This window comes from Chloroflexota bacterium, assembly GCA_020161265.1.
Lineage (GTDB): Bacteria > Chloroflexota > Chloroflexia > Chloroflexales > Herpetosiphonaceae > Herpetosiphon.
The window spans coordinates 460,875-518,545 of record JAIUOC010000004.1 but is presented as its reverse complement, the minus strand read 5'-3'; the positions used below and the strand labels follow the sequence as shown (position 1 = coordinate 518,545).

The following is a 57,671-nucleotide window of genomic DNA, read 5'->3' as shown; positions in this document are numbered from 1 at the left end:
CGGCTTATCATCAACAGCTTTGTGTGTTAAAATGAACAAATGTTCGATAACAAGCACCTAGGTATTGCAGCCAAATACTGCTACAATGCAGGGTGGATGTTGTGTTTCAGGAGGTTTTGATCGTATGCAGCAGCGACCCACGCTCGTCTTGGTTGATGGCCATGCGCTGGCATTTCGCGCCTTTTTTGCGCTTCGCGATACAGGCATGTCGGTTCGCGCCACTGGCGAGCCAACCTATGCAGTGCAAGGCTTTTTATCAATTTTGCTCAACTTGTTACGCGAGCGCCAACCAGAGTATGTGGCGGTTTCGTTTGATATTGGTCGAACCTTCCGCGATGATCTGTACCCCGACTATAAGGCTGGACGCGCTGAAACACCCGCCGATTTTCACCCGCAACTCGAACGAATCAAGCAAATTATCAATGCTTTGAATATTCCAATCTACACTGCCGAGAACTATGAGGCCGACGATGTAATTGGGACGTTGTGTCGTCAAGCTGAGGCGCAGGGTGTCGATACCTTGATCATCACTGGCGATACCGACACCTTGCAATTGGTCAACGACTATACCAAGGTACTGTTGGCCAATCCTTATGGCAAGGGCAATGTTTCGCTCTACGATGAAGCTCAAGTGCGCGAGCGCTACAAAGGCTTGGCTCCCAACCAACTAGCCGATTTGCGCGGCCTCAAGGGCGATACCTCCGACAATATTCCTGGGGTCAAGGGCATTGGTGAGGCTGGGGCAATCAGCATGCTCAATGAATGGGGCAGCGTCGAAAATATCTATGCCAACCTCGATAAAGTCGCCAATCGCTATCGCTCAAAGCTCGATGGCCAGCAAGAAGCCGCGCGATTTAGCACGCACTTGGCGACAATCGTTACCAATGCCCCAGTAACCTTGGATCTTGAAGCCACCAAAGTCCACGATTATGATCGTGATACGGTCTTGGCCTTGTTCAGCCAGCTTGAATTTCGCAAGTTGGTCGATAAGCTGCCCCTTTCCAGCCAAGTGAGTGCCGTCCAAGTTGTTGCCATTCCGCAAACGACCAATCCCAACCAATTAACCATGTTCGATGATGCCATGCCACCAAGTGCTGAGCCGATCGCTCAATCTGGTGATTATCAAGCGGTGACTACTAGCGAACAATTGGCCGAATTGGTAAGAATTTTGGCAGCAGCTGAACGTTTAATCTTCGATGTGGAAACCAATAGCTTGAATTTGTTCTCGCCTGTGCCCGCCAAAGTGGTTGGTATCGCTCTGACTCATACTGCTGGCTGCGGTTGGTATATCCCGCTGGAGCACCGCAGCGGCCAGCAATTGCCGATAGCCGAGGTTGTTGCGGCCTTGCAACCATTGTTTAGCGACCCACAAAAAGCTGTAGTAGCGCATAATGGCAAGTTTGATATGAGCGCCTTGAGCTTGATTGGGCTTGATGTGCCCCATTTGAGTTTTGATACGGCCATCGCCGCCGCCTTGTTGGGCAAACGTCAGAGCCTCAAAGATTTGGCCTTTGCTGAATTACGCGATGCCGATGATCGCCCAATTGAGATGACCCGCATCGAAACATTGATCGGCACTGGCAAAAAGCAAATCACCATGGATCAGGTGGCGATTGAGCAGGTAACGCCCTATGCGAGCGCCGATGTTGATATGACGGCGCGTTTATTGGCGCTGTTCATGCCGCAGCTTGGGGCAATTCCGGCGGTGCGCGAGGTGTTTGAGCAAATCGAAATGCCACTTAGCCCTGTATTGATGCGTATGGAAGCCTGTGGCATTGGGCTTGATCGGGCGCAATTGGTGCAACAAGGTCAAGTATTGGGTCAAAGTTTGCGCGAAATCGAGCAACATATTGCCGATTTTGTCGGCGAACCGCTCAACATTAATTCGCGCTTCGATTTAAATGATCTGTTGTTTATTCGCTTGAAGTTGCCAACCGCCAATCTCAAGCGTTTGGCTGGCACAACGCGCAGTGGCGGCGCGGTCTATTCGGTCAATGCCGAAACCTTGGAAGATTTACAAACGCACGATCAAAGCGGAATTGTGACCATGATTTTGCGCTATCGCCGTTTGTCGAAGCTCAAATCGACCTATGTTGATGCCTTGATCGAGTTGATCAACCAGCAAACAGGCCGCGTGCATACCCAATATCGTCAAATTGGCGCAGAAACTGGGCGGCTCAGCTCCGATTCACCCAATTTGCAAAATATTCCGGTACGCAGCGAGGAAGGCCGCGAAATTCGGCGGGCTTTTGTTGCGCGGCCAGGCCATGTGCTGATGACCGCCGACTATTCACAGATTGAACTACGAGTCTTGGCTCATATCACCGCTGATCCAGCCTTGGTCGAAGTGTTTAAAACTGGCCAAGATATTCACGCTGCTACTGCTGCTCGCTTGTTCGATATTCCAATGGATGAAGTCAGCAAGAATCAGCGGCGGATCGCCAAAATGACGGTCTTTGGTATTATTTACGGCATTAGCAGCTTTGGCTTGGCTGCTCGCACGGCGCTTTCCCGCACCGAAGCCCAACAAATGATCAACGGCTTGTTTGCTCAATATCCAGGCCTGAAGAGCTATATCGAACGAACATTGGAGCGGGTTAAGGCCGTTGGCTATGTTGAAACCTTGTTTGGCCGTCGCCGCTACTTCCGCGAATTGCAAGACGGTGGAGTAACTGGGCCACGCCGTAGCGCCTTTGAGCGTGAGGCGACCAACGCTGGGATTCAAGGCACAGCCGCCGATTTGATCAAGTTGGCAATGATTCGGCTGGAACAAGCATTAATTGCTGGCGGCTATCAGACCAAAATGCTGCTGCAAGTTCATGACGAATTAGTTTTGGAAGTGCCTGAGGCCGAGCGTGATGCCGTGGCCCAATTAGTTTGTGATACGATGACCCAAGTCTATCCCGATTTGGCCGTGCCGTTGGAAGTGAACGTTGAAACTGGGCTGAATTGGGATCAGCTTCAGCGCTGGCATGCCCCAGCCTAGTAATTTTAGGAACTCTGCATGACCGAAATGCACGAATTTAGTCAACAGCCATTAGTGTTGATCGTCGATGATCAATCTTCAAATCGTTCAATTGTGCGGCGGTATGTTGAAGCGGCGGGCTACCTCGCAGCTGAGGCTGAGCATGGCGTGGCGGCGTTGGATTTTGTGCGCCAAACGCCGCCAGATGCGATTTTGCTCGATATTTTTATGCCTGGCATTGATGGAATTGAAGTGCTGAAGACGATTCGTGCCCAGCGCGATCATCATTATATTCCGATTATTGTGGTGACTGCCGCAGCAGAATTGGCGGTGCGCCAACAAGCCTATTTTGAGGGAGCCGATGATTTTCTGCTCAAGCCGGTTGATTCGGCGACGCTTCGCGCTCGTTTGCGGGCGGCAATTCGCTTGAAACATGTGCTTTCGCGGGTTGAGGCCGAGCGCGAACGGTTTGCCCTGATCGCCGATATTACCCGCGATATCACCCAGATTGAGTCGATTTCGGGCATGCTGGCGCATGTGGTCGATGTGAGCACCAAAGCCTTGCAAGCTGATCATGGCAATTTGTTTTTGCTCCACGATGTAGCTGATGTCGAAATTCTGACGACCGATGATGGCGTTTCGCATAATCTTGATCGGGTCAAGCGGGTGGTCAAAGAGGGCGCAGCGGGCTATGCCTTGCGCAGCCGTGAAACTGTGCGCATCGCTGATGTCCATGAAGATGCGCGTTGGTTGCAGCTTGATCAATCGGCGGCCAGCGTGCGTTCAGCCTTGATTGTGCCAATTGGCGATGCCAGTGGGCCATTGGGCGTTTTAGCGGTGTATCATAGCGTTGTTGATCATTTCAGCGCTGATGATCAAGCCTTGCTCGAATTGATTGCCCACCAAATTATTGGGCCAATTCGTCAAGCCCAAATGCGCGAACAATTGGCGCGGCAAACCCGCCAGTTGCAATTGGTCAATAATCTAGCCCAATCGCTCAGCGCCAATTTGGATCTCGATTCGCTCTATCGCAGCATTGAGCAAGAGTTGCAGCAAATTATGGGGCCAGTCGCAATTGCCTGGTATTCATATCGCAATGCAATTATTGATTTGGCCTATACCTCGCAGCAGCAGGCCTTCTGTATGCCCAACGATCAGCAAAGCCTGCATTTGCTAACCGAGCTTGGCACGATTACGCGGGTCTATTCGTGTGTTTTAGGCACTGATACCTTGGTTCCAATTACCCAGCAATTGCTCGATGCAGGCTATCAAGGCTGTGCCGCAGTACCATTGTTGCATCAAGCTCGCCTATTGGGTGTGTTGATTATTGCAATCAAGCATCGCCAAATTACCAATGAAGAAGTAGCCTTGCTTGAAATGGCCCGACCGCATTTTGCCGTAGCATTGGCCAATGCCCAAACTGTGGCCGACCAAGCAGCGCGGCAAACTGAGCAGGCCGAATTGGGCTATTTGCGCAATATGGCGCAACTGGCTGGCCAAATGGCTCATCACTTCAATAATTTATTGGCGGTGATTTTGGGAAATACCCAATTGGCCGAGCTTGATGCGATTGATGAAAGCCAGCGCGAATTGTTGGCCGAGGTGGTCAAACATGTGCGTGGCGGCAAAGAGATGGTTCAGCGAATTCATCTGCTCAAAGGCGCTAGTCGCATTAGCCCTGCGCCATTTCCGATTGATCTGAGCGATGCCTTGCCAAGCCTAATCGATCAAGCTTTGCAAATTCATCGCTCGGTTGAGCACTTGCAGCTTGAAATTCAGCCGAATTTGCATATTTTATTGCAAGAACGCGAATTGCTGACCCTCTGCACCGAACTGCTGAATAATGCCTTGGAATCTGGCTCAAGCCATGCAGGGATTGTGATCAAGGCCTATCAAACTGAGCATGCGACGGTTTTGGCGTTTCGTGATGCGGGGCAAGGCATTCCAGTCGATGCCTTGGGCGATATTTGGCAGCCTTTTTGGACAACTCATGGCCCACAGCGCTTGGGTTTAGGCTTGCCAATTTGTGCTGCCGTGATGTGGCGAGCATCTGGTTCGATCAGTTTGATTCCAAATGACCCTGAGCCAGGCATCACCGCGTTGTTACAATTTCCCTTATTGCCCAACGAAGCAGTAAATTCGGCCTAGCTTGGCATAATTTCCTACTATCAGAAGCTTGAGGGCTGCGGTATAATACAGAGTGGCGGTGGCATTCACCCCGCTTCAACGGTGTTTAAGTAGAGGGTTTTTGTGCAGCAGTCTCCATCATCAACACCCACACCCATGACATTTTTTAATTTGATCCGTGAAGCAATCAACCTGCTTCGGCGCTATTCAGGCTTGTTTATGGGCTTGGCGGCGCTCCAAGTTGGGCCATTTTTGATTGGTAGTTTGTGGTTGCAGGCCAATGGTGTTCAAGCACGAGCAACGGCCCAACTGAATGTGATTATGGCCGAAATGCAACGGCGGGTTGATAATGGCCAAACCGGCAATGGTATGTGGGTCTTAGAGTATCCACGCGCCGATATTGCGCCCTACTTGTTGGCGTTATTTGGCTTTGGCTTTATTTCGATTTTTATCATGCGCAATTTAGCCATGGCGGCAAGTGTGATTGCGGTTGGTGACCATTATCGCCAAGCTACGCCGCGCTGGGCAAGCGTGGTTTTGAGTAGCTTACGCCATCTGCCCGCGCTGATTGCTTGGGGTTGTATTTGCGTTTTGGGCTTAGTTATCGCCCTCTTTTTTGCGATTGTGCCAATTTTAGGCACAATTTTAGCTTTGGGCTTGCTTTGGTTTTTTGGGGTGCGACTGAGCCTTGTGCCACAAATTATTGTGGCTGAGCAGGTGAATGTGTTTCGGGCAATCCATCACTCGTGGATTTTGACCCGTGGCGCATTTGGTCGGATCACTAATATTTGGATTACGCTGGTCGTACTGCTGGGAGTTCTGGCGAGCTATATCACAACTATCATCAGCGCGATTGCCATGGCCTTATTTGGCGAAACCAGCGCTTTGACGATTGCAATGACTGAGGGCTTTTCAACCGTTACCTCAATTATGATTTTGCCGATGGCCTATATTGGCTTTACCTTGCTCTATTATGATCAACTACGGCTGGCCTATAGCGGCATTCCTACAAACCCAAGCATTACTGCTCAGCAGTAACTAGCCTACTTGAGAGGTTGAGATGGATCGAATTTGGCGAATTACTGCTTGTTTGCTGCTCTTTGGTTGGTTACTGGCCCAGCCATTAACGGCTATGGCTCAAGCCAGCGAGGCCAGCGTCAGCGAATATACCCAGCTGTTACGCGAAGCCTTCACCGCAGCCCAACGCAGCGATGAAATTGGCTTGCGCGAGGTTAGCGACAAAATCGTTGCGCTCAAACAGCTACGAACTGCTGATAATCAAGCGCTTGCGGTTAATCATCAATGGCTCAAAGATAGCCTTGCGAGCAATAGCCCCAATTTAACAATTATTCGCGATCGCTTGGCGGCAATGCTCGAAGCCCTGACTGCTGGCCGCGAAACTGGCCCCCAAGACCTCGAAACCTTGAAGGTTATTCTCAACAATCCACCATTTGATAAGTTAAACCCTGATCTTAACCGCTCAGGGCCTGATTTTGATGTCGGCTTTCTAAGCTGGTTGTTTAGTGATGGCTTAACTGGTTGCTTTACAATTATTGCAATCGTCTTTGTCGTAGGCCTGATCGGCTATATTGTCTCAACTGTGCGCCGCAATAGTGTCAGCGTGGCCCGTCGCAAAGCTCCCGCTGAGGAGCAAAAACTAACCAGTGTTCAGGCGATCGAACGCGCTGATAAAGTCGCTGCCGAAGAGGGCGATTTTCGCGATGCTGTGCGTTATTTGTACCTTTCAACCTTGTTATGGCTCGAAGAACGTGGCCTCTTGCGCTATGATCGGACGTTGACCAACCGCGAGGTCTTAGCAGCAGTTCCAACTAATTCGCCCTTACATCAACGCTTGGCTCCAGTTGTGCAAACCTTTGATCGGGTCTGGTATGGGATTGCCGATGTCGATCAAGGCACGTTTGATCAATACCGCCAACAAGTGACAACCCTGCGCGAGGTACGCTAAGATGAATAGTAAAGTAAAGTTTTTCGCGATCTTCGCTGGGATCTTAGTATTGTCATTCTTTTTATTACGCTCATGTGATTTCCAAGCCAGCAATGCTCGCGCTGGCTCGATGTATAACCAAAGTGTGGAAGGGGCAGCAGCCTTACAATTATGGCTCAGCAAAATTGGCTATCAAACTGAGTCATTTGAATATCGGCATTTTGATGAACTCGATCAAACCATTAATAGCATGATCTCCATCAAGCCTGCTGACCCTACAAATTGGCGCAATGAAGAAATTAATGCTGTTTTAGCATGGGTTGAGGATACTGGTGGCACGCTGATTGTGGCTGATGATCAACAAAATGGGCTCTTTACACGTTTAGATCTGACGGTAACGTCACTCAACGAATTGAATCCGACGACCACGAATAAACCCAGCCATGCCTTTATAAACCCCGCAGTGAGCGACTTGCAAAGCTACCTGACTACGAGTTATTTTGAGCGGACTCGCGCAAATAGCCAAGTGTTGGTAGGGACAGAACAACAACCAACGATGCTGGGAATTAGTCGTGGCCGTGGGATGATCTATGTTTCAACCAATGTTGGGCTATTTACCAATACTGGCTTGTTTCACGAAAGTAACGCGCGAATTCTTTTAAATATGGTTAACCGTGTGCCTGCTGGCGGGGTGATTGCCTTCGATGAGGTGCATCATGGGCGGGCCTTAGTGCCTAGGGCCGCGCCAGTGCCAGCCCAACCCTATTCGCCATTAGTTGCGGCAATGATGTATAGTGCGATTGTTGTCGGTTTATGGGCGTTATTATCAGGCCGTCGTTTTGGCCAAATTGTGCCCAGTAGAATCGATTTGATGCGGCGTAATAGCAGCGAATATGTCCAATCGATGGCTAATTTGTTTCAGCGCGGTCGCCAAGCCGAACATATGCAATCCCACTATAGAACCTATCTCAAACGCCGAGTTGCCAAGCCCTATGGGATTAACCCCAAGCTTGACGACCAAAGCTTTTTAAGCGAAGTTCAGCGGTATTCCGATACAATCGATCGCAATCACTTGGCTCATTTGCTCAACCATTTAAGCCAACCCAACCCCAGCGAAGCGACGATCTTGGCCCTGGTCAACGATATCGATCGCTTTATAAAAACATGGGAACAACAGGGTCGGGCCTAAACCCGCGCTTTTTGCCTTTACTACGGGCATCGTGCGGTGCTCGTGAGAATGATATTGGAGGATCAATGCTCGTCAAACAACTTGCCGATTATATGCGCCAAGAGGCCGCCAAAGTTATTGTTGGTCAAGAAGATACCTGGACGCAATTGGTGGTTGCGCTGCTGAGTGGCGGCCACGTATTGCTCGAAGGTGTGCCTGGTACGGCCAAAACCTTGATGGCCAAAACCTTGGCTCATTTGGTGCAGGCCGAGTTTAAGCGGGTGCAATTTACCCCCGACTTGATGCCCTCGGATGTGATGGGCACCAGCGTCTATGAGATGCAAACCAGCCAGTTTCGGCTGCGCAAAGGCCCAATCTTCACCCAAATTTTGCTGGGCGATGAAATTAACCGCGCTCCAGCCAAAACCCAAGCAGCCTTGCTTGAAGCCATGGAAGAGCAACAGGTGACGATCGATGGCGATACCATGCCTTTGCCCCAGCCATTTTTTGTGATTGCCACCCAAAACCCCATGGAATACGAAGGCACCTATCCGCTGCCCGAAGCGCAACTCGACCGCTTTTTGTTCAAGGTTTTGGTTGGCTATAGCCCGCCTGAAATTGAGTTTGAAGTATTACGGCGCTATAATCAAGGCTTCAGTGCTCGCAACCTGAGCACTGCCAATTTGCAGCCAACCGTCACGCCTGAAACGATTATGCGTTGCCGCGAGGAAATTGGCCGCCTACGCGTCGAAGATGGTGTGATTAACTATATCAATGCGATTGCCCAAGAATCACGCCGCTCGCCAGATTTGGTGTTAGGTGGTTCGCCACGCGCCTCGATTGCCTTGTTGCTGACCGCCAAAACCTTTGCGGCAATGCAAGGCCGCGAGTATGTCGTGCCCGATGATGTTAAATTCTTGGCACGGCCAGTTTATCGCCATCGGATTATTTTGAAACCAGAGGCTGAGATTGAAGGTTTGACCCCAGATACCGCGATGACCCGGATTTTGGGGCGTATTGAGGTTCCTCGCTGATGATTCCATCGCGCCGTTTATTAGCACTTTTGCTAGCAGGCTTGGTTCCGGTGATTATCGGAGCAGCAACCCCCAGTTTGCGCTGGACAATCTGGGTTTATATATTGTTGCTGATTGGCTTTGTGGCGCTTGATTGGTTTATGACTCCCAAGCCTAAATTGTTGGAAGTAGCGCGGATCAACGAGCCAAAGCTTTCAATTGGCGAACAAAACCTGATCACGCTGGCAGTGCATAATCAAAGCCCGCGCACGCTCGAAATTCAAATTCGTGATGAGTTTCCAGTGGAGTTTCCCAGCGATACGCTGATTCTCAAAACCAAGGTCGAGCCAGATACGGTGCAAGAGGTTAGCTACCATGTGCGGCCCTTGCGGCGCGGTGATTATCGCTTTGGCAATATTAATTTGCGCTATACCAGCACCTTTGGCACGTTCTTGCGCCAAACCAAAATCGCCTTCGACGAGTTAGTCAAGGTTTATCCCAATGTCCTTGATGTGCGCAAATACGATATGCTGGCGCGGAAAGGCATGCTATTTGAGTTGGGCTTGCGCACCGCCCGCGTGTTTGGCTCAGGTACCGAGTTTGAGCGCTTGCGTGAATACACTCCCGATGATGAGTTTCGCTCGATTAACTGGAAGGCCAGCGCTCGTCGTAACAAGCTGATTGCCGCCGAATATGAGACCGAGCGTTCGCAGTATGTGGTTTCGGTGATCGATACTGGGCGCTTGATGCGCCCAACCATCAACGATATCGCCAAACTGGATTATGCGATCAATGCCTCATTGATGCTGGGGTATGTGGCGATGCTCAAAGGCGACCACATCGGCATGCTTTCGTTTGCCGACCATGTTGGGCGTTTTTTGCAGCCGCGCCGTGGTAAAGCCCAGTTTTATCAAATGTTGGAGATGTTGTATAACTTGCCATCGCAGCCGGTCGAGGCCGATTATGGCCGCGCGATCTCCTACTTGGGCTTGAAGAATAAGCGCCGTTCGTTAATTGTGATTTTTACCGACCTCAGCACCATGGATACTGCCAAGCCTCTGATTCAGCATATGGCACGCTTGGCCAAAACCCACCTCGCCTTGTGTGTGGTGATGAGCGACCCCAACTTAGTCGGCTATGCTGGCAAAGCAGCCTATAGTTCCACCGATGTTTATGAACGTGCCGTAGCCGAAATGGTGCTTGATGAGCGGCGGGTAGTGCTCGACACGCTGAATCAAGCTGGCGTGCATACGATCGACGTGCCAGCCAACAAACTAACGGTTTCGGTAATTAATAAATATCTGGAGTTCAAAGGGCGAGGGCTTATTTAACCGCCAATCACGGGGCTACTTTGCCCCGTGACGGCGTTATTCATAATAGAATCAGCACCAGAATAAACATGCTGACTACGCCTCCGAGGGCAATGCCGAGAGCGATGCCTGCTGCGATACTCATGACACGGCGTAGTGGTGTTGGTGTGGCTTTCACCTGCAATCCTCCTAATGTGGTTATGCCCTATGGCCCTAGAATACCACAGTTTGGCCGCGAGCTTGCTCAAAATCGGCTGATACTCATCTGAGCTTAAGCACACGCTAAGCTGAGCATGACGATCTCGGGCCGACAGCCAAAGCGCACTTGTGGCCAGCTACAGCCCAAACCCCACGAGGTAAATTGCACCATCGAACCCACATCATAGCGATGGTCGGGGTAGCGCATGCCCAAGTAGGGCAGCAGTAATGCGCCTTTAACTGGTACCCGCACTTGGCCGCCGTGGGCATGGCCCGAAAGCTGCAAATCAAAACGATTGTAGCTAGCGGTGAAATCGGCGGTATCAGGCTCGTGCACCAAAATAATCGCTGCATCAGTCTTGGGCAATTCAGCAACCAAACGATCAAGCACCGGTTTCATGGTGCTGGGGTCGTTGGGGCCAATCGGGTTGGGCCAAAGATCGTCGTGGCCTGCCAAATGCAACTTGCTCGAACCACGATTCAGGCTAATCGCACGATTCGTCAGATCGTGGATGCCAGTTGACCGCAACACTTGACGCACGGTCTCGCCATTGCCATCGCCCCAATAATCGTGGTTGCCCAAAACGCCCAACACCCCATCGGGCGCTTCAAGCATCGCCAAGCCAGCCGCTAAATCTTCGCTGTAACGGCTCGGGTCATGGGTAATAAAATCGCCTGAGATCGCGATTAAATCTGGTTTTTGGGCGTTGACCATGCGCACGGTGGTCAGCCAATGTTCACGGGTCATCACCACATCATCAACATGAATATCGCTCAAATGGGCGATACGATAGCCATCGTAAGCGCTAGCCAAGCGGGGCAAAACGATCGTTTCTTCGTGTACGCTCAGCCATTCGGCCTCAATTTGAAACCCATATGCGGCGGCTCCCAGCGTCGTGGCGGTCGTCGCCAAGGTCGAATAGCCCATTATTTTCAGAAAACTACGGCGTGAAAGTGCTGCTGCCATGTCAACCTCCTACAATCTGGTTTATCTGGTTTATGCCTAAGACGTAGTTTATAGCGGTTTTGGCAACAAATGTAGCTGATATGTAGCTGATATGCAGCAGATAGAGCGCAACTTAAAGCAATTTTACCAACAGCACAATTGGCTGGCCTTGCAGTTTGGTCAGTACCAATGTTTGCTCGTAGCGACCCTTCAAGCGCAGTTGTTTGCTCAATTCTTCGGGCGTAATCGGCGAGCCACGCTTTTTGACGGTTACGCGGCCAATCTCACGCGCTTGCAATATTTGGCGCAGCGCTTTGAGATTAAATGGTAGCCATTGCTCAATTTGCCAAGTTCGCAGAAATGGCGATTGCACCAAACGATCGCTGGTAAGGTAGGCAATGCTGGTATCAAGTTGCGCTAAATCCAACTGATTGGCAATATCGGCCACGGCGTGCGCTCGAATCACCGCTGGATCAGGCTCGTACAAATAGGTCAGTGGTTCACTCAGCGCGGCGGCGGCTTGCGTGGAATCGGCAATTAAACTGTGTTCAGCACCAGCACTACTGAGCACTATCGCCTTGCGTTGCCCGCCAACCTGACCAGCTTGCCACCACAAACAAGCCTCGCGCAAATCGCCATCAAGCGAAATAAACTCAAGATCGTAGCCAGCAGGCACGGCTTCATCGGGAATACCTGGGGCAACTTTGGCTCCATGAATTGGCACTTGCCCACGCCAACGCTCCAAGGTAGAAAGCGGCGGCTGATAGTGCTCAACATCCCAAATACGCTTACCATTGCTGCGCCGCGCCGGATCGATAAATAAACCAGCGTAGCCTGCAAATTCTAGCGTGGTAAAATCGGCCTCTTGGATGCTGATTTGCTGGCTTAGCCCAAGCGCCTGAGCATTAGCCTCAAGCATTGCCAAACGCAATGGATCACGATCGATCGCCAAAACCGAGCAACTTTGGGCTAAGGCCAAGGCATCGCCACCAACCGAGCAGCCCAAATCGGCCAGCCGCGAGCCAGCCGCAAAATGGCGTTGGCGATAGCTGGCGACCAGCCAAGGCGTAGCTTGTTCCAAGGCCTCACGGGTAAAATATAGTTGGCTGGCTTGGGGAAATTTAGCTTGGGCGGCGCGGCGCAATAAGCTGGTTTCCAAAGCCGCCGTTACCGCCTCGACTGGGTAATGCTTGCGCAATTTGGTGGTGTAGCGCAAAAAGTTCGCTTCATTCAAATCGCGATCATCGCTAAGTTCAGCCAAGAGTTGTTGACCAGCGTCGCTCAACAACCAACGAAACCCTGTTATTTCCATCAGCGCGGCCCAGCCCAACGTTGGCGCAACTCGGCGATTATTGCTGGGCCATGCTCACGGCCATTTTCAATAAAGATTTTGCTCGGGTGTGCTCCCGCCGCCAACACACCAGCGATAAATAGATTGGGCACATTGGTTTCAAAGGTGGTTGGGTTATGGCTTGGCACAGCATCCTGATCAACCATAACTCCAACCGTTTCGAGCATGCTGGTGTTTGGTCGATAGCCAATCAAGGCAAAAACCCAATCGTTGGCTTGGGTATGTTGCGAGCCATCAGCGCTGGTAATTTGGATGCTGGTTGGCGTGATGGCACTGAGCTTGGCTTGCCAAAAAGTCTGAATCTTGCCCGCTTCGATCCAAGCCTTCAAATCAGCAGCAATCCATGGCTTGATCCGTTGATCCAAACCAGCAAACTGATGAATAATCGTGACATTTGCGCCGTGATAATACAAATCGAGCGCAGCTTCGGCAGCTGAATTGCCGCCGCCAATCACTGCAACGTTTTGGCGATAGAAGGGGTGACCTTCACGATAATAATGCTTAACTTTGGCTAGCTCAGCCCCTTCAATCGCCAACTGATTGGGCGTATCATACGAGCCACTGGCAACAATCACCGCCCGTGCAGCATACCTAGCGCTGGTTTGATCGTGGCGGGTTGTGTGTAGCTGAAACGTGCCATCGGCCAAGCATTCCAAGGCTTGAACTGGCTCGTACATCTGAACATTTAATTGAAAATGCTCGACCACGCCGCGATAGTAAGCCAGAGCTTCGGTGCGGGTTGGATGCGGATGAATGCTACTCCATGGCACATTGCCAATCGTTAAATTGGGCGCAGTGCTAAAAAACACCGTTTGCAGCGGATAATCAATAATCGTGTTGGTGATTGCGCCACGCTCAAGCACCAAATAGTTGAAGCCTGCTTGTTGCGCCGCAATCGCCGCGCTCAGGCCACTTGGGCCAGCCCCAATAATAATCAAATCATAGGATTGCATAACTGCTCCTCAGAACAAAAAAACCGCAGAGAGCGCCAAACTTGAGCGCCCTCTGCGGTGCCAACAGGATCAATTAACTCATCGAAGCCCACATCATCAACGCCAGCACCTGAATAATCGCTGGAATTGCGCCGATACCTAATAATTTACCACCACTCCAGCCGTACAGCCCTTCCCACAAACCAGCGGTCAACAGGAACGACCAGATTGCTGCGCCAATCCAGAGCAGCACTGGCAGCAGTGGCACATTCAATACCAGCAGCAACAATGCCCCCAACATCACCACAATTCGCGGCAATTGGGCCGTTGGGTAGAGGTAAAACGGGCGGGCCAGATGGGCATCGCCATCCATATTGCGTTCGCTGAACTGGGCCACAGCCGCCGCAATTGGGTATTCCAATAAACAGATGAAAGCAAATATCAACACATTGATAATTGAATTGACGGTTGGATAGTGCACGCCATTGATATGGCGCTCGACCAGCAGCATTAATGTAGGAATTGCTGCTAGCCAGACCATTGGTCGGCCCAAGGTAATCATCGTATCAAATTTAATTTTGGTGCTATCTTCGCGGCGCAAAATGTTGGAAACCATGCGATCGATCGCATCGCTAGGCTTGAACATCAAGCGTAACAACCAAGCTGGAGCATCTTCGGTCAAAATGCCTTCATCTTGCTCGTTAGGCCGTTGGCGGCGTGAAACTTCGAGCACAATTTGCTGCACCAATGGATCGTAGACGCTCAAGGCCGAGGTTAACAGCACCCCTCGCGCATTCGAGCCATCGAACAGCAACGATGAAATGTGGTGCATCAACTTCAAACTCTGATTCGTCGTTTGAATCAGCATCACATGGTTATTTTCCGAGAGGCTAGCGGTTTTGACCGCGATAATCTCTTCCCAACGCACTAAGAGCCAACGGTTGAAATAGCGCACCATCAAGCCCTCTTGGCGCGATTCAATATCGGGCAAAATATTGCGAACTACCACCAAAATCGGAATTAACACCACCAGCAGCAATACAGCAGCGACTGGCAACCACCAAGCACTTTGATCAAGCGGTAAAGGGCTGCTATTGAAAATGCCGCCTACGCCAAAACTTAAACCAATCCATTGGCGCAACATTTCGAGCACGCGCAGCAGCCCCAGCACCGCCATCACCGCCGTACCGATCACCAGCAAGCTACTGATGCGTTTGGGATACGTTGCCATAATGCTAGCGACCCGACCAGGTTGGGCGGTTAGACCAGCTTGGGTTGCATACTCAACATAATCTTTATCGCTTTTGGAGCGGCGGCTGAAGAAACCCGCTGGGCTAAGCAATAGTTGAAACAAGGGCGAGGAAGCCTTTTCATCGAGCTTAACTGCTGGCTGTTTAGTTTGGCGAGCCACCTGTTCCAGCTCACTGGTCAGCATACGCACCAACGGCAGAAAATCGGAGATGCCCGAAGTAATCAAGACCCCACGACGTAGACTAAACCGATAGAGCACACTGTAAAAGCGATGCCAACCAGTCATTGCCTTATTGTTGGTTTGGAGTAGTACCACAAAGCGTTCGCCCGAAAGATCTTCGGTAACTCGCAACCCGTTAACTTGCTCCCAACCGACAGGCAACCAACTATTGCCCCATTCAATTAAAATACCACGGCTGCTCGTGCGAATGGAGGGGAAGAAATTACGAACAAAGACAACCACGAGCAAAGTTAAGCCCATCCAACCAAAATAGGGCGCAAGATCAGTCAGCTCGCGCAGGCGTGGGCGGGTCGTTCCAGTTTGGTTAAACCAGTTGACCAGAGGTTCATAAAAGGTGTCGCGGGCCTCGAAGGCAGCATTGATGTTGCGGCTATCCCAGAGATACTGCAAAACGGCACGTCCCCAACGCACCACAGCAACTACAATGAGGACAGTACAAAGCACCTCAAAAATCCATTTGAACCGACGAGGGTAACGATGCACCTGTTCGGGTGTGGCGAAGGCCATGGGCAGTCCTCCAGTTAACAAACCGCATATTGGCGGAACTGTCTCAGGAATTTGTCAGCTTCTCACGCTTCTCTAGCGCTACGGTGGGTCGGTAAGATCGAGTATGATGATTATATAGAATCGCGCACGATAATAGCACAAGATCGTGCTGATGATCGCAAAGATAAGGAGTACCGTAGGCATGATTCGACGTTGGATTCGTGGACTGTGGGGTTTGACGCTGTGTGGGGTGTTGTTGAGTTGTGGTCAGGGTACTGCCACGCAAGCACCACAAACCCAAGCTCCCACGGCAACCACAACTGTTGCTGCTAGCCCAACCACTGCCGCCTCGCCAACGACGGCTGCTTCACCAACCTTGGCGGCAACAGCAACTTCCGAAGCTTCACCAACCCCCGCTGGTCTCAGCGATGCCGATCTCGCGAAGTATGCACCCAATGAGATTGGCTGGGTTTTGGTCTTAGAATATCACTTAATTGAATCTCCCGATGCAGACTATAGCCGCTCACCCGAAAATTTGCGCAAGGATTTAGAGTGGTTGTATGCCAATAATTTTTACCCAATGACCTTGCGTGATTTGGTTGATAACAACATTAGCGTGCCGCTGGGCAAATCGCCAGTTGTTTTAACTTTTGATGATTCATCGGATGGTCAGTTCCGCTATCTTGAAGATGGTACGCTTGACCCAACTTCGGCCATGGGTATTTTGCAAGCATTTGCCGCCGAACACCCCGATTTTCCGGCGATTGCGGTGTTCTTCCCGTTGATCGATGTTGATGTGAAAGAGCGGGTTTTGTTTGGTCAGCCTGAGCTTGCCACCCAAAAACTGCAAGAAATTGTGGCCTTGGGCGGCGAGATTGGTACGCATACCTACACCCATCAACGCCTCGACGAAGCTGATGCTGAACAAATTCAATGGCAATTGGCCTTCTCGATCAAAGAGCTTGAGGAGCGGATTGGCGATGGCTATAAAGTTACAAGCCTGAGCTATCCCTTGGGTATGTTTCCCGAAGATGAGAGTTTGGTCCGCGCAGGCGAATCTGAAGGCGAGAGCTACACATTAAGCGCAGCTGTTGATGTCACTGGTGGCGCTAGCCCTTCGCCCTATTCGCAAAACTTCGATCCCTACCATATTCGCCGAACGCAAGCGGTTGATTCGCAATTGGAATATTGGTATCAGTTGTTTGAAGAACGGCCTGATCTCAAATTTATCTCCGATGGCGACCCCGATACCATTACCGTGCCCAGCGAGGAAACGCTTGGCGAGGAGCAACAAGGTCGTTTGCGCCCCGACTTGGAAGTACGCCGCTACGAACGGAAGTAGGCGAGGGACTAGTGCTCAGGGTTCAGGGGCTAGGGGTCAGAATCCTTTCACTCCTAACAAGGGGATCTTTCCCTTTTGAACCACTAATCTTGAGGTTCATCGGTGAATGCATAACACTCGATAATTGCCCTTGAGGGGGTGCAGGGGGATTAAAGCCCCCTGCGTCTCCCGCCTTGAGGCGGGACGGAAGGGTGGTGAGCACCATCCTCGAATTCTGCTAATAATTCGATTAAAACCAACTCCTGTATCTCGTCCACAACGTGGAAACGGGGCTGAGGAAACAGTATCCGTGGTAGACTTAAACGCAATGCTATCACGAAGGTGACCTATGACTGAAGAACAAAATGAACGCGATATTGAGCAAGCTTTGGCCGAAATTGGCGACCATAATCGCCCAATTGTGTTGAGTGAACTCAAAGTTTTTAACGATCTCGACCAAGATGAAACTGAGATTTTTGAAATTGAATGGCTGCGGATCGAGCCAAGCCATCGGCGTAATTTGGCTCAAGCCATGCAAGAAGTTGCCGAAGCTAGCCTTGAGCTTGATTTTCGCGCAGTATTTAGCATTTTGCTGACCGACCAAGATCCAGCAATCCGCATCGCAGCAGTCAAGGGTATGGCCGAAGATACCCGCCGCTCAAGTTTGCGCCGTTTAAGCGAATTGCTTACAACCGATCCTGATGATGGGGTGCGAGCTAATGCGGCGATCACGCTGGGTGCGTGGGCGTTACGCGCAGGCGAAGGCAATCTCGATCAGCGAACCAATACTGAATTATTGCAAACGCTCTGGGCCGCTTTTGATGATCGCCAAACCTCGACCTTGGTACGCCAACGCTTGTTGGAAACCTTGGGCTATTTGGCCGATAGCGATCCACGAGTCAATCAGGAAATTGGGGCAGCTCACCAACGACTTGATGATGGTTGGCAGGCCGCCGCGCTCTGTGCCATGGGTCGCACTGGCTTAGATCAATGGTTGCCAACGATTACGGCTAGTTTGCGTTCCCATGAGCCATTGTTACGGTTTGAAGCAGTGCGGGCCGCTGGTGAACTGGGCGATTTAGCCGAATCGATTGTCAACCAAGTGGCACGGGCGGCGGCTGATGGCGATGTTGAAGTCGCTACAACTGCGATTTGGGCATTGGGCCAAATTGGCGGCGCGGCAGCGCGACGCTTTCTCGAACAATTAGTTAAAGATTCAGAAGGTGTTCGCCGCGAAGCTGCTGCCGAAGCGCTCAAAGAATTGCAATTCTTCGATGACCCCGTGCAATCCTTGCCCTTCGACGACGATGAGGACGAGGACGAATATTGGTATGGCGACGACGAGGACGAGTAATTGAAGGATGAATTATAAGGGAGGAGGGATGAAAGAGGGGATTAGCGATGTTAACGCAGAGGCGCAGAGAGGGCTAGGGGTCAGGATTCAGGGGTCAGAGGCTAGCGATCAAGGATTAGGGGAATTGGCACTGGATTGTTGACATGAAGCCTTCGTGCCACTTCGTGGCCTTCGTGAATCAAAACAAGCTTCATGATCCTCGTGTTCTTCGTGGTTCCAATGCTCTGATCCCTAGCACCTGATCCCTGACCCCTCATCTAGTAATAAGGAGCCGAACATACCATAAGGCAGCACTGCTCTATGTTCTATGTTCTTTGTTCTTATGTATCAACATATTTGTTTATCACCCCATTTCGATGATGCCGCGTTATCCTTGGGTGGTGCGCTGGCTGGTTGGCATACTGCTGGCGAGCGTTGTTTGATCGTCACCATTTGTAGCGCTCCGCCCAGTGGCGAACTCAATCAATTTGCCGCTTATCTTCACGAACGTTGGGGTGCTGCCAGCGATCCAATTGCGATTCGTCGCGCCGAGGATCAAGCCGCCGCCAACCGCCTCGGAGCCGATTTGCTGTTTCTTGAGCAACACGATGCGATCTATCGCCATGCTGGCTATGATTCAGCCGCCGCTATTTTTGGCACACCGATCGCCGATGATTTGCTCTGGGCTAGCCTCACCACCCAACTTCAAGCTCTTGTCCAGCAATATCCCGACGCGATTTGGTATGCACCGTTGGCGGTTGGCAATCATGTCGATCATCAAATTACCCATGGCGTGGCGGCCAAAGTACTTTCAAATTTGCGTTGGTACGAAGATTTGCCCTATTCGGCCCGCAATAACGCCCGCGATCAACGCTTAGCCCAAGTCCAACCAACTCTCGATCAAGTGATTGCGATCGATCAAACCTTGGCGATCAAATTGGCTTCAGTCGCCGATTATGCCAGCCAAATCTTTGAATTATTTGGCACAGTTGCGGCGATGGAGCAGGAGCTGAGCACGTATGCGGCGAGTGTCGTCGAACAAGGCTTTGCTGAACGCTTATGGCGAGGAGGCCAGGTTTGAGTTTTGCGCTACGCGAACTTGATGCCGCTCAATGGTCGGCAGAACTAGCAGCCAATCCCGCTGTGCATCTTTTGCAACGCGCTGAATGGGGCCAACTCAAAGCCCAATTTGGCTGGCAACCGCAACGCATCGCAATCTACAATCAGCATGGGTTTTGCGCCGGAGCACAAGTGTTGTGGCGTTCGCAATATGGTTTGCGGGTGGCCTATGTGCCGCGTGGCCCAATTTGGTCGGCTGATCAGGCCGCTAATCGGTTATTGTTGCAAAGCTTAGAGCGTTTGGCTCGCAAACGTTGGGCAGCCTTTTTGCGCTTGGAGCCAAATTTGCTTGATGCTGGAGCCGCTGATCAACTGCATTCTGAGTTATTGCTGGCGGGCTATGAGCAGTCGCGGAGTATGCAGCCAAGCGCCTCAATTCACCTCGATCTCCAGCCAGAGTTGGCCAGCTTGCAAGCTCAATGTAGCAAAGGCCATCGTGCTGATGTGCGCCGCGCTGAGCGCCAGGGCGTAAGCATTCGAGTTGGCACAACCGAAGCCGATCTCGATCAGTTTTATGCGATTATGCAAGCGACCAGCCAACGCGCTAATTTTGGCATTCACAGCCGCGAGTATTATGCTCAGGCTTGGCGCTTGTTTGGCGGCGATCAGGCTGATGGCGCGGCATGTTTGTTGATTGCTGAGCGCGAAGGTCGGGTGATTGGCAGCTTTTTGGTGTTTGCCCAAGGCGCTGAAGCACAATATATGTATAGCGGCACCAATGAAGAAGGCTTGAAATTTGCCGCCAGCCATGCTTTGCAATGGGCTGCGATTAGCTGGGCTAAGCAACGTGGCTGCACGCTCTACGATTTTTGGGGCATTCCCGAGGCCTTTTTGGCGCTTGAAGCCACGACTGACCCAGCGGAACGTGAACGCTTGGAGCAAGCGGCCCAAGCGACGGGCATGGCGGGAGTCTATCGCTTTAAAAAAGGCTGGGGCGGCCAACCAGTCCGCTATCTGCCAGCCTATGATCGCGTTTTCTTGCGTCCGGCGTATTGGCTTTGGCAGCGCCGCCGCTCTGAATAGGAACAATCAATGAAATCGTTCGCTGAACTTTTGCTGCATGTTACCCATCAAGCCTCCGGCGATCACCACGTTGCAATTAGCAATGTAGCTTACGATTCGCGCAAAGTTAGGCCTGGAGCGCTGTTTGTGGCGATCAAAGGGGTGCATGTTGATGGTCATCGTTATATTGCAACTGCCGTGGAGCAAGGCGCGGTGGCAGTGGTCTATGATGACCCTCATCAAGCGCCGCCTGCCACTATTCCCTCGGCCTTGGTTGCCGATGCCAAAATTGCGCTCTCGCCGATTGCCGCAGCCTTTTATGATTACCCCGCCCAGCAATTAGAAGTGGTGGGAATTACAGGCTCAAAGGGCAAAACCACCACCACCTTTTTAACCGCCGCCGCTTTAGAAGCTAGCGGCGAGTTGGTGGGCTTTATGAGCACTGTCGATTTTAAAATTGGCCAGCGCCAATGGGCCAACAAAACCCGCCAATCGACCCCCGAAGCCTTGGAAATTCAGGCCATGTTGCGCGAGATGGTCGAGGCTGGTTGTCGCTATGCTGTGGTCGAAAGCACGTCGCATGGCCTCTCACCCCGTTGGAATCGGCTGGGCGATTGTGCCTATGATGTAGCATTGATTACCAATGTGACCCACGAGCACCTTGATTACCATGGCACGGTTGAGCAATATCGTGCTGATAAAGCTCAATTGTTTCAGTTACTCACCACCAGTCCCAGCCAAAAATCAATTCTTGGTCAAACAACGATAGTCGAAAAAGTCGCAATTGTTAATGCCGATGATCCGTATGCGGCCCAATTTCGGGCAGCAGCTGGCGATCAAGTGCGCCATTTGAGCTATGCAATTCATGCAGAGGCCGATCTTCGGGCTACCGAAATTGTTTCAACGAGCAAGGGCTTGCGTTTTACCGCAACCACGCCGCAAGGCAATTTTGCGCTCAATTTGCAATTAGTTGGCACATTCTATGTCTACAATGTGTTAGCAGCACTCAGCGTCTGTGTGGCGCGAGGCGTTGATCTGGCGGCGGCGATTCAGCGGCTTGAGGCAATTCCAGGCATTAACGGGCGCATGGAGCAAGTTGAGCTTGGTCAGCCATTTAGTGTGCTGGTCGATTATGCCCATAACCCCGATTCGTTTGAGCAAGTGATGGGTATGATGCGCCCCTTGACCCAAGGCCGTTTGATTGCAGTATTTGGCTCAGCAGGCGAGCGCGATCTCGCCAAGCGTCCAATTCAAGGCCAAATTGCGGCCAAATGGTGCGATCTGCTCTACCTGACCGATGAAGATCCACGCGCCGAGGATTCGCTACAGATTTTGCAGGAAATTGCCGCTGGCGCACAGGCTGAGGGCAAAATTATCGATCAAGATTGCTGGCTGATTGCCGATCGGCGAACGGCAATTGAGCAAGCGCTGGCGACCGCTCAAGCGGGTGATGTGGTGCTGTTGCTCGGCAAAGGTCACGAAGGCAACATCATTTATGCCAGCGGCGATATCGAATGGAATGAGCATGCCGAGGCTGAACGTGCATTGCAAGGCTTGGGCTACATCAAACGATAAATTCGTTTGAGCCGATCGAGTTCGGTATGGGTCACTTCAGTCAGAAACGGCTTAAGATCCTGAACTGGTAGAAGTGCCTGATAGCCACGGCGTAAAAAGCGATGCAATTCGCCCATGCCCATCAATTTGGCAAAGGTTTTGGTATTGTTGAGGGCTGCGCCAAGCAGGCTAATTTTTGATAAACGATGCACTCGCCGTAGCGATTCGTTAATCAGCTCGATTTGGCGCACCCTTGGCTCAAAACTATTGACCCGATAATAGGCCTCTTCATATTGAGCCTCAGTAAACGGAATCGTGAAGTTATTATGTTCAAGCCAATCGGCGACCTGCTGATCGAGTCTGACCGTCAAATTGAGCAAATCGAGGGTCACCTCAATATCTTCGATGCTCAGACCAGGAGCCAAGTGAATAAATTGGTGCAAACGACGGGCTTGGGTATCGCGAGCATGAAAATCATATGGCCCATACATATCTTCAAGAAAAAATTGGGCTAACCCATGATATTGCGGCTCGGCGAGGAGATATTTGTAATCGCGTTCCAAGCGTTTGACCTGAAAAGTTTGGAGATAGGCATAATACTTGGTTGATGGCATATAGCGAAGCACCGTTGCTTGAATTCTGTCATAGCAACCATTGTAGCACGGTGTGTCATTGGATTGAAATGCAGACTGAGGGACGAGGGGTCAGAGGTCGGGGGTCAGGATTCAGCCCAATAAGGCCAAGCTGCTCCCTGACCCCTCGTCCCTCACACTCGTCCTTCGTGCCCTTCGTCTTCTTCGTGGATCAAAAGCTAATCACCTCGCCCCTGAATCCTGCCTCCTATTTTTTTGCCCTCTACCCTTGCTACTGCTCACAGCCAACCCGATAGGCATCGAGTTCGCGATGTTTGAGCATGGCATTAATTCCTAATTGGCGGGCTTGTGGGCAAAATTGGCTGGTTTGGGCACCTGTATCGGTATATTCAATTGCAAATACTGGCTTGCCTGCGGCGATAAATGGGCTTAATTCGGCACACCAGCCTTGGTCAAAACAATCTTCAGTTAATGCCCAATCATAATAATCGATCAGCTCGCTGATTTGCTCGGAATCGTTTTTTAGGCCAATCGATAAGCCACGGCTATGGGCTTCATTAGCCAACCAGCGATTAAAGATCAGTTGATCGTTAGCGGTCAACGGAAACCCAGTATTATTTTGGTAGCCATTGATATTATCTGGCTCGATGCCATCAAAGCCTTTGTTTTTGCACGAATCCATGCGTGCTCGCATAATCGGCGCAAGCAAATCGATTTGGCGAATATCGAGCCATTTTTCACCTGGCCAGCCATCGTAATCGTTGCCCAGCACACTGCTCGGAAACGCAGCGGCATCGTCGCGCCAATCTTCCCAAGCGCCAACATTGATATAGCACACAACTTTGCGGCCTTGGCTATGTAGTTGGCTCACCGTCGCACTGCTGGTATCAAACAAATCCAAATCATAGACCGTTACATTAACCCCAAGATCGAGCGGCGTGCCAGTAAATTGAAGTTGCATAGTGGAATTGACGCTTGGTTGCCACCACGCATTGCGTTGGGCAATCGGTACAAAAGCCCGTTGGCTGAGCGGACGCGCAAACAGCACCGAGGCTACCACCAAGGCCAAGCCAATCCCAATCAACCAATAACGGCGCATACTTACCTCGCTAATTCAACCCAATCCAGTACAATTCCAAGCTGGCGTTGGTCGCTTGGGGCTTGCCATGGCTGGGTTAATAGTTCAAGTTGACGTTCGTTTGGGCTAGCGGCAATTGGCAGATGCAGCACCCGCCACTCAGCCCCAAGTTGCTTGATTTGGATGCATTGCTGCTTGGCAACACAGATTTGCAGGTTTGCTGCGGGGGCATCGCTTGGCCGTGGATTGGCAATGCGCAAACGGACAACGCCAGCCTCACCTGCAGGCAGGCGCAAGCGAGCATGAGCGGTTGACCAACGGGCTGTGCTCTCCGCGAGGATTTCGGCCGGATAAAATCCTTCGATCACGCCAATATCCAAGCCAGCCCCAAGATCGATCTGCTTTTCGGCTGGGCGATCGGCTGCACTCCAAGCCCAATCTAGCAAGCTCGTGCGATCAACATAGGGGTTGGCCCATGCTTCACGCGCCGCCGCCAGATCGTTGCGCCGCAGCAAATAATGGCCTAATTGATAGCTTGCCAAGGGATAATCGCGGTTGTGATTGACCGCAGCGATATAGGCTTGCACCGCCGCATCAAATTGGCCCGCTTGCTCTTTGATCTGAGCAAACGCCAGCCAACCATCAGCCGAAGGCAAGCTATTAAGTGCCCGCAAACTAGCAACCTCGGCTTGAACCAAATCGCCAGCCGCTAAGGCTTGGTCGGCTTGCCAGCGCCACCAACCACGGCTTATTTGCTGTTGCAGCACTTGCCACGGCGAATGATCAATAATCACCCACAAAATAATTAGGCCGAGTACGCTTGCCCCCAAGCGTTGCCATATCGGCGTAGTTACCCGTAATTTGGCTAAACTAAATGCCGCGTAGATTAGCATAATTGGCCAGAAAAACTGGCGATAGCGTGCCTCGCCATGGGTAAACATCGTGCTACCAACAATATAACCTACCCAGAGCAAGGCCAACCACCAGCGAGCATCACGCGGAGCACGCGCAAAGCCCCACAGCGCCAACACGACACACAGTACATACCACAGATCATCGAAAATCAAGGCAGCGATTAAATAAGGTAAGGCTACATCGCTATAATAATTGGCCTGAATAAAGCGATCTTCAATTGGTTTGATGCGCCAGAGATAGACCGTATTCGTCCAAGGCTTACGCGCCAAAATGCTCGGATCGGCGGCCAATAACTCGCGGCCTTTGGCCGAAGCATAATCAGCCCGCTCCGCCGGATTGGGTATTGCTGAGAGAATGGTGTTAATCTCGCTTAGCTCAAGCGCTGGCTCGCTAAATGCCCACAGATTGTAGGCAAAGCCAGTTTCAACCGTAATCAAACGCCCATAAGCTAGCCAATTGCGCAGCGACCATGGCGCAACCAGCGCACAAGCTACCAAGCCCAAGGCCAAACCATGCTGCAAACTCCGCCAACCTCGCCAATTCCACCACATCCAGCCAATTAATACTGGCACAAAGGCCAAGGGCAACGAGCGCGTCAGAATCGTCAGGCCAATCGTCAAGCCAGCAGCCAAAGCAAAACGTAATTGTTTGGTTCGATGCCAATGCAGCAGCAGCAGCAAACTACTGGCCCAAAGCACATTCCAGAGCGTTTCGCTCATCCATAAATTGGCAAAAGTTGCGAAGGTCAATAAACCACTGGCCAAACCAGCCGTCCACAGCCCAACTTTTTCAGCCTGCGGATGATCGCCAGCCCACTCGCGCCCAAGTAACCACAGCAACCACAGATGAATCAGACTCAAAGCGATATTAAACAGCAAGGCAATTTGGGGATCGTTGTTGCTCAGCCAGAGGGTTGCCGCCAGATACAGCGGGTACAACGGGGCACGTAGCCAAGGGTAAGCATCATAAAAACGCCAGCCTTGGCCTGCCAACAAATCGCGGGCAACCGCGAGGTATTCAACTTCATCATTCGCTGGTTGGTGGCTTGGCAACAACCATAAGCCCAAACGTAGCGCCGCCGCTCCAACCAGCAAAAGGATCAATATCAGTCGATAGCGCCGAGTTGTCGGCCACCAACAAAAACGTGCATCCATGCAATTAGCCAACGTATTCAACATAGCGCTGCATTATTGATCAAGTTGTTGCAATACGTCTAGCGCAGCTTGCACCGTTTGCTCTTGTTGCTCAGCGTGGCTAATGCTGGCTGGCAAGTCGCCCGATTGCTCACCATACCAACCAAATTGGGCATGATTGCCGCCTTGAATTTCTACCCAATTGGTCGTGCTCGGCAGCAATGGGCGGGCCGCTTCAATATCAGCCAAGGTTGCTAAGCCATCGTTGCTAGCATAAATCATGCTGCTCACTAGATCGCGCTCAGCCAAACTGTTCGAGGCTGTTGGGTAGGCTGCCAGCAGAATCAGGCCATCGATTGTAGCGGGATGCTCATAGGTGTATTTTGCCGCCATTGCGCCGCCCAATGAGTGGCCACCAATCGCCCAGTGCTCAATTTGCGGATAGGCCTCCAGCACCGCATCAGCACGGTTAGAGCCAAAAATCGCCATATTCAGTGGCATTGGCACAATCACCACCAAATAACCAGCGTTGGCCAATTCATGAGCCAGCGGGGCATAAGCGGCAGGCGCAACTCGCGCCCCAGGATAGAAAATCAAGCCCGTGCTTGGCGCAACGCTCGGCTCGAAAATCAGCCAATCAGCTTCAGTGACAGTCACGGTTTGGTCGGAAACTAAGGCTTCGTTGGCCGTTGCCATTGCGGCGGCGGGATTACTCGCCCACAGCACAAAGCCCGCAACCCCAATGATCAGCAGCAAAACTAAGCCAAGCGCAAGGCGTTTAACCAATTTCATCAGTGTACTCCTAGCATGTGTTTCAGTTGTATTCTACGCAGAATGCAGGATTGGGGATGAAGCGAAAGTCAAAAGGCAGAAATCAAAAGGCAAAATAGTAGAGGTCAGGGTTCAGAGGCTAGGGGTCAGGTATTGAGCATAGTAAGCTAATTACATAAATCTGTGTAATCTGTGGCGATAAATATTTCGTGGAATTCGTGGAATTCGTGGCTAAAAACAACCTTCGCGAAGCTTCGCGTTCTTCGCGGTTACAACCTTTCGTGTCCTTCGTGCCCTTCGTGGATCAAACCCGATCCCTCTATTTCCTTTTCTGCTTCGCGGCACCAAAAAACAACGAAATCCACGGATGACATTGACAATAACGGGATGAAACCACGCACGTGCTGCACATCGAACATTTATACTATTACCATAATATGCACCACCGCGAATAACCATCCCAGAATTACTATCACCAACAGTCCGATTTAATTTAGTACGGCTCTCCCAATAAGGCGTGGCAGTCCATTCCCATAGATTTCCAACGCTATCCAATGCGCCGCAAGCGGCTTGACCAAGCAACCCTAAGCCACTTGATAAAGGGCGACTTTCTTCGCTCCAATCGTAGACTGCATGCTCAGGTGTGGCTGGTTGCTCTCCCCATGGGTAGGTTTGGCGCTGACCTTGGTTGTTGTAAGCTTCCGCCACTTCCCATTCGGCCTCACTAGCAAGCCACACCTGATAGCCCGTTGGCAACCATGGCCCAAGCTGCTCAGTCAGCCACTGGCAATAGGCCACAGCCTCATACCATGTCACGCCATAGATCGGCTGATTCAGATATTCCTGCTTGGTTTGGGTATCCCACCATCGTGGTTCTACTCGTTTACTACTCGTTTTCCACTCGCGGCCATGGTCTGTCCAGTAAGCATCGTTGCTATAGCCGCTAGCCTCGATAAACGCACGATATTGCTCAACCGTCACCATAAACCGCCCAACCCAATAATGCTGAAGCTCGACGGTTATTGCTTGGGTTAATGCATCCCAGCCGCCAACGTGATAGCGGCCCGCAGGCACATAGCGCCAGTAGTGGTTGCCCTCGCGGCCAAATTGGGTAGAAAGCTGGCAGGTTTGTTTTTGCCATTGCTCGCTGCTCACTGGGTAGCGTGGGTCGCCCAAGCCTGCCAAAAGTTCGGCGGCCTTTTGACGTTCTCGCACCAACAACGGGGCTGGTTGCATGGCGTGGCCTTGGTAGTAATCAAGCGCTGCTTGGGCGTGCTCATGGTCTTCGAGCAGTTTAACCAGCCCCGCCCGTAGCCGTCGCTGAATCGGATCAACCCTAATTTGTTTGCCGCGCAACAAGCCCCAATCGCAATCGGCTCCCAACTCGGCGGCCAGCACCAAATCGCGATACCAATCGTAGCGATGGATCTCCCCAGCTTCATAGGCATCGGGATCGACCAATGCGTTCAGTACTTGTTCAATTTTGGTTGAGCCTAAACTAGCTTTGGTCAGGCAACCAACCCCCAAGAAGATCGGTTCGCGCCAACGGTCATCGCGCCGTAAACTCAACAATTGATCAAGCGATTCGTAAAACAACAAGTGGCGGCCTGCGCTATGTTCTTGCAAGGTCAAGTGGGCAAAAGCATAGACATTGCCCGCATCTTCGGGCTGAATCAAGCCGCTACATTGATCGATATAGGCAATACAACGATCTGCGGCGTGATAGGGATTGGCAACATTGACCCGTGCAAAATACTCCATCAATTCAAATTTTAGCTCACGGCCTTGAATTCGCCCACGACCATCGGCTGAAGTGCTATTTAAATGGGCCTGATAACACAACCGATCCAAGACCTGATCACGCAACTCCTCGCCGGTAATTCGTTCATCACCAACTGCCTGCCCAAGGTTCTGACCATTGCGGCTGGCAACATCCCACTCACCAAGCAGTTGTTTCAAGATTTCTTCGTAGAGGCTATGGCGGTCGCGCGGCAAAATACCCTTGCGGGCCAGCACGAAAATCATCATGCTCAGCAGCAACGGATTGGCAGCCATTTCCCGTAAGCGGCGGCGTTTGGGGTCGTGCAAAGCCTGCAACAACTGCTCAGCATAGCGATCAATTGCTGCATGGTCAATCATGCCCTTGGTGTGCAATAGGGGAAACCAATTATTAATAAACTGGGTCATTTGGCCGCCACTCAAGGGAGCTAATTCAACCATCGGCCATTGGGTAATCTGGCGATACTCTTCCGTCCAAGCTCGTGAACGGCAAGTGATGAGGATGCGAGCATGATAGGCATTGGCAAACAAGCGCAAAAAGGTCAACAGCGACGTGCGATCAATGCTTTCGACAGTCGCTTCGAGTGGCACTTCATCCAAGCCATCGAACACCAACAGCACCTTGAGTGATCGAGTCAAGCCAGCATCTAACAGCTCTTGCGGCTGGGCTAGCCCATATTGGGTGTGGAGATAGGCGCAGACCGCATCGAATAGTAAGCCGATCTTTGGTTTGTCGTTCAAGCCTAAATCGTTGCCGGCTAAGGCTCCTGCCAACTGACGCAAGGGCATAAAGATTGGCAACAAGCGCCGTTGATCATTCCAGCCAAGCAAGCTGGTTTGCTGGCTCATTTGATCAAGGCCACGCTGCGCTAAGACCCAGACCAAATGATTGGCAAAGGTCGATTTGCCGCTGCCTGGTGCGCCACACAACACAAGGTAGGGTTGATCTAAGACAGTTTCGGTAGCCAACTCGGCTCGCAGCAATGCCAATGGGCCAGCCCCATCATCAACCGCAATAATGGCTTGGTCGGGCAAACACTGATCAGCACTGAGTTCATCAGGAATCTCAAATTGCTGTTGCTGATAGGCCGCAACTTCCTCTTCGGTTAAAGCGCGTACCACCTGATAGCGATGTTGCACCGCCAACATCATATAGGCTGAAGCCAAGTCAATGCCTGATTTGAGATGTGATGAACCAAGCCCCACCACACGCATGGTGTTGTGACTATTGCTAAGCTGCCTCAAATACTTCACCAAGCGTTCGCGCTCAACATCATCGGGTGGGCGGCCATAAATAATCGTACCAAGATTGACCCCAACTACCACACCATTGACGTGCGAGTTATTCAGATTAACTGAACCATCCGTGCTATCAGGCATAGGCAAAACCTTCTTTCAAGCGTGGGGCGAATCTGGTTTGATTGTAGATGAAGCAAGGATTGATGTAAAGTCAAAAGGCAGAAATCAAAAGGCAAAATAGTAGGGGCCAGGGTTCAGAGGCTAGGGGTCAGGTATTGGGCATAGCAAGCTAATTACATAAATCTGTGTAATCTGTGGCGATAAATATTTCGTGGAATTCGTGGAATTCGTGGCTAAAAACTTAACCTTCGCATTCTTCGCGGTTACAACCTTTCGTGACCCTTCGTGTCCTTCGTGGATCAATTTGTCCTACAGGATTGCTCAAACTTGTCGCTGCTGCTTGACTGATGACATCTGCTATACTTAGGGACGCGAAATCGTCCCGCAAGCCAAACTGTTCCTCACAAACACCGAGGAGTGTAGCAATGACACTGATTGAAACGGTTGATGCCGCTCACTATTTCGAGCCAAAATCACCCGAACTGAGCAGCCAATCGATCTCCGCAATGGCGCGTGGCATGGTTGGTTCTGAAATTTTGCGAATCGCTGGTAATGTCCGCACGTTGCAAGCCCAAGGCCGCACAGTCTGTAATTTCACCGTCGGTGATTTTGCGCCTTCCCAATTCCCAATTCCTGAAGCGTTGCGCGATGCAGCGATTGAATCATATAGCGCTGGTCGCACCAATTACCCACCTGCCGAAGGTGTGATGGCCTTGCGCAAAGCTGTGCTCGACCACTACGAACGCCGTTTGGGGTTGCGCTATCCCTTGGAAAGCATCCAAATTATTTCGGGCGCACGGCCAGGTCTCTATGCAGCCTATGGCGTATTGATCGATCCAGGCGAAACGGTGGTTTATCCAGTGCCATCGTGGAACAACAACCACTATGCCTATCTCTGTGGCTCAAAAGCGATTGAAGTGCCAACTCGCCCCGAAGATGGCTTCTTGCCCACCGCCGAACTGCTTGCGCCATTCATCCAAGAAGCACGGTTGATCTCGATTAACTCGCCGCTCAACCCAGCAGGCACGATGATCTCGCCTGAGGAATTGCGCAAGATCAGCGAGTTGATTGTCAATGAAAATAATCGCCGCAAAGAGCTTGGTTTGCGCTTGCTCTATTTGGTTTACGACCAAATTTATTGGGAATTGCAGCTTGGTGATATTCGCCACGTTACGCCTGTCGAAGTGATGCCCGAAATGTCGGCCTACACGATTTTCATTGATGGCATCTCAAAATCGTGGTCGGCAACTGGCTTGCGGGTTGGCTGGGTTGTGGCTCCACCGCACATCACCGATCGCATCAAGGCCTTTTTGAATCACGTTGGCGCGTGGGCACCGCACCCAGAGCAAGAAGCCACCGCACATATTTTGAATTCAATCGATGTGCTCGACGATTTTTATGCGCATATGCATAACGAAGTTCGCGCCCGCTTGAATTTGATCTACAACGCCGTGCAGGAAATGAAGGCCGCTGGCTTGCCAGTTGATGCAATTGCACCGCAAGGGGCGATTTATCTTTCCACCCAATTCGATTTGGTTGGCAAGAGCCTCGATGGTGTGCAAATTACCAGTAACGCCCAAATTGGCGACATCTTGCTGGAGCAAGCAGGCGTGGCCTTAGTGCCATTCCAAGCTTTCGGCCTGCGCCAAGAAACGGGCTGGATGCGGCTCTCGGTTGGTGCGGTTTCAATCGCCGACGTTGAGCAATGCATCCCACGCATGCGGGCAATTTTGGAGCGCGTCAAGTAACGATGCCTGATCCACGTGGCCTGCGTTTGCTGCTAGCCCGCCATGGTGCGACCGCCTGGAACGAAGCGGGACGCTACCAAGGTCGTGCTGATGAAGGGCTAAGCCCACGCGGCCAAGCTCAAGCGAGCCAGCTTGGGCAGTGGCTCAGCGCAGAAACCCCAGAGATTGTGCTTCACAGTGGCGCACGTCGTACAGCCGAAACGCTGGCGCGTGCGCTACCGCAACATCAAGCGATCAGCGACCCACGCTGGCGCGAAATTGACCATGGCGCATGGGAAGGCCTGACCTATCGCCAAGTTTTAGATCAAGCTCCTGAGCAAGCCCGCGCTCATTGGAATGATCCCCTATATATTCCCGCGCCCCAAGGCGAAACCCTGCTTGCTGTAGCTGAGCGCGTCCAAGCCGCCACCAACGACCTGATTACCAACTACGCTGGACACTGTGTCCTGTTGGTTGCTCATGCCACCAGCCTACAAGTGTTGTGCTGCCAATTATTTCAAACTCCGCTTAAGCTTTATTGGCAATGGAAATTCGACCTTGGCAGCCTTTCGTGCCTCGAACTCTACCAAAGCGGCACGATCATCAACTGGCTCAATCGCGGCTACACCCGACCCGCAAGCTGCTAGCTTTTAATAGAATCACAGCATCCGCAGGGACTTGAATATTTCCTTAAGTTAGCCGTAGTAGTACAGTAACTCCGAGTTTTGACCAAAAAGCACCAATGTAAGGCTAAATCTGGCATATATGTGGCCCCAAAATAGCCCAAACTGACAAAAACCTGATAATTAGCTGAAAATTATTATTGACTTTAAGGTATCAACCCGCTATGATTGGCCTCCAAGCCCCATCTCCCTGTTGAGATGTTTGTTGCCATGAACGCTGAACACCTGTTGTTGATGGCCATGTATTGCCTTGCTGTGGTTCGTGGGCTGAATGCACACTTGTAGGAGGTTGTCGATTATGCGGCGTTATTTGCTCGCCGCCGTCGCCATTGCCCTCTTGATTATGCCAGTATTGACGATTAATGCTGGTCCAGAGCAAGTTTGGGTTGATGATTTAACGGCTGGCAGCTTTGATGGGTTGGTCGGCAGTGGCACTATCACCCTCGCTCCCAACGCTCCTCCCGCTCCTGCTTTCGTTGGTGATTATCCTCAAGCAGGTAGTTACCTTTCTTCCGAGCATCAATTTGAAGCAGTCGTTGCTGCGGTTGTGATTGATACCGATACAACCTTGACGACTGGGAGTGCTGTGCGCTTTGATGTGCGTGGCAAAAATCCCAGTGGTTCGTGGCAGATGTGGCAAGAGGCTCCGCGTGGTGGTCGAATTGCGCTCGAACGACCAAGCAGTGTGATTCAATATCGCATGTGGTTGTTGGCCAACGGCGAATCACCGCGTGCTCGTTCGGTCACAATGCTTGCTGAATGGTCAGATGGGATGACGATTCAGGCTGAATCGCAAGCACCAACCTACCGAATTTATGCCACTCGCGAGGGCTTGGTCGGCCATCGGACGGCTAACGGCCATATCATTCGCCCATACGATCAATTTGTGGCTTTGCCTTCATGGCGAGCACTCTCATCGTATCGGGGTTATGAATACCAAGTGCGCGTCACCTACAAAGGTCGCTCCAAGGTTGTGCCAGTTTGGGATGTAGGGCCGTGGAATACCCGTGATGACTATTGGTCAACCAATCGTCAGTCGTGGAAAGATTTGCCACGCGGCTTGCCCGAAGCTCAAGCAGCCTATTACGATGGCTACAACGGCGGGCGTGATGAGCGTGGTCGTCGCCCGAATTTGCCCAACGGCATTGATATCGCCGATGGTACGTTCTGGGATTTAGGCATTCCGGATAATGCTTGGGTGGAAGTAACCTTCTTGTGGGAAGGCTATGATCCTGGGGCTGGCACGCCTGCGGCAACTCCAACGCCGAATGTTACCGCAACTCCATTGCCAGTAGCCTTGCCACCAGCCGGCTCGATCTTGGTCGATAATCGCGATAATAGCTTCCGCGAAATGCAAGGCACATGGTTCGATGCCCGCTGTGGTTTCAATGGTTCACACCGCTGGACTAAGAGCGTCGCCAACGAAAGCCAAGTCGATAACCTTGGGGTTTGGAAAGCACCAATCACCAATCCTGGTTTCTACGAGGTGATGGCCTATATTCCGCCGTGTGGCGAGCCAGCCACCAAGAATGCCACCTATGTGATTGCCCACGACGGCAGCAATACCAAAGTGCGGGTCGATCAAGAGGCCAATCAGAATAAATGGTATTCGCTGGGGGTTTACTACTTCAAGGGTGGCAACGAAATTCGACTCGATGATGTGACTGGTGAAGAGGGCTTGAGCGTGCGTTACGATGCCATGGCTTGGTTGCCGCGCTCCGATAACACTGCACCAAACGCCACAATCATCGATGTCAAAGATCTTGGCGAGGGCCGCTACGAAGTGCATTGGAATGGCCAAGATGATAGCACTGGAGTGGCTAGTTTCGATGTGCAGGTGCAACGCAACGGTGGTGAATGGATCGATTGGTTGGTTACAACGACTGAACTGAAAGATACCTTTATCATTGATGTGAATGCTGCTGATGCTGAAAATAGTACCTATGGCTTCCGTGCGCGGGCGCGTGACTGGGCTGGTAATACTGGCGAATTCCCGCCGAATGCCCAAGCAACCTCAGCCGAACCGTTGATGATTCAACAACCCTAATTCCCCTGATCTATGATCCCTCTGCTATGGCAGTTTAGCGGCGAACAAGTTGACGAATTGGTTGAATACCGTTAGTCAACTCCGCCCCTAAACTGCCATACTTTATTAATGCAGCCCATCTCAAATCATCACTGGGCGGTGTATATGCTGGCCGAAGCAGCGCAGAAATAATTCAGTTTAGGACAACCTCGGTTTTGATAATGGGTTTTGCTTTCAGCGCTACCCACATACCAAACCGAGGTCGTTGGGCGAACCTTAAAGAACAAAGGCTGCTTATTTCACGACATACGGCATATACACCAGCCATTCATCATCATCAACAATTGTGATGCTAATGGTCGCTGTGCCAAGCGAGAGATTGCTGGGGTTGCTGATGGTAACGCTAAAGCTTTCGTTTGGCTCCTTCACCCGATCGCCAACAATTGCCACACTGACGACCTTTTGGGTTTCGCCAGCAGCAAAGTTGAGGGTCAAATTTTGGCCGACAAAATCACTACCAGCGCTGGCCGTGCCCGCCGCCGTGGCAAATTGCAGGCTGCTAGCCCGCCCACTCGCTGCCGAAAGTGTCACGGTAAATTGTAAGGTTGTGGTGATGCCAGAGCCTTCAACCACGCTGTTGAGACCACTCAAGGCGGCACTTGGGGTTGGGTCGTTATCAACAATCGTGGCTGTGCCGTTTGAGCCAAGCGTTGCGCCACCTGTCGCGCTACTCAGGACGAGGGTAAATGTTTCGTCAGCTTCGTCTAACAGATCGCCAAGCACCACAACCGTCACGGTTTTGCTGAGTTCGCCAGGCGCAAAACTTAATGTACCAGCGGCTGGCGTAAAGTCAGTGCCGCTTAATGCAGTGCCAGCTAAAGTTGAATAGTTCACGGTTACAGCAGTTGCGCTGGGGTTGGATAGGCTGACGTTGAATACGGCGTTAACGCTGTTGGCATCGCCCTCAGTAACGTTAATCGCTTCAGCGTTGATCGTTGGTGCGCCATCGTCGTCGATGATTGTTGCAACTGCATCGGCAGTCAACAGGCTAGCATTTTGCGGATTGCTCAGCGTCACCGTGAAAGTTTCGTTGCTTTCATCGATCAGATCGCCATTGACATTGACAATAAATCTTTGGGTTAGCTGGCCTGCCGGAATCGTCAAGGTGCCGCTGATCGTGGTGTAATCGCTGCCGCCAAGCGCTGTATTGTCGTGGGTCGCATATTGGACACTAATTGCTTGGCCGCTGATTGCCGAGAGCATCAAGCTAACCGTCAATGGTCGCGTGCCACTATTGCCTTCTTGCATAGGCGGCGCAACGAAGTTGATTATTGGAGCAGCATCATCGTCGAGAATAACCACCGTACCAGCACTCCCAACCGTTGCATTGACTGGGTTGCTCAATTCAAGCGTAAACGACTCATCGCTTTCATCAACCATATCGCCCTGGATAAACACATCGACGGTTTTACTAGTTTCACCAGCGGCAAAGCTTAATGGACCACTGCTGATCGCAAAATCGCTGCCAGCACTCGCCGAGCCTCCCACAGTCAGATAATCAACCGTGATTGCGCTACTGCTAGGGTTGCTCAAACTAACGTTGAGGGTTACGGTTACACTGCCGCTGTTGCCTTCGGCTGCTTCACCATTGGTCACATTGATCACAGGTGTTGCATCGTCGTCGAGAATTGTGGCAACTGCTTCATCGTTGCTAATCGTAGTGTTGACGGCATTGCTCAAGGCCACGTTGATCGTTTCGTCTGGCTCGTCGATCAAATCGCCAACCACGGCAATTGCAATCGTTTTGCTGGTTTCGCCAGGGGCAAAATTAAGCGTGCCAGTGATCGTAGTGTAATCGCTGGATTCGTTGGCAGTGCCATCAGTGGTGATAAATTCAACACTAATTGGCAAATAGCTGGCATTCGAGAGCGTGACTGGCACATTGATTTGGCCTGGTGCGCCGCTGCCTTCATTAGCACTTGCTTCATTCACGCTGATCGTTGGCGCAGTATCGTCGTTGGTAATTGTGCCAATGCCTTGGCCATCGCCAATTGCCGCGTTGGTGGCACTCAACAAATTGATAAAGAAACGTTCATTGAGTTCAAATTGCGTATCGCCATGAACTTCAATCGTCACTGGAATACTCAGGGTATTGGCTGGAATGGTGGCGGTTGTGCTTGCTGCAGTGTAATCATCGGGCGCAATCGCTGTATCATCAGCCGTTACATAATCGACGACGACTGGATTGGGGCTAACTGCCGACAAGCTCAGGGTAAAGTTGAATTGGGTAATGCCGCTGTTACCTTCGGTTAATGTTACATCGTTGACGCTCACGCTGGGCAAATTGCCAACCGATGAACAGCGTGAGAATTCCGAGGTGTTGCCGCTGCCATCGACGGCGGTTGCGGTTACCCGTTGGCCTAGTGCCACAGTCGTGGTCAAATTGGCGGTGTAAGAAATTGCTCCGGTTGGGCCTGTGTTGATTGCAAACGAGCCAATGTAGCTTTGACCTTCGCCAAAGTTGCTTGGATCACACGCGCCTTGGCTATAGAAATCGAGGGTCAAGGCCGTATTGCTTGCGCCAATATACGAGCCAATAATTTGAGTTAAGCCCCCACCCGAACTGGTCGATTCGACGATTGGATAGTTGAGCAGGTTGTTTGGTCCAGTATCGCTATCGTTGGCATCGTTGGCAGTTACGCCATCGCCGTTGGCATTGTTGTCGGGGCCAAGATCGATGCCCAAGCGATTGTTGCTGAAAATGCTGTTGCGCTGAATCCGTTGGGTTGTGGCAACCGCCGCGCCTTGGGTAATCAGCACCCCATTTTTGGCATTAAAGGCAATCACATTGCCAGCACCTTGCGCTGATCCGCCGATGGTCGTGGTCGTGCCAGCCGCAACCCGCACCCCATTGAATTGGTTGGCGACCCCAGTTGGGCTAGCTGGCGGAATAAAGGCGTTTGTGCCGATGTAATTGCCTTGAATCACATTGCCCGACGAACTCGAGGTGAAAATATTAATCCCGTTATTGCCATTGCCTGAAATGACGTTGCGCTCGCCGATGGTTGTGCCACCGATTTGGGTGTTACGTGCGCCGTCGAGCTTAATGCCATCGCTGACATTGCCCAACGCCCCGTTGCCATTCAGGGTTGTACCAATGTAGTTGCCCTTGATGATATTACCAATCGCCGAGCCGCCGCCAATCACAATCCCGTTGCTATTGGCTGAAATCAAGTTGCGTTCGGCAGTGGTCGTGCCGCCGATCGTGTTACCACCAACATTGAAAATATAGACCCCAGCCGAGCTATTGCCCAAGGCTGAGCCACCACCGTTGTTGGTGCCGATATAGTTGCCCGAAATTTTGTTGTTGGTAGCGCCAGCTTCGATAATTGCCACGCCATCGCTGTTGTTGCCCGAAATGACGTTGCGCTCAGCCGTCGTGCCACCAACCAAGGTATTGGCGGTGCGGTCGATAAAGACCCCACGCTGGGTATTGCCAACATCGAGGGTTGCCCCAATGTTCGTGCCAATAAAGTTGCCTTGAATTCGGTTACCCAATGGTGCAGCTGTCACATTGACCAACACACCATGTTCAACGTTACCCGAAATGACGTTGCCCAATGTGCCAAATGTGCCACCAATTTGATTGTTATCGCTGGCGATGCGCACGCCGCTCTTGCTATTGCCAAGCGCTGCGTTGCTACTCAACATCGTGCCAATATAGTTATTTTGGATGGTGTTTGCATTTGCGCCGACTACCAGCGTGATGCCATCACCATCGTTGCCCGAAATTAAGTTGCGCACATTCGAGCCGCCGCTGCCGCCAATTAAGTTATTGGCAGATTCGACCCGCACGCCTGACAAACTATTGCCAGCATCGACCGTGCCCGAAGCATCGCTGCCGATGAAATTACATTCGATCGTATTGCCGCCGAGGGTTGCCAAACGCACGCCGTTGCCAGCAAAACGATTGATCACCAAGCCGCGAATCAGGCTACTGCCGCCTGTTACATCTAAGCCATTGACGCTCGCTCCCGCCAACGAACCATTTAATTCGATCAATGGGGCATTACAGGCAGCACCTGCTTGGCTCAAACCATCGAGAATCACAGGAGCACTAATCGCTGGCAGTGCCGCAGTTGGCGAGATGGTGCGCACGCCGCTACCAAGCAAATTAAAGCGAATCGTATCGGTTTGCGGAGTTGAATTGGCTAAAGTGATCGCTTCACGCAGCGAACAATCGAAGGTGGTACAAGCCCCATCATTGGTATCCAAATTGGTGCTCACCAAAATTGGCGACGTTTGGATGCTGTTGGTTGCTTCAAATGCGCCAATATCCAAACGGCCTTCGCGCACCCGCGCAAAGCCAGGTCCACGCTGATCGGTCGCTGGGGCTGCAATAGGCGCAGGATCGCCAGTGTTGTAGGCGGGGCTATTTTGTAGCAATGCTGCGGTTGGCGTACCACCGCCATTGTTCAGTACATCGCCCAACACCGGATCTTGGCCAGTGATATTGGTGGCAGTTGTACCGCCAAAGACCGCGCCACTTGGCACTGTTTCGATCAAGTTATAACCATTTGAGGTAATTGTTTGACCAGTGCCAACCCCAAGATCGGCGCTGGTAAGGGTGGTATTGGCAGCGCGTTGGGTATTATTGGCAACAATCGTGTTATACAAACTGAGGCGTAAAGCCGGCTGGCCGGCTGTAGTAACCCCGTTGACCACCCCACCAACCGCCGAACCACTGCTATTTGAGGCAGCATTGTAGGCAATCGTGCTGTAATAGACATCGATCATGCCATTATTATCGTTGTAGATTGCTGCCCCAGCCTTGCCACGGTTATAAGCAATCGTGGTATTGGTGATTGCTGTGGTTAGGTTGGCCGCAGGATTTTGAATATTAACGTGGTGAATGCCTGCACCCAAGCCCAATGCACCACTGCCGGTCACCCCGCCTGAGGTGCTGGTGACGGTATTGCTCAGTACAGCGCTGTTGATGATGGTCGTGATACTGCCGCTGGTGCTAAATCCACCGCCATTATTTGGCGCAGTATTGCCGCGAATCACACTATTGTAGACCCTCAGCACCCCGGCGATCCCGCTGGTACGTTGGTTGCGCAAGCCCCCACCGTTGCCACTGGTTCCAGCGGTATTTGAGAGTACAGCCGTATTGCTGATAACGACCGTGCCACCTTGGTTAAGCACAGCGCCGCCGTTGGTAATGCCCGAATTGGGCGCTTTACCGCGTTGCAACGTCAAGTTGTAAATTGAAAGATTCGCTGACGTGACATTGACATTGAAAATCCGTGAGGCGTTGTTGCCATCGATTTTCAGGCCAGGCGCAGCGGCTCCATCGATCACCACCAAGCGCCCAACAGTCAATTCGCCAGCAGTTAACGTGATCGTTTGGCCTGCCAAACTTGGGTCGAACACGATCGGCGAACACGCTGTATTAGCCACAGCAGCGCGTAATGAGCCAACTGGTGGCGAAGCAGCATCGCTGGTGGTGGTAACCGTACAAGCAGCGCTTGGAGCACTCGCAGAACGGGCTTCAGGAAGCTGTGGTGCTGCAATGCGTGCGGCTGTTGGTTGAAGCGGAACAACAAATAATGCCAACAATAGTGCCAAATTAAGCACCAATGCACGACGACGAACCTGCATATGCAAGGCTCGCCCTTGATCAGGGGATTGGAGCATACAAACCTCTTGCTAGACTCTCGAAGAGCAACCCTGCACTGAGCGTCATTACTCTTGAGGCCAAATGAAGGTGGAGCAGATCAGCGCAACTTCAGCGTAGTTTGTTTGCCATGACTAACATATGCCGCAGGTTAGTACGAAGAGTAGCAGTAACAAATGACTAGGGTACTACGGAAGTGCATAGCGATTATATTCTAAGGCTATATCAATTGCTAGGGAAAATTTTATTAAAATGGGAATAAGGGGTCAGGGGCTAGGGCGCAGGGGGTCGGAGATTTAACGCAGAGGCGTAATGATGGCTATGGGCTGATGGCTTTTGGCTATCAGCCCATTTTGAAATTTCAAACGATCTTATAGCCCATAGCCCATAGCCAAACATCACTCTGCGCCGCTGCGTTAAATTCCCCTTGATTGTTTGTTCGCGCTACTTTTGCCTTTTGATTTCGGCCTTTTGACTTTACTTAAAATCCACGGCGGCGGGTTTTGAGCACGGCAATTTTGGTCGAATGATTAAACGGGGAGGGATTGGTGATTGGTTTGCTAAGCCGCGTTGTTGGGTAGCCCGTAAAATCTTCAGCAATATCAATATATTGTTCAATTTCAACATAGCCATCGGCACAAATTTTTTCAAGCAAGGCGAGATATTCTTCGCCGCTCAAGAAGAGGGCATTGTTGATGGCGATAATTGTGCCGTTGTGTTCCATCAAAGGCCGCACCCGATTGAGCACCTTAGTGTAGTTTTGGGCCAAATCAACCACCCCATGATCGGTGGCCGCAAACATCGGCGGATCAACAATCACACAATCGAACAATTCGCCTTTGCGTTTGAATCTGTTCATATGCAGCCAAAAATCGTCAGTTTGAAAATCGGGTTTATGAATTGGAAAGCCATTTAAGGTGTGCGAGGTTTTGGCCACATTCAAAAAGCGCCGATTACGGTCGGTTTGTACCACCCGTTTGGCTCCCGCCGCTACCGCCGCCACGCCTAAGCTTCCCGTATAGGCGAAGGTGTTGAGCACCGTTTTATCGGCTAAATTAGCCAAAATCCACTGGCGCAAGTTGCGGGTATCCAAATACAAGCTGGCATCGCGGTTCATGGTCAGATCAAGCGCATACCAAACTCCATGCTCGCGGATGCGCGTCGCTAAACTTGTGCCATAGCGCAAAACCCCATTTTGGGCTGTTTCATCATCGCTATGGCGGGTTTTGACTAAAATTGCTTCGAGCCATGGCAAGCGAGTTGGCAACCACGCTAGCACTTGCTCAACCAAGGCCTCGCCTGCTTTGGGTGGGTCAGCATAGTTATGCACCACCGCTGTGGTCGCATACAGGTCGATCACAAGTTGCGGCTCGCCCTCAAGAAACCCATTGAACAAGCGCAAGCCTGCCTGATGGCGTTCGTCAAATAAGCTTTCACGAGCAACAATTGCCCATTCTATTCGATCAGTCAAAGTCACGACTGGCATACTTCATCCTTAATTGCTGTCAACAGATCGTTGGCGTTATGCTATTTTAACCGAAATAGCAATTAAGGATCGAATTGGCTCAAGCCTTGTTAAATTAAAATAGCGCAGTGGGTTAACACCGCGCCATTGATCAACAGATTATGGGCTAATTGCCAAAGAGCAATTGGAACGGCAGGGTGAGCAAATAGCAGATAAATGGTACGCCAAAAATCACCAAGGCAATAATAATCGGCGTGCCTGCTCGCTTGCCCGTAGAATCAGGAATCAAGGCCCAGCCAATCAAATAGGCTAAAATCCCAGAGCCAACAAATAAGCCAAAAAACACGAGAGCAATCCGCACAATCAGCGGATCAATCCCGAAATAGCGGGCGATCCCAGCACAAACGCCAGCGAGAACCCGGCCTTCATTTGGTCGAACAAGTTGACGTGATTGATACGACATTTGTAGCTCCTAACACACGAGAACGTTTTAATTTTATACTATTGCTGCGCTTATGGCGAATGACGTGGCTGTAAGACGTAACGCCCCTAGCAAAAGTTTCAGCTGCCTAGGACAAAGGAGTCAGCCTGTGGCAACACCTGCCAAACGCTCATTGCGTGATCGTCCACCCCTTCAGCGTTGGTTTATTCTATTTTTGCGCTTCTTGTTAATTGTTGTGCTCTTGCTGGTGTTGGCCAGCGGCGGCGGCTATCTGTATTTGCGCCGTTCGTTGCCAACCACCGCAGGAACCCTGACCCTCGCTGGCCTCGCGGCTCCGGTCGATGTGCTGCGCGATCAATATGGCGTGCCGCATATCTACGCCCAAAGTGAAACCGATGCCCTGATGGCCTTGGGCTATGTTCATGCTCAAGATCGGCTGTGGCAAATGGAGTTTCAACGCCGCATCGCCCGTGGTACGCTCTCCGAAGCTTTGGGCGAAACCACAGTCGAAACCGACCGCTTTTTGCGCACGCTTGGGGTTTATCGCGCCGCCGAAAGTGCCTATGCCGCGCTCGATCCGGCAGCTAAAACAATTGTTGATGCCTATGTTAGTGGCATTAATGCTTTTTTGGCTGAGCACAGTGGCGGCGAACTCTCGCCTGAGTTCACTTTAGTTGGGGTCGAGCCGGAGCCATGGGTTGGCGCTGATGTGCTGGGCTGGGCCAAAATGATGTCGTGGGATTTGGGTGGTAATTATTCGACCGAATTGCTGACCATGGAATTGGTTGCCAAATTGGGCAGCGAAAAAACCAAAGATCTTGTGCCCCACTATCCGAGCGATGGCCCGCTGATTGTGCCAAATCCCAGCGGTGGCAGCCAAGCTTCTCAATTGTTGGCATTAAGTCGGCGAGTTGAGCAAGGTTTAGGAATTGGTGGTGGCAATATTGCCGGCGTTGGCTCGAACAATTGGGTGATCGGCCCAAGCAAATCAGCCACAGGCAAGCCCTTATTGGCCGACGACCCGCACTTGAGCTTTCGCACGCCCTCAATTTGGTATATGGCCGAGGTCGAAGGTGGCGATTTGCACTCAGTTGGTGCGACGATTCCAGGTTTGCCTGGGGTAATTGTTGGCCACAACCAGCGGATCGCATGGGGCGTGACCAATACTGGCCCTGATGTTCAAGATTTGTATCGCGAAACCCTCGACCCAACTGGCACTCAAGCCATGTTCAAGGGTAGCTACGAACCACTCACGATTATCAGCGATACGATTCGGGTCAAAGATAAAGGCAATCTGCCGCTGACGATTCGGGTTAGCCGCCATGGGCCGTTGATTTCTGATGCGCTGAATGCCAATAACGCCGACGACCCCGATGCGCCGCAACGTGAAGCCTTGGCCTTTCGCTGGACAGCCCTCGACCAAACTGATAGCACTATCAACGCCTATTTAGCGATTAACAAAGCCCAAAATTGGCAAGAATTTCAGGCTGGCTTAGAAAGTTATGTTGCGCCAGTTCAGAATTTTGTTTTTGCTGATGTTGATGGCAATATTGGCTATATGGCACCTGGCCATATTCCAATTCGCGCCAATGGCGATGGCACAATGCCGGCTGATGGGGCTTCGGGCGAGTATGAATGGACGGGCTTTATTCCGTTTGAGCAATTGCCCCAAAGCTATAACCCGCCTCAAGGCTATATTGCGACAGCGAATAATAAAGTTGTAGCCGATAGTTACCCGTATTTTCTCAGCCACGAGTGGGCCACACCATTTCGTGCCCAACGAATTACCAAGTTGATTGAGGCCAAACCAACATTAACCATGGACGATATGGCAGCGATTCAGGCCGATGTGCATTCGACCTATGCCGAGGAATTATTGCCAGTGCTGCTGAATTTGGTGCAGCCAACGACCGATCAACAGCGTCAAGCCATCGCCATGCTGCAAAACTGGAACTACAGCACCGCTGGCGATCAACCAGCCGCCAGCATTTTCGAAGCTTGGACCTATTATTTGACCGTGCCGATGGTTGGCGACGAATTGGGCGAACGCTTGCTTGAAACCTATGGCCAACGCCGCCAACTGATCGATTTGGCGATTCCAGCGATGTTGCAAGACCCTAACAACCCTTGGTGTGACGATGTTAGCACGGCCAGCAGCACTGAAAACTGCAATGCAATTGTGACCCAAGCGCTTGATGTGGCACTCAAAGATTTAAGCTTCCGCATGCAAGATAAACCGATGGAGCAATGGCGCTGGGGCACAATTCACCTTGCTTTGTTCCCGCATAACCCGCTTGATGCAATTGGGCCGTTGCGAGGCTTTTTCAGCAAAGCGATTGAAAGTGCTGGCGATGGCAGTACGGTTAATGTTGGCCATGTTGCCGATGGCGAGCCATTCGACCAAGATCGTGGGCCAATTTATCGGCATATTGTCGATTTAGGCGATTTTGCTAATAGCCGCATGATCAACGCACCAGGCCAAGCAGGCCATTTTCTCGCGCCGCACTACGACGATCTACTCGAACGCTGGCAAAAAGTTGAATACATTCCCATGACCTATGGCCGTGCCGCAGTCAGCGCTGGCGAGGTGGAGATGTTACAATTACAACCCTAGGACATAATGTAAAGGCTACTGGTAGTTGTTGCCAGTAGCCAGCAAATTCATGGAAGGTATGGATGAGACGAGTTTTTTGTTGGTTAGGATGTTTATTAATTGGATTAAGCTTCGTGCCGAGCCATGCCAGCCCAGTTGCGGCCACGTATCAGGTACAAGCCGAGTTTCAACAATTTTGGCAGGCGAATGGCGCTGCGGCACTATTTGGTCAACCAATCAGCGAAGCGTTGTGGTTCGATGGTCAGTTAGTACAATATTTTGAAAACCAACGTTTGCACTTGATCAACAATCAAGTTGTGCCAGCCAAACTTGGCCTAGAGCTATTTCAGGCCAGTCGCCGAACCTGGCAAAACCAACGCCAACATCTGCCAACTAACCAGTGTTTGCGGGTTGAAACAACCGAACGCTCAATCTGCGAGCCGTTTCGGCGCTATTGGCAAGCCAATGGCGAGGCCAGTCGTTTGGGCAATCCAATTACTGAAACGGTCAGCGAGACCAATCCATTAACTGGTCAGCAACAAACCATGCAATACTTCGAGCAGCAATTGCTGATCAACACCAACCAACAAATTATGCTCAGTCCACTTGGGCGGTGGCAAGCCGATTGGCTGCTGAATGGCACACGTCAAGCCAGCCCAATTCGCGCCAATTTAACTGGCCCAAGCCAGCCGCTCAAGCCACTCGACCAATTTGAAATTCAAATTGATGCAGGCAACTATAGTGGTACAGCCAGCCTACGAATCTTTGATAGCGCTGGGCAACTTGAAACCAGCCAATCACTTAATCTCACAGGCCAACGCCAAAATCTTGTATTAACCGCTCAAGGTGCGTTAGGCCAGCATTACGCCGTCTTGGTGATTGATGGCAAGGTGGCGGCGATCACCAGCAGCATCTATCAACTTGAGGCGACGACGAGCGTTCAAACTGGAGTTGCGGCCTACGATACGCTGCCCAACAAAGTGCGTAGTTTTTTGCGCAACGACCTATCGATCTATCAATATCAAGGCTACACGATTCGCGGCTATCGTTCGCCCGATAGCTACCTGATTTGGCTGCGCGATCATGTTCATCAAGGCTTGGGCTATCGCTATTTCGAGCAAGATATGACCAGCACGCTGGATTATTTTCGGCGTGAGCAAAAAGCCAATGGAGCCTTCGACGACTATTTTGCAATCCTTGGCGGTGCGCCAGTCCAAGGTCGTACCGCTGTTGAGGCCGATTTAGAATATCTGTTTGTGCAGGGCGTGCATCAAGCCTGGCAAGCCACTGGCGATACCAGCTGGATGCTTGAGCAAAAACTAGCCATGCTACGAGGCATCAACTATAGCCTGAGCGATCCACAGCGCTGGAATCCCACCCTGCGATTGATTCGCCGCCCATATACGATTGACACATGGGATTTTGAATATGGTGGGCCGACGATTGCCCCCGATGGCAAAACCTCGCCACGCCATTGGATCGACGAAAAAACCCGCTTTGGAATCATGCACGGCGATAATACAGGCATGGCCCATGGCTTATATTTGCTGAGCAAACTTGAATTAACCCAAGCCAATTTTGACCAAGCTACTCAATGGCTGGTTCGTTCGCAACAACTAACCACACAGCTGAATGAGGTTGCGTGGAACGGCAAATTCTACACCCACAATGTTTTAGAGCAGCCTTTTGATATTCCTGAACTCGATGAGGCTCGCCAGCTGTCGCTCTCCAACTCGTATGCGCTCAATCGCTATGGAATGGAAGCCAGCAAGGCCTTGGCAATTATCGACGAATACTATCAGCGACGGGTGGCTGATTCGAGCAACCTCTCCTCAGAATGGTTCAGCATCGACCCGCCATTTCCTGCTGAGAGTTTTGGCACATTGCCAGGCTGGGGCAACGTGCCTGGCGAATATGTTAATGGTGGGCGGATGCCACTGGTTGGCGGCGAACTGGCTCGTGGCGCATTTCGCTGGGGCCAGCCAGCCTATGGCTTTGATATTCTGCGCCGCTATGCCCAAATGATCGAAGCTCAAGGCGGCAGCTATTTGTGGTATTACCCGGTCGGCAATCCTGGCATCTCCGGCCCGGATACCCTTGCTACTGATGGCTGGGGCAGCACGGCAATGCTGGCAGCGCTAATTGAAGGTGCAGCCGGGGTGACCGATCAAAGTGCGCTCTATCAACAACCAATGCTCAGCCCACGTTGGATTGTTGAGCCAGATGTGCAACAAGCCCAAGTTACCGCCCGCTATGCTGCTTCGCAAGGCTATGTGAGCTATCGCTGGCAACGCCAAGCACGCGGTTTTCAGCTAGATTTTACCGGCAGCGGTGAACAAGTCACATTACAATTGTTGCTGCCTAACGATGCTCCACAACACGTTAATTTAACGATCAATGGCCTGCCATCATTTGGCCATGAACGAACAATCGGCCCAAGTCGCTATCTTGAGCTGCGACTGACCAAAGCCACTGGTTCGGTCGTCGTCAGTTGGTAAATCACAAAAACCCTGCGCCCACAATGCTGGGCGCAGGGTTTAGGCACTGAGAACATCGCTATCAAACTATAGTGGTTATGCTAAAACGTGGAAGCATCGCTACTCCCACGCTCCGCTCGAAATGGTTGAAATTTAGTCGCTTACGAGGCTTCCAGCGTTGACATTGGTAGTGCCACTGGCAGCCGCGTTATTGCCTGCCCACGTGCTATAACTACCAGCCCAGGTGCTGTAGCTCCCTGCCCAAGTGCTATAACTGCCAGCCCAAGTACTATAGCTCCCCGCCCAGGTGCTGTAGCTCCCTGCCCATGTTAGATAACTGCCAGCCCAGGTGCTGTAACTCCCCGCCCAGGTGCTGTAGCTGGTCGCAAGGGTTGAGCTATAGGTCGTGGTGCTATCAGTAAAAGTGTTGGTTGCCGTATCATACTCAGTTGAGCCTTGATAGTGGTTGCTAGTATCATCGGGATTGCTGCTCACAATCAGGTCGGTCGGCAAATCCATGCCCGCGTTGGCAGCGCCAGTGTTGCTGCCATCGATCACCGCAGTTGGCACAACTTTGCCAGCACCTTGTTGCCACATGCTGTAAGCGGCTTGACCATCGGCTAAGCTGGCAAGCTGGGCTGTGCCAGTCAAACGGGCCTTGATTTGGTTATTGGTCAAATTTGGCTCATCTTGCAACAACAAGGCGACAATCCCACTTACCTCAGCGGCGGCCATCGATGTACCACTCAAGGCATAGTAATTAAGTTGTTGCGAGGTTTTCAAATCAGCCCATTCGAGTTTGGCGCGTTCGCTAACCAAGCCTGCGGCTCCAGAATTAGCTAACACACTATCGGCAGGCAAGGGTGCAATGACCCGCGAGCCAGCAATCACCACATCGGGTTTAACAAAACGACTTTCGGTTGGCCCAGCCGATGAATAGGCTGCTAAACTATCGCTAGCATTGTCGTTGTAGATTGCAGGTCGAATTGCTCCCACACTGATGATATAGGGCACGTTGGCTGGGGCCATAATCGTAGCGGGATTTGGACCAGTGTTGCCAGCCGCTGCCACCACCGTGATGCCCTCGTTCCAAGCATGCATCACCGCTTGATTCAGCGGATCATACCAGTAGGGCACAATCACTTCGGCTTGCAACGAGAGATTCAGCACCCGAATATTGTATTCGTCAGCATGCTCAATCACCCAATCAATCGCCGCGATAATCGTGCTATACGAGGCTTGGCCCTGCGAATTTAAGGCCCGAACCACCACATAATTCGCGCCTGGGGCAATCCCAACTTTGGCTCCGCTATAGCCTGCTGGCAAAGCGCGATTATCGGCTAAAGTGGCAAATACATGGGTTCCATGGCCATATGGGTCGCTGCTATTCGTAATTTGGTTGCTTGCTAACATGTCTTTATAAATCAAAAAGCGGCTGCCTTGGTTGTAACGCGCAGTCGTGTTATCGATGCGCTGCCACCGCTCAGGTCGTTCGATCGCTGGCAAACCTGAATCGATCACGGCCACGGTCACGCCGCGTCCATCGATGCCACGGCGTTGCACCACATCAGCGCCAGTTACAATCGAGGGATATTGCAATGGGGTGGCACTTTTGGGTCCAGCCTGCACAGCAATTGGCTGATCAACCGCTACTTGGGCTGAGCTAGCAACCGCTTGATCGGCAAAAACCCGCAGGCCTTGCGCTTGCAGTTGGGCGATTTGTGGTTTGGTTAATTGAGCCACGCTGGTTTCAAAGCGGGCAAATTGGCGTTGCACAGTGCCACCAACTGCTTGAATTGCCTTGGCTTGGTTGCTTAGCGCAGCCCCTTGTACCAACATTGATTGGCTGGGTGCAACAGGCTGTGCAATCCCAATCAAGCTTATCAAGAGGCTTGCCAGCAATAAACTGCGAAAAAATCCTCTGCGATGTTCTCTATCCATAGCGCCTCCAAAATTGGCATACATGCGATGTTTCGAGCGGAATGAGGCTGCTATATCATAGGCTATGCCAGTATTCGACGTTATGTATGGCCATTAGTCCTAGCTTATACTAGCCCATGGGGGAGATCGCCAAGGCTTGTAGTAGCTTTTCATCAACCATTAAGCTCGCTGTGCTATAACTTCAACAGCGTGCCAGATTCACATTCCAGCAACACGCCTATAAGGAAATTTTGATGATTGACGATCCTTTTGCCGATTTAGTCGCTGTACCACGTGGCAGCAAAGATATTCCAAATGTCTCGCATGTTGTCTATTCGCGGCGCTGGCAATATCTTGGTGGAATATTGGGGATGTTAGGGCTGAGTAGTGCCACAGCCTTATTTGCTAGCCAACCACCACGTTGGGCCAAGCCAATGCTTGGTTCATTGCTGGCGGCGGGGCTTACCGCGGGTGGGCTTGGGGTTGGCAACATTTGGCGCTTAGCGGTCGAACGGCATACCTTGCGCTTACCCCGCTGGCCAAGTGCCCTCAACGGCTTCAAAATTGCCCATCTCAGCGATTTGCATCTTGGGCCAAACTATAGCCAGCACGTGTTGCGCCAAGCGCTCAACATGATCAAAGCTTGGCAACCTGAAATTATTTTATTAACTGGCGATTTTGTTAATCGCCCAAGCGATGTTGGCACATTGAAACAGATGCTGACGGGAATTGCCGCACCCTTGGGCGTGTACGCCTGCCTTGGCAACCACGATTATTGGGACGACCCGCAACTGATTGCCCGCACGCTCAAAAAGGTTGGCGTAGAGGTGTTGATCAATCAACATCGGCTGGTGCAATGGCATGATCAATCAATTGTGATCGCTGGAGTAGCCGACCCATGGCAGGCCGATGCTGATTTAGCGCAGGCGTTGCACAATGCTCCAGCAGCACCAGTGGTATTGCTAGCCCATGGCCCCGATTTTGCCGACATCGCGGCTGAGCAGCAGGTAGCCTTACAACTTTCGGGCCATGCTCATGCTGGCCATATCAATGCACCATGGTTGGGGCCGTTGGTTGTGCCACGTTGGGGCGAAAAATACCCACACGGCCAATTTCGCATCGGCCAATGTGGGTTGTATGTCAGTCGAGGTTTGGCGGGTTTGCCAATTCGCTTTGGGGCAACGCCCGAAGTAGGCTTATTGACCCTGATGGCAGCCTAAAAATCTTCGTGAACTTCGAGAATTCGGCGGCGCAGTGGGTATAAATCGGCGGGACGGCAATGCACATCGCCGATTCGCAGCTGATATTTCAAAAATGCCAACTCGGTAAGTAAATGATGGCGAGTACGCACCGTTTGCAGTGCTCGCCAGCCGCCGCGAAAGAGTGCTTCCCATTGGCTTTGCACCCGACGGCGGGTTGAACGCACGGTTTGGTAGGTCGCTTGGTCGATAAATCCACAACGAATTTCCTCGACCAATTCTAGGTCGATCCAATAGCGCTCTTTACGCCAGGCGATGATTGCCACCAACACCACAATTAACACGCCACCGCTGCTGATCAACCAAGCGATCAACACACCAGGAAAGCGATAGCTAATTGTCATATTGTGCAATGCGTGGAACACGACAGCCAAAATCAGGCTCAATGGCTGCATCACAACTACCACCCAACGGCGGCGCTCATAGCGAATCATGCCCAACGCCACCCCAATGATGCTGGTGTAGAACGCATGATTAAAGCCAAATAGCACCACGCGCAGCCACAGTAATGAAGTAATCGAGCCGCCACGACTAGCAAAATAAATCGCATTTTCGGTCATAGCAAAGCCAAAACCAATCAGTGCGCCATAAATAATGCCATCGAGCACGCCATCGAACTCATAGCGAAAGAACATATAAATGCCAAACAATGCCAAGGCTTTGAGTGGTTCTTCGACCAACGGAGCATACCAAACTGGTTGGCTGCCACGGTCAAAGCCTAAAGTTGAAGCAGTATTGGGCAATTCAGCCAACAACGCGAGGGCCACGGCAGGCACCGCACCCCATACAAACACTGCTAACAGCAGCGGCCATGGTTCTTTTTCATAGCGATCAAGCCACCACAAAAAGGTCACGTACAGCAGCGTTGGCAATACCGTCAAAACAATTGCAAGCCACATTGATTTTCTCGTTGATTGATTGCGGCGCTCAGCCTGGCCATCAATACGGTATGACCTACTCCGTCACCCATGGTCGGGAATCGGGTTCGGGAATACTTAGCTCAGCGAGACGGGCATTTGTGGGAATCCCATCACTGTCCCATCCATGCAGAGCATAATATTTCGTTAGCAGTGTGTCAAGGGTGGGAATTTGATTGGCGGCAATACCGCTGGTTAATGGTTGTTGTTGCCAGCGGGTGCTGAGGTCGTCGCTATGGCCCCATTGCAAGGCCAGCAGCCGCTCGACGGTGATAATTCGTTCGCCAACTTTGGCTAAATCGGTCGGCGAAACGCTCTTGCCAATATCGGCACTCAGAATTGTCGCCAGCTCTTTGGGGGTAATTTGGTAGGCCAAGGCCGCCAAGCGCCGACAAATTCCAGCGCTATCGAGGCCAGCGACAAAGCGTTCATGCCAAATTAGGCGTTCAGGCTTGCCATTGACCACGCTTGGTTGATGGTCGTCGTTGCCTTTGAGCCATTGGGGAATCGTATCAAGCCACTCGTACCAAGGCATGGCTCCTCGCGCATCGCCGCCAATTGAACTGGTCGCCAAGTGCAAGGCCCAACCTTGGGCAGCGCGTGGGTCAAGTGGGCTGATCGTCAAATTATTGGCCAGCGGGGCAAATTGATCGCTGCCATAAAAGACTTGGCTCATCTCGTATACGCCCAACGAGAGCAAGCCCCCAATGCCTTGTTTGGTGGCAATCGCATCGATCGCCGCCAAAATCGCCGCTTCATCGCCCCATTGCAAATCATATTGGCGGGTCAATTCGCGCTGGCGACATTCCATCAAAAAGGCAATTGCATTGGCGGTTGCATTGGGATCAAGGCCATAGCGCAGGCAGCGTTGGTTGGCTTCGATAATTGCTGCTGCTGATTGCAAACCGCAGCGTGCCCCAAACCCGACAATCGCCTCAATTTCAGGGCGGGGCTGGTTGGTCGCAGCAAAATCATGGTAGCAGGGCAGTGGGCAGCGCGGGCAACCACGATCATAAATTTCGCCAGCATAATCGCCAGTGGTTGGCATCACGCTTGGCTCAGGATCTTGGCCATTGCGTCCGGTGATCGCCCCGTGGTTGGCGGCCAAATCAACATAGTAGCTTGAGCCATAATCGCGAATCGCGGTTGCCAATGGGTCGCGGTCGATGCGCTCGGTAATTGGCTTAAACGATGAGAGAAAGTTGGCGGTATCAGCAGGCTTGACCATGCGTGTGCCGCGCACCACAATCGCTTTGAGCCGTTTCAAGGCCATCACCATGCCCGTGCCAGCAGGCTCGGCCAAGTAGCGACCTTCGGCCACCAAAGCCGCATAGGGCAGCATCTTTTCACCAGCCTGACCAAGCGTCAAAACTCGCGCATCAGCGCCGTGCTCGGCCATCAGGGCATCGTTAATTTGCTGGGTATCAAGGCCATTGAGGTGATTGGCGGGGTAAAGTTCAGCTTGGCCATTATCGATCACGGCGTAGAGCCAAGCAGTTGCCTGACCAACCACCCAAACCGCATCAAAACCAGCGCGTTTGAGCGCCGCGCCCCAATCGCCAACCGCCCAACTATGAATCAAATTGCCTGTCAAGGGCGAACGAGTGGTAGCCACAAAGCCGCCAGTAGCATAGGCCGGAGTGCCAGCCAACACCCCAGGAGCCAACAGCAACGGATTATCGGGAGAGCGAACTGCTGTATCGGGGGGAACAAAATGATACATCAAGCCCGCTGTCAGCCCACGTCCACCCAAATATAGCTCGCGAATTGGCGATGGGATGTCAAACGTGGAAGTACTGGCTGTGTCGAGGTTAATGCGTAACGCACGCCCGATAAACGCCATGCGTGGTCTCCTTCCGAAGCTACTACGATGGGTATTGTACAGTAGGTACACAAGTCTAGCAACGCATACCCTGTACGCTAATCAGCCCGACCGCAGGACTGGCCTAAAACCGCTTCTCTAGTCGTTGTAGGCTGCATGCTAGCGTGTTTCAAGTCGGGCGTTGTTTAGTGCTGTCCAGTCAATTTGCACGCCTAAACCTGGCGTTGCTGCTGGCTGAATCGTAGCGGTTGCAAAGTTCAATCCTGTTGCCAGATCGTTGGCGATCAATAATGGCCCATCAAGGTCAACGAAATCGGCCAAGCCGGCCAAAGCACAGGCCGCTGAAACCCCGATGCTACTTTCAATCATACACCCAAGCATCACTTGTAAATCATGGGCTCTGGCGGTGGCAATCGCTGCGAGCGCCCCGACAATTCCGCCAGTTTTCATCAACTTGAGGTTTACGCCATCAACCACACTGGCCCAACGCGCCACATCAGCCGCCGTTTTAATCGGCTCGTCGGCAAAAATTGGCACGCCATAGTTGGCAGATTTCAGTTGAGCATAGCCTGATAAATCATCAACTGCCAACGGTTGCTCAATCAACTCCACGCCCAATTCAGCCAACGCCGGAATCAATTGGGCGGCGGTTTCACGGCTCCAACCAGCATTGGCATCAACCCGCAGGCGGCTATTGGGCGCGGCTTCGCGAATTAAAACCACGCTGGCTAAATCGGCAGGGCCGCCCAACTTCACCTTGAGAATTGGATAATGCGCTACGGCCAAAGCTTGTTGGCGCAAGGCTTCAGGCGCTTCAATTGGCAAGGTAACTGAGGTTTGCGGGAGTTCTAAGCCGTTCAAGCCCAAAAGATGGCGCAACGACACACCAAGTTGTTGGCCTAAGCGATCATGTAAGGCTAAATCGACAGCAGCGCGGGCGGCACGGCTCTCAAAATCGAGCTTGGCCAAGAGCCAATGAATTGCCGCTGGATCATAGCTGCTGGTGATTGTTTCGCGATACCGTTCCAGCCAAGCCTGAATTTTAGCAGCAGTTTCGCCGTGATAAGCAACAGCAGCGGCCTCGCCCCAGCCATCATCTAAATTCAACAACACATTATGGCGGGTATTGCTAGCTCCGTGGGCAATCCGAAACGTGTTGCGCAAGCGTAGTTCAACCGGATAAATCGCCCATTCCATGGCTACTGCTCCTCACGAATCCGCCGAATTACCACCAAACCTGGGTTACCTTGCGCTTGATAGACTTGCTCGTGCACTTCATCAATCCGATCAAGCGAGATGCTCCAATTGCGTTGATTTGCATGAATCATCCACTCGTTGTCAAGCGCTATCGAAACATGGTTAATCCGTTCGTGGCGATAATCTTCGATGTTGCGCAGCACGCCCCAAAACAGCAAATCGCCAGCTGCAACCTGCTCACGGCTGATTAAATGACCGATTTGCGATTGCTGATCAGCGTCGCGTGGTAATTGCACGCCCAACCAACGATAAGCGGCCTGAGCCAAACCTGAGCAATCAAAGCCAAAACTGGTCGTGCCACCCCACAAATAGGGCACACCAATCAATTGGCGAATTGCCTGCAACATATCCTCGATGCCAGCGCTATCAACCGAGCATAAATCTTCAACCGGCGTTAATGAATCGGCTTCAAGCCAACCTGGCACGCCCGCAGGTGAGCGCATAAAGGCTTTGCCATCACGAAATTCATCGATTTCGAGCCGAATGCCCCATGGCAATAAGCCAATTTGGTCGCCCTCTAACCCCCACAATGGCAACCAACGGCTGGTTACAACGTGAGTTGCAGCACTCCGATAGGTGCTTGGCTGCTCGTGTAGCACGACACCATTGCGCCGTACCCAGCCCAAATAACCATCGCTGGTAATTACCTGCAACCATTCATGATCGTGGGCCAGCACCTCTAAGCCTTCGCCAAAACTGGCCTCAGTCACCAATTCTGAATCGCGGGTGGCCTGCCAGCGCACATCTAATACGCCAAAAGCAACTGTTGCAAAGCCATGCTCAGGCTGTTCGCGCAGCACGATTAATTCATCGCGCACATTTGGTAATAAGGCCAACAACGCCGCATGCTGGCTGCGATCCAACACCCGACCACGGAGCACCGTTCCATTGTCTTCTTCGACGTGGGCAGCTAAAATCGTCATGCGCCGACGATCAAATTGGGCTGCATACTGATCAATCGTGGTTTGAAGTGGATGCATCGTTCACGTCCTCTGCTAGCATGAAACCTTGAGTGGTGAAAAAGTGGGCTTGTGAACTATTGGCTAAAACGGCTACCTGAACTTGTGGATAACGTGCTTGGGCTAGGGCATTCAGTGCCGCACTCAGCAGCACTGGCTCAAATTGTTGGTTTTGAAACGCTTGAGCTACCGCCAATTGCAAAATCTTAACCGTGCTGGCCTGTTTGACCACCACAATTGCGCCGAGCAAACCGCTGCGGGTTTCGATCGCAAATGAGCAAGCATCCAATAAACGACCATACTCGCCTTGCAAGGCCGCAAAGGCCCAATCGATTGTGGCCGAAAGCGTGGGCGTTGGCTCATTTGGCAGTGGCACGGCGGCGGCATGCACCAAGCGACCCAAATCAACTCCATCGTCGATACTCAGGTAGCGTAGTGGGTAGGGGGCATCAAGCACCCCTAGGCGAGTTGCCATGTGTAAGGTTTGCCAATGATCCATGGGGTATCCTTTGAGATCGTGATTAATGGGTATGCTACCATATTTTTGGGCAATCCGAACGATCCCCCACTCCACCAAGAGTCCTAGTTCGATAATCCGACTAAAGACTGAGTAATCACTACTTGACGGCCTGCAAGCGGCTATGCTATTCTAGGCCTGTTCGAAATCAATTCTGCTATTTTCTTAGATGGAGGCTGCATGATGATCAACTTGATCAACAATCCAGTGCGCACTGCAAGTGATGCAGGCACCCATGCGCCCATCTACCTCGTGCTTCTCTCCTAAAGCGATTCGCTAATAAGCACCGAGGGCCGTGGGCGTGATTCTAACAACGCTCACGGCTCTTGTTTTCTACGGCTGTGGACCTGCCTTTCTATGATGGGCCGTGAGCATTCTTTCAAGCAAGATACTCATGGTCTATTACGTTTGTTTAGGAGGCTCCTAGTGTTAATGCTCGACCGCGATGGAACCGTCCTGTGTGTAGAAAAGCCCAAGCCCAAGCCCAACTCGATGAAACGGGCTTATGCCGAGTTGCCCCACGAACCAGATCAAGATCAAACCAGCCGCATTGGCCGCTTGGTGGATCTGGCCTTCGACCAACTAGGCTTTCGGCGCTTGGAATTACACGTTAGCGACGACCACGCCAGCAAACGTCGATAAATCCTCCTCAATGAAGAGAGAGAGTTGATCGATCCCATCTATCGCATATCATGGAATTGCTCGTAGCAATTGACCAGTTCGTGCAACCCTTGGATGGAGTATCCCAATGCAGCAAGCACCTGCTTTAGTGGTAGCAAATATTTATAAACAATTCGGCGCGAGTGAAGTCAAACATTGGCTCACTCGTCGCCCGCGTCCTAACCCCAAGCCACCAGTCGTCGCGGTTGATCACGTTAGCCTCGATGTGGCCGAGGGCGAGATTTTTGGCTTATTGGGAGCCAATGGTTCAGGCAAATCAACCTTGATTCGCTTGATCTCAACCTTACTTATTCCCGATTCGGGCAAGATTCAGGTTTTTGGCCTCGATGTGCGCAACGATGAGAAAGCCGTCAAACGCTTAATCAATCGGGTCAGCGTTGAGGCTTCGTTTTTTAAGAAATTGAGCGCCTTAGAAAACTTAATGTACGCCGCCCGTTTGTATGATCTCAAGCCAGCTTATGCTCGCGCCGAATGTGTGCGCATTTTGGCGGCGCTGGGCTTGAAGGAAAAACGCTTGTACGAGCCGCTGGAAAATATGTCACGCGGCATGCAGCAAAAAGTTGCGATCGCTCGTGGCCTGTTGACCAAACCACGGCTCCTGCTGCTTGATGAGCCAACGACTGGGCTTGACCCACGTTCGCGCTCGGATGTGCAGCGCTTTGTGCGGCGTTTGCGTGATGAATCGGGCACAACTGTCTTTTTGACCACCCACGATATGGATGAAGCCGATCGACTTTGCGACCGCATCGCCATTATCGACGCTGGCAAAATTGTGGCTTTGGATACCCCGCAAGGTCTCAAAGATCGCATTGGCCAACAAATTGGCAAGCCCAACGCCACCATGGAAGACGTTTTTATGACTCTCACAGGCCGATCGTTGGCCGACGAAGATTTTATGGACGAAGACACAGACTATATGGAGCATCATCATGAAGACAAAGCTGAACACAGCATCGAAGGAGCGTGAATGAACGGAACGATCATGCGTGCCCAAAGTGGCTTTTTTTGGGTAAAACTCGACGAAACAGGCGAAACCTTGCGCTGCACCCTGCGCGGGCGGCTCAAAAAAACCAAACAATATAGCGATCTCGCCACGCTTGGCGATTTCGTGCGAATCACGCCAACCATTCCCAACGAAGGCGTGGTCGAAGAGATTTACCCACGGCGCAGCAAGCTTGCCCGGACAGCCATCAAGGGCGCACATTTTGAACAAGTAATTGTTGCTAATTTAGATATTGTGCTAATTACCTTTGCCGTAGCTCACCCCGAGCCACATGTGCGCATGATCGATCGCTTTTTGGTGATTGCTGAGGCCAATAACCTCGATGTAGCGATCATCGCCAATAAATGCGATTTAGC

The 57,671-nt window shown here is 51.7% G+C and carries 39 protein-coding genes (1 of these 39 only partly in view); 21 read left to right on the top strand and 18 right to left on the bottom strand.

Translation table 11 applies throughout. The annotated features are described in order from the left end of the window. Positions 1 to 124 precede the first annotated feature (124 nt). The 7 genes from polA (at position 125) to LCH85_12105 (ending at position 10,549) form a co-directional block, all read left to right on the top strand. The gene (polA, locus tag LCH85_12135) at positions 125 to 2,986 is read left to right on the top strand and encodes a DNA polymerase I (protein ID MCA0352736.1); all 2,862 of its coding nucleotides are present in this window, start codon (positions 125 to 127) and stop codon (positions 2,984 to 2,986) included. 18 nt (positions 2,987 to 3,004) lie between these two features. Then, the gene (locus tag LCH85_12130; GenBank protein ID MCA0352735.1) at positions 3,005 to 5,113 is read left to right on the top strand and encodes a response regulator; all 2,109 of its coding nucleotides are present in this window, start codon (positions 3,005 to 3,007) and stop codon (positions 5,111 to 5,113) included. A gap of 102 nt (positions 5,114 to 5,215) precedes the next feature. After that, entirely contained in the window at positions 5,216 to 6,130 is a 915-nt protein-coding gene (locus tag LCH85_12125) for a hypothetical protein (GenBank protein MCA0352734.1), read from the top strand. 22 nt (positions 6,131 to 6,152) lie between these two features. Beyond that, a complete protein-coding gene (locus LCH85_12120; protein MCA0352733.1) occupies positions 6,153 to 7,058 on the top strand; it encodes a DUF4129 domain-containing protein in 906 nt (301 codons plus the stop codon). 1 nt (position 7,059) lies between these two features. Then, positions 7,060 to 8,226 (top strand): DUF4350 domain-containing protein, encoded by a 1,167-nt coding sequence (locus tag LCH85_12115; GenBank protein ID MCA0352732.1) that lies wholly within the window; start codon positions 7,060 to 7,062, stop codon positions 8,224 to 8,226. A 65-nt stretch (positions 8,227 to 8,291) separates the two neighbouring features. Beyond that, on the top strand, positions 8,292 to 9,239 hold the full coding sequence (locus LCH85_12110) for a MoxR family ATPase (GenBank protein MCA0352731.1): 948 nt from the start codon (positions 8,292 to 8,294) through the stop codon (positions 9,237 to 9,239). Then, positions 9,239 to 10,549 (top strand): DUF58 domain-containing protein, encoded by a 1,311-nt coding sequence (locus tag LCH85_12105; protein MCA0352730.1) that lies wholly within the window; start codon positions 9,239 to 9,241, stop codon positions 10,547 to 10,549. The genes LCH85_12110 and LCH85_12105 overlap by 1 nt, the downstream gene beginning before the upstream one ends. A gap of 250 nt (positions 10,550 to 10,799) precedes the next feature. Here LCH85_12105 and LCH85_12100 read toward each other — a convergent pair whose 3' ends face one another. From LCH85_12100 to LCH85_12085, 4 genes are all read right to left on the bottom strand, one after another. Continuing rightward, positions 10,800 to 11,693: a metallophosphoesterase gene (locus LCH85_12100; GenBank protein MCA0352729.1), complete on the bottom strand. Its 894-nt coding sequence runs from the start codon at positions 11,691 to 11,693 to the stop codon at positions 10,800 to 10,802. A 112-nt stretch (positions 11,694 to 11,805) separates the two neighbouring features. After that, complete coding sequence (locus LCH85_12095) at positions 11,806 to 12,984, bottom strand: SAM-dependent methyltransferase (GenBank protein ID MCA0352728.1); 1,179 nt, start codon at positions 12,982 to 12,984, stop codon at positions 11,806 to 11,808. Further along, complete coding sequence (locus LCH85_12090) at positions 12,984 to 13,976, bottom strand: YpdA family putative bacillithiol disulfide reductase (GenBank protein MCA0352727.1); 993 nt, start codon at positions 13,974 to 13,976, stop codon at positions 12,984 to 12,986. The genes LCH85_12095 and LCH85_12090 overlap by 1 nt, the downstream gene beginning before the upstream one ends. Positions 13,977 to 14,049: 73 nt before the next feature. After that, positions 14,050 to 15,891 (bottom strand): hypothetical protein, encoded by a 1,842-nt coding sequence (locus LCH85_12085; protein ID MCA0352726.1) that lies wholly within the window; start codon positions 15,889 to 15,891, stop codon positions 14,050 to 14,052. Positions 15,892 to 16,135: 244 nt separating this feature from the next. On the opposite strand from LCH85_12085, the gene LCH85_12080 reads away from it, so the two are divergent. The 5 genes from LCH85_12080 (at position 16,136) to LCH85_12060 (ending at position 22,283) form a co-directional block, all read left to right on the top strand. Next, entirely contained in the window at positions 16,136 to 17,275 is a 1,140-nt protein-coding gene (locus tag LCH85_12080) for a polysaccharide deacetylase family protein (protein ID MCA0352725.1), read from the top strand. Positions 17,276 to 17,603: 328 nt separating this feature from the next. Next, positions 17,604 to 18,608: a HEAT repeat domain-containing protein gene (locus LCH85_12075; protein MCA0352724.1), complete on the top strand. Its 1,005-nt coding sequence runs from the start codon at positions 17,604 to 17,606 to the stop codon at positions 18,606 to 18,608. Positions 18,609 to 18,930: 322 nt separating this feature from the next. Further along, a complete protein-coding gene (locus tag LCH85_12070) occupies positions 18,931 to 19,668 on the top strand; it encodes a PIG-L family deacetylase (GenBank protein ID MCA0352723.1) in 738 nt (245 codons plus the stop codon). Beyond that, a complete protein-coding gene (locus LCH85_12065; protein ID MCA0352722.1) occupies positions 19,665 to 20,729 on the top strand; it encodes a peptidoglycan bridge formation glycyltransferase FemA/FemB family protein in 1,065 nt (354 codons plus the stop codon). Before LCH85_12070 ends, LCH85_12065 begins: the two co-directional genes overlap by 4 nt. 9 nt (positions 20,730 to 20,738) lie before the next feature. After that, positions 20,739 to 22,283 carry a UDP-N-acetylmuramoyl-L-alanyl-D-glutamate--2,6-diaminopimelate ligase gene (locus tag LCH85_12060; GenBank protein ID MCA0352721.1) on the top strand — a complete coding sequence of 515 codons (1,545 nt, stop codon included), beginning with the start codon at positions 20,739 to 20,741 and terminating at the stop codon, positions 22,281 to 22,283. Here LCH85_12060 and LCH85_12055 read toward each other — a convergent pair. The 5 genes from LCH85_12055 to LCH85_12035 form a co-directional block, all read right to left on the bottom strand. After that, entirely contained in the window at positions 22,268 to 22,876 is a 609-nt protein-coding gene (locus tag LCH85_12055; GenBank protein ID MCA0352720.1) for a hypothetical protein, read from the bottom strand. The two genes, LCH85_12060 and LCH85_12055, sit on opposite strands and share 16 nt — an antisense overlap. A 250-nt stretch (positions 22,877 to 23,126) precedes the next feature. Then, entirely contained in the window at positions 23,127 to 23,954 is an 828-nt protein-coding gene (locus LCH85_12050; protein MCA0352719.1) for an endo alpha-1,4 polygalactosaminidase, read from the bottom strand. A 2-nt stretch (positions 23,955 to 23,956) separates the two neighbouring features. Further along, on the bottom strand, positions 23,957 to 26,002 hold the full coding sequence (locus tag LCH85_12045; GenBank protein ID MCA0352718.1) for a glycosyltransferase family 39 protein: 2,046 nt from the start codon (positions 26,000 to 26,002) through the stop codon (positions 23,957 to 23,959). A 33-nt stretch (positions 26,003 to 26,035) separates the two neighbouring features. Continuing rightward, positions 26,036 to 26,773, bottom strand: a complete 738-nt coding sequence (locus tag LCH85_12040; GenBank protein MCA0352717.1) for an alpha/beta hydrolase — start codon at positions 26,771 to 26,773, stop codon at positions 26,036 to 26,038. Positions 26,774 to 26,983: 210 nt separating this feature from the next. Beyond that, complete coding sequence (locus LCH85_12035; protein MCA0352716.1) at positions 26,984 to 29,911, bottom strand: SUMF1/EgtB/PvdO family nonheme iron enzyme; 2,928 nt, start codon at positions 29,909 to 29,911, stop codon at positions 26,984 to 26,986. 404 nt (positions 29,912 to 30,315) lie between these two features. Between LCH85_12035 and LCH85_12030 the strand changes: the two genes are divergently transcribed. The 3 genes from LCH85_12030 to LCH85_12020 all read left to right on the top strand — a co-directional run bounded on the left by LCH85_12030 (position 30,316) and on the right by LCH85_12020 (position 34,347). Then, positions 30,316 to 31,638: an aminotransferase class I/II-fold pyridoxal phosphate-dependent enzyme gene (locus tag LCH85_12030; GenBank protein ID MCA0352715.1), complete on the top strand. Its 1,323-nt coding sequence runs from the start codon at positions 30,316 to 30,318 to the stop codon at positions 31,636 to 31,638. Positions 31,639 to 31,640: 2 nt separating this feature from the next. Continuing rightward, on the top strand, positions 31,641 to 32,264 hold the full coding sequence (locus LCH85_12025) for a histidine phosphatase family protein (protein ID MCA0352714.1): 624 nt from the start codon (positions 31,641 to 31,643) through the stop codon (positions 32,262 to 32,264). 334 nt (positions 32,265 to 32,598) lie between these two features. Then, positions 32,599 to 34,347: a hypothetical protein gene (locus LCH85_12020; protein ID MCA0352713.1), complete on the top strand. Its 1,749-nt coding sequence runs from the start codon at positions 32,599 to 32,601 to the stop codon at positions 34,345 to 34,347. A gap of 273 nt (positions 34,348 to 34,620) precedes the next feature. Here the strand turns inward: LCH85_12020 and LCH85_12015 are convergent, their stop codons facing one another. From LCH85_12015 to LCH85_12005, 3 genes are all read right to left on the bottom strand, one after another. Then, positions 34,621 to 40,023 (bottom strand): CSLREA domain-containing protein, encoded by a 5,403-nt coding sequence (locus LCH85_12015; protein ID MCA0352712.1) that lies wholly within the window; start codon positions 40,021 to 40,023, stop codon positions 34,621 to 34,623. Between the two features lie 461 nt (positions 40,024 to 40,484). Continuing rightward, positions 40,485 to 41,489 (bottom strand): class I SAM-dependent methyltransferase, encoded by a 1,005-nt coding sequence (locus LCH85_12010; GenBank protein MCA0352711.1) that lies wholly within the window; start codon positions 41,487 to 41,489, stop codon positions 40,485 to 40,487. A 145-nt stretch (positions 41,490 to 41,634) separates the two neighbouring features. Continuing rightward, a complete protein-coding gene (locus tag LCH85_12005; GenBank protein MCA0352710.1) occupies positions 41,635 to 41,931 on the bottom strand; it encodes a PspC domain-containing protein in 297 nt (98 codons plus the stop codon). 127 nt (positions 41,932 to 42,058) lie between these two features. Here LCH85_12005 and LCH85_12000 point away from each other — a divergent pair, with 127 nt between their 5' ends. Continuing rightward, positions 42,059 to 44,524, top strand: a complete 2,466-nt coding sequence (locus LCH85_12000) for a penicillin acylase family protein (GenBank protein MCA0352709.1) — start codon at positions 42,059 to 42,061, stop codon at positions 44,522 to 44,524. Positions 44,525 to 44,586: 62 nt separating this feature from the next. Continuing rightward, positions 44,587 to 47,001: a hypothetical protein gene (locus tag LCH85_11995; GenBank protein MCA0352708.1), complete on the top strand. Its 2,415-nt coding sequence runs from the start codon at positions 44,587 to 44,589 to the stop codon at positions 46,999 to 47,001. A gap of 132 nt (positions 47,002 to 47,133) precedes the next feature. Here LCH85_11995 and LCH85_11990 read toward each other — a convergent pair whose 3' ends face one another. Continuing rightward, entirely contained in the window at positions 47,134 to 48,921 is a 1,788-nt protein-coding gene (locus tag LCH85_11990) for a S8 family peptidase (GenBank protein MCA0352707.1), read from the bottom strand. A 233-nt stretch (positions 48,922 to 49,154) separates the two neighbouring features. On the opposite strand from LCH85_11990, the gene LCH85_11985 reads away from it, so the two are divergent. Then, entirely contained in the window at positions 49,155 to 50,120 is a 966-nt protein-coding gene (locus LCH85_11985) for a metallophosphoesterase (GenBank protein MCA0352706.1), read from the top strand. Here LCH85_11985 and LCH85_11980 read toward each other — a convergent pair. The 5 genes from LCH85_11980 to LCH85_11960 all read right to left on the bottom strand — a co-directional run bounded on the left by LCH85_11980 (position 50,117) and on the right by LCH85_11960 (position 55,613). Beyond that, positions 50,117 to 51,058, bottom strand: a complete 942-nt coding sequence (locus LCH85_11980; GenBank protein MCA0352705.1) for a PrsW family intramembrane metalloprotease — start codon at positions 51,056 to 51,058, stop codon at positions 50,117 to 50,119. The two genes, LCH85_11985 and LCH85_11980, sit on opposite strands and share 4 nt — an antisense overlap. Before the next feature lie 55 nt (positions 51,059 to 51,113). After that, positions 51,114 to 52,919: an aldehyde:ferredoxin oxidoreductase gene (locus tag LCH85_11975; protein MCA0352704.1), complete on the bottom strand. Its 1,806-nt coding sequence runs from the start codon at positions 52,917 to 52,919 to the stop codon at positions 51,114 to 51,116. Positions 52,920 to 53,057: 138 nt separating this feature from the next. Beyond that, complete coding sequence (locus LCH85_11970; protein ID MCA0352703.1) at positions 53,058 to 54,095, bottom strand: dipeptide epimerase; 1,038 nt, start codon at positions 54,093 to 54,095, stop codon at positions 53,058 to 53,060. Positions 54,096 to 54,097: 2 nt separating this feature from the next. Next, on the bottom strand, positions 54,098 to 55,135 hold the full coding sequence (locus tag LCH85_11965; GenBank protein ID MCA0352702.1) for a C40 family peptidase: 1,038 nt from the start codon (positions 55,133 to 55,135) through the stop codon (positions 54,098 to 54,100). After that, positions 55,110 to 55,613 carry a hypothetical protein gene (locus LCH85_11960; protein ID MCA0352701.1) on the bottom strand — a complete coding sequence of 168 codons (504 nt, stop codon included), beginning with the start codon at positions 55,611 to 55,613 and terminating at the stop codon, positions 55,110 to 55,112. The genes LCH85_11965 and LCH85_11960 overlap by 26 nt, the downstream gene beginning before the upstream one ends. A gap of 444 nt (positions 55,614 to 56,057) precedes the next feature. Between LCH85_11960 and LCH85_11955 the strand changes: the two genes are divergently transcribed. The 3 genes from LCH85_11955 to rsgA all read left to right on the top strand — a co-directional run. After that, complete coding sequence (locus LCH85_11955; GenBank protein ID MCA0352700.1) at positions 56,058 to 56,273, top strand: hypothetical protein; 216 nt, start codon at positions 56,058 to 56,060, stop codon at positions 56,271 to 56,273. A gap of 106 nt (positions 56,274 to 56,379) precedes the next feature. Next, positions 56,380 to 57,279, top strand: coding sequence for an ABC transporter ATP-binding protein (locus LCH85_11950; protein MCA0352699.1), 900 nt, complete (start codon positions 56,380 to 56,382; stop codon positions 57,277 to 57,279). Next, positions 57,280 to 57,671: the 5' end (the start) of a ribosome small subunit-dependent GTPase A gene (gene rsgA, locus LCH85_11945; protein ID MCA0352698.1), read on the top strand. The gene runs 529 nt beyond the window's last position; 392 of the gene's 921 nt are visible here — the first part of the coding sequence; it begins with the start codon at positions 57,280 to 57,282; its stop codon lies off the right edge, out of view.

What these genes read in the sequence shown, in the direction of transcription:
- polA (MCA0352736.1), top strand. Translation starts at nt 125, where the DNA reads ATGCAGCAGCGACCCACGCTCGTCTTGGTTGATGGCCATGCGCTGGCA.
- LCH85_12130 (MCA0352735.1), top strand. Translation starts at nt 3,005, where the DNA reads ATGACCGAAATGCACGAATTTAGTCAACAGCCATTAGTGTTGATCGTC.
- LCH85_12120 (MCA0352733.1), top strand. Translation starts at nt 6,153, where the DNA reads ATGGATCGAATTTGGCGAATTACTGCTTGTTTGCTGCTCTTTGGTTGG.
- LCH85_12115 (MCA0352732.1), top strand. Translation starts at nt 7,060, where the DNA reads ATGAATAGTAAAGTAAAGTTTTTCGCGATCTTCGCTGGGATCTTAGTA.
- LCH85_12110 (MCA0352731.1), top strand. Translation starts at nt 8,292, where the DNA reads ATGCTCGTCAAACAACTTGCCGATTATATGCGCCAAGAGGCCGCCAAA.
- LCH85_12105 (MCA0352730.1), top strand. Translation starts at nt 9,239, where the DNA reads ATGATTCCATCGCGCCGTTTATTAGCACTTTTGCTAGCAGGCTTGGTT.
- LCH85_12100 (MCA0352729.1), bottom strand. Translation starts at nt 11,693, where the DNA reads ATGGCAGCAGCACTTTCACGCCGTAGTTTTCTGAAAATAATGGGCTAT.
- LCH85_12095 (MCA0352728.1), bottom strand. Translation starts at nt 12,984, where the DNA reads ATGGAAATAACAGGGTTTCGTTGGTTGTTGAGCGACGCTGGTCAACAA.
- LCH85_12090 (MCA0352727.1), bottom strand. Translation starts at nt 13,976, where the DNA reads ATGCAATCCTATGATTTGATTATTATTGGGGCTGGCCCAAGTGGCCTG.
- LCH85_12080 (MCA0352725.1), top strand. Translation starts at nt 16,136, where the DNA reads ATGATTCGACGTTGGATTCGTGGACTGTGGGGTTTGACGCTGTGTGGG.
- LCH85_12075 (MCA0352724.1), top strand. Translation starts at nt 17,604, where the DNA reads ATGACTGAAGAACAAAATGAACGCGATATTGAGCAAGCTTTGGCCGAA.
- LCH85_12070 (MCA0352723.1), top strand. Translation starts at nt 18,931, where the DNA reads ATGTATCAACATATTTGTTTATCACCCCATTTCGATGATGCCGCGTTA.
- LCH85_12060 (MCA0352721.1), top strand. Translation starts at nt 20,739, where the DNA reads ATGAAATCGTTCGCTGAACTTTTGCTGCATGTTACCCATCAAGCCTCC.
- LCH85_12055 (MCA0352720.1), bottom strand. Translation starts at nt 22,876, where the DNA reads ATGCCATCAACCAAGTATTATGCCTATCTCCAAACTTTTCAGGTCAAA.
- LCH85_12050 (MCA0352719.1), bottom strand. Translation starts at nt 23,954, where the DNA reads ATGCGCCGTTATTGGTTGATTGGGATTGGCTTGGCCTTGGTGGTAGCC.
- LCH85_12045 (MCA0352718.1), bottom strand. Translation starts at nt 26,002, where the DNA reads ATGGATGCACGTTTTTGTTGGTGGCCGACAACTCGGCGCTATCGACTG.
- LCH85_12040 (MCA0352717.1), bottom strand. Translation starts at nt 26,773, where the DNA reads ATGAAATTGGTTAAACGCCTTGCGCTTGGCTTAGTTTTGCTGCTGATC.
- LCH85_12035 (MCA0352716.1), bottom strand. Translation starts at nt 29,911, where the DNA reads ATGCCTGATAGCACGGATGGTTCAGTTAATCTGAATAACTCGCACGTC.
- LCH85_12030 (MCA0352715.1), top strand. Translation starts at nt 30,316, where the DNA reads ATGACACTGATTGAAACGGTTGATGCCGCTCACTATTTCGAGCCAAAA.
- LCH85_12025 (MCA0352714.1), top strand. Translation starts at nt 31,641, where the DNA reads ATGCCTGATCCACGTGGCCTGCGTTTGCTGCTAGCCCGCCATGGTGCG.
- LCH85_12020 (MCA0352713.1), top strand. Translation starts at nt 32,599, where the DNA reads ATGCGGCGTTATTTGCTCGCCGCCGTCGCCATTGCCCTCTTGATTATG.
- LCH85_12015 (MCA0352712.1), bottom strand. Translation starts at nt 40,023, where the DNA reads ATGCTCCAATCCCCTGATCAAGGGCGAGCCTTGCATATGCAGGTTCGT.
- LCH85_12010 (MCA0352711.1), bottom strand. Translation starts at nt 41,489, where the DNA reads ATGCCAGTCGTGACTTTGACTGATCGAATAGAATGGGCAATTGTTGCT.
- LCH85_12005 (MCA0352710.1), bottom strand. Translation starts at nt 41,931, where the DNA reads ATGTCGTATCAATCACGTCAACTTGTTCGACCAAATGAAGGCCGGGTT.
- LCH85_11995 (MCA0352708.1), top strand. Translation starts at nt 44,587, where the DNA reads ATGAGACGAGTTTTTTGTTGGTTAGGATGTTTATTAATTGGATTAAGC.
- LCH85_11990 (MCA0352707.1), bottom strand. Translation starts at nt 48,921, where the DNA reads ATGGATAGAGAACATCGCAGAGGATTTTTTCGCAGTTTATTGCTGGCA.
- LCH85_11985 (MCA0352706.1), top strand. Translation starts at nt 49,155, where the DNA reads ATGATTGACGATCCTTTTGCCGATTTAGTCGCTGTACCACGTGGCAGC.
- LCH85_11980 (MCA0352705.1), bottom strand. Translation starts at nt 51,058, where the DNA reads ATGTGGCTTGCAATTGTTTTGACGGTATTGCCAACGCTGCTGTACGTG.
- LCH85_11975 (MCA0352704.1), bottom strand. Translation starts at nt 52,919, where the DNA reads ATGGCGTTTATCGGGCGTGCGTTACGCATTAACCTCGACACAGCCAGT.
- LCH85_11970 (MCA0352703.1), bottom strand. Translation starts at nt 54,095, where the DNA reads ATGGAATGGGCGATTTATCCGGTTGAACTACGCTTGCGCAACACGTTT.
- LCH85_11965 (MCA0352702.1), bottom strand. Translation starts at nt 55,135, where the DNA reads ATGCATCCACTTCAAACCACGATTGATCAGTATGCAGCCCAATTTGAT.
- LCH85_11960 (MCA0352701.1), bottom strand. Translation starts at nt 55,613, where the DNA reads ATGGATCATTGGCAAACCTTACACATGGCAACTCGCCTAGGGGTGCTT.
- LCH85_11950 (MCA0352699.1), top strand. Translation starts at nt 56,380, where the DNA reads ATGCAGCAAGCACCTGCTTTAGTGGTAGCAAATATTTATAAACAATTC.